The sequence below is a fragment of the Pseudarthrobacter sp. NamE5 genome (genome assembly GCF_005796225.1).
In the GTDB taxonomy this organism is placed as follows: domain Bacteria; phylum Actinomycetota; class Actinomycetes; order Actinomycetales; family Micrococcaceae; genus Arthrobacter.
This window is the reverse complement of the sequence record NZ_VAHO01000006.1, coordinates 57672-113862: the sequence shown is the minus strand read 5'-3', so window position 1 is coordinate 113862 and position 56191 is coordinate 57672. Positions and strand designations below refer to the sequence as shown.

At 65.3% G+C, this 56191-nt stretch carries 52 protein-coding genes and 1 tRNA gene (2 of these 53 only partly in view); 20 read left to right on the top strand and 33 right to left on the bottom strand.

The window, feature by feature from the left end; all coding sequences use genetic code 11:
- A protein-coding gene (locus tag FDW84_RS09565) for a glutathionylspermidine synthase family protein (protein WP_138608856.1) crosses the window boundary here: on the top strand, nucleotides 1-967 show its 3' portion. The gene continues 245 nt to the left of window position 1, outside the view; the window shows 967 of its 1212 coding nt (coding positions 246-1212); its start codon lies off the left edge, out of view; the stop codon is at nucleotides 965-967.
- Nucleotides 968-980: 13 nt separating this feature from the next.
- A complete protein-coding gene (locus FDW84_RS09560) occupies nucleotides 981-2507 on the top strand; it encodes an APC family permease (RefSeq protein WP_138608854.1) in 1527 nt (508 codons plus the stop codon).
- Between the two features lie 96 nt (nucleotides 2508-2603).
- Here FDW84_RS09560 and FDW84_RS09555 read toward each other — a convergent pair whose 3' ends face one another.
- The 4 genes from FDW84_RS09555 to FDW84_RS09540 form a co-directional block, all read right to left on the bottom strand.
- Nucleotides 2604-3374 (bottom strand): SDR family oxidoreductase, encoded by a 771-nt coding sequence (locus FDW84_RS09555; protein ID WP_138608852.1) that lies wholly within the window; start codon nucleotides 3372-3374, stop codon nucleotides 2604-2606.
- Nucleotides 3375-3466: 92 nt separating this feature from the next.
- Nucleotides 3467-4630 carry a cystathionine gamma-synthase gene (locus tag FDW84_RS09550; protein ID WP_138608850.1) on the bottom strand — a complete coding sequence of 388 codons (1164 nt, stop codon included), beginning with the start codon at nucleotides 4628-4630 and terminating at the stop codon, nucleotides 3467-3469.
- Between the two features lie 9 nt (nucleotides 4631-4639).
- Entirely contained in the window at nucleotides 4640-6025 is a 1386-nt protein-coding gene (locus FDW84_RS09545; protein WP_138608848.1) for a cystathionine beta-synthase, read from the bottom strand.
- 31 nt (nucleotides 6026-6056) lie between these two features.
- Complete coding sequence (locus FDW84_RS09540; RefSeq protein WP_138608846.1) at nucleotides 6057-6464, bottom strand: VOC family protein; 408 nt, start codon at nucleotides 6462-6464, stop codon at nucleotides 6057-6059.
- Nucleotides 6465-6605: 141 nt separating this feature from the next.
- Here FDW84_RS09540 and FDW84_RS09535 point away from each other — a divergent pair, with 141 nt between their 5' ends.
- Complete coding sequence (locus FDW84_RS09535) at nucleotides 6606-7589, top strand: DNA-3-methyladenine glycosylase family protein (RefSeq protein ID WP_138608844.1); 984 nt, start codon at nucleotides 6606-6608, stop codon at nucleotides 7587-7589.
- A gap of 45 nt (nucleotides 7590-7634) precedes the next feature.
- Nucleotides 7635-7913, top strand: coding sequence for a putative quinol monooxygenase (locus FDW84_RS09530; RefSeq protein ID WP_138608842.1), 279 nt, complete (start codon nucleotides 7635-7637; stop codon nucleotides 7911-7913).
- Nucleotides 7914-7993: 80 nt separating this feature from the next.
- Here the strand turns inward: FDW84_RS09530 and FDW84_RS09525 are convergent, their stop codons facing one another.
- Nucleotides 7994-8419 (bottom strand): thioredoxin family protein, encoded by a 426-nt coding sequence (locus FDW84_RS09525; protein WP_138608840.1) that lies wholly within the window; start codon nucleotides 8417-8419, stop codon nucleotides 7994-7996.
- 107 nt (nucleotides 8420-8526) lie between these two features.
- Nucleotides 8527-9081 (bottom strand): acyl-CoA thioesterase, encoded by a 555-nt coding sequence (locus FDW84_RS09520; protein WP_138608838.1) that lies wholly within the window; start codon nucleotides 9079-9081, stop codon nucleotides 8527-8529.
- 71 nt (nucleotides 9082-9152) lie between these two features.
- Between FDW84_RS09520 and FDW84_RS09515 the strand changes: the two genes are divergently transcribed.
- Together FDW84_RS09515 and FDW84_RS09510 are read left to right on the top strand one after the other, a co-directional pair.
- Nucleotides 9153-9884 carry a potassium channel family protein gene (locus tag FDW84_RS09515; RefSeq protein WP_138608836.1) on the top strand — a complete coding sequence of 244 codons (732 nt, stop codon included), beginning with the start codon at nucleotides 9153-9155 and terminating at the stop codon, nucleotides 9882-9884.
- A 353-nt stretch (nucleotides 9885-10237) separates the two neighbouring features.
- Nucleotides 10238-11278: a LysM peptidoglycan-binding domain-containing protein gene (locus FDW84_RS09510; RefSeq protein ID WP_138608834.1), complete on the top strand. Its 1041-nt coding sequence runs from the start codon at nucleotides 10238-10240 to the stop codon at nucleotides 11276-11278.
- A 149-nt stretch (nucleotides 11279-11427) separates the two neighbouring features.
- Here the strand turns inward: FDW84_RS09510 and FDW84_RS09505 are convergent, their stop codons facing one another.
- Both FDW84_RS09505 and FDW84_RS09500 read right to left on the bottom strand, forming a co-directional pair.
- On the bottom strand, nucleotides 11428-11859 hold the full coding sequence (locus FDW84_RS09505) for a CBS domain-containing protein (RefSeq protein WP_138608832.1): 432 nt from the start codon (nucleotides 11857-11859) through the stop codon (nucleotides 11428-11430).
- Nucleotides 11860-12136: 277 nt separating this feature from the next.
- Nucleotides 12137-13414 carry a hypothetical protein gene (locus FDW84_RS09500; protein WP_240721465.1) on the bottom strand — a complete coding sequence of 426 codons (1278 nt, stop codon included), beginning with the start codon at nucleotides 13412-13414 and terminating at the stop codon, nucleotides 12137-12139.
- A 436-nt stretch (nucleotides 13415-13850) separates the two neighbouring features.
- Between FDW84_RS09500 and FDW84_RS09495 the strand changes: the two genes are divergently transcribed.
- Both FDW84_RS09495 and FDW84_RS09490 read left to right on the top strand, forming a co-directional pair.
- Nucleotides 13851-14423 (top strand): hypothetical protein, encoded by a 573-nt coding sequence (locus FDW84_RS09495; RefSeq protein ID WP_138608830.1) that lies wholly within the window; start codon nucleotides 13851-13853, stop codon nucleotides 14421-14423.
- 211 nt (nucleotides 14424-14634) lie between these two features.
- Nucleotides 14635-16785 carry an acyltransferase family protein gene (locus FDW84_RS09490; protein WP_138608828.1) on the top strand — a complete coding sequence of 717 codons (2151 nt, stop codon included), beginning with the start codon at nucleotides 14635-14637 and terminating at the stop codon, nucleotides 16783-16785.
- Nucleotides 16786-17643: 858 nt separating this feature from the next.
- On the opposite strand, the gene FDW84_RS09485 is transcribed toward FDW84_RS09490, so the two are convergent.
- Nucleotides 17644-17725: transfer RNA gene (locus FDW84_RS09485), tRNA-Tyr, on the bottom strand.
- Nucleotides 17726-17895: 170 nt separating this feature from the next.
- On the bottom strand, nucleotides 17896-18144 hold the full coding sequence (locus FDW84_RS09480; RefSeq protein WP_138608826.1) for a hypothetical protein: 249 nt from the start codon (nucleotides 18142-18144) through the stop codon (nucleotides 17896-17898).
- Nucleotides 18145-18328: 184 nt separating this feature from the next.
- Between FDW84_RS09480 and FDW84_RS09475 the strand changes: the two genes are divergently transcribed.
- Nucleotides 18329-18820 (top strand): YajQ family cyclic di-GMP-binding protein, encoded by a 492-nt coding sequence (locus FDW84_RS09475; RefSeq protein ID WP_104184409.1) that lies wholly within the window; start codon nucleotides 18329-18331, stop codon nucleotides 18818-18820.
- 126 nt (nucleotides 18821-18946) lie between these two features.
- On the opposite strand, the gene htpX is transcribed toward FDW84_RS09475, so the two are convergent.
- Together htpX and FDW84_RS09465 are read right to left on the bottom strand one after the other, a co-directional pair.
- A complete protein-coding gene (gene htpX, locus FDW84_RS09470) occupies nucleotides 18947-19813 on the bottom strand; it encodes a zinc metalloprotease HtpX (protein ID WP_138608824.1) in 867 nt (288 codons plus the stop codon).
- 32 nt (nucleotides 19814-19845) lie between these two features.
- Complete coding sequence (locus FDW84_RS09465; protein WP_138608821.1) at nucleotides 19846-21117, bottom strand: MFS transporter; 1272 nt, start codon at nucleotides 21115-21117, stop codon at nucleotides 19846-19848.
- 95 nt (nucleotides 21118-21212) lie between these two features.
- Between FDW84_RS09465 and FDW84_RS09460 the strand changes: the two genes are divergently transcribed.
- From FDW84_RS09460 to FDW84_RS09450, 3 genes are all read left to right on the top strand, one after another.
- Complete coding sequence (locus FDW84_RS09460; protein WP_138608819.1) at nucleotides 21213-21698, top strand: Fur family transcriptional regulator; 486 nt, start codon at nucleotides 21213-21215, stop codon at nucleotides 21696-21698.
- 7 nt (nucleotides 21699-21705) lie between these two features.
- Nucleotides 21706-23202 (top strand): catalase, encoded by a 1497-nt coding sequence (locus tag FDW84_RS09455; RefSeq protein ID WP_138608817.1) that lies wholly within the window; start codon nucleotides 21706-21708, stop codon nucleotides 23200-23202.
- 123 nt (nucleotides 23203-23325) lie between these two features.
- Nucleotides 23326-23961, top strand: a complete 636-nt coding sequence (locus FDW84_RS09450) for a DUF2461 domain-containing protein (RefSeq protein WP_138608815.1) — start codon at nucleotides 23326-23328, stop codon at nucleotides 23959-23961.
- Between the two features lie 23 nt (nucleotides 23962-23984).
- On the opposite strand, the gene FDW84_RS09445 is transcribed toward FDW84_RS09450, so the two are convergent.
- From FDW84_RS09445 to FDW84_RS09430, 4 genes are all read right to left on the bottom strand, one after another.
- Nucleotides 23985-24257, bottom strand: a complete 273-nt coding sequence (locus FDW84_RS09445) for a hypothetical protein (protein ID WP_240721464.1) — start codon at nucleotides 24255-24257, stop codon at nucleotides 23985-23987.
- Between the two features lie 232 nt (nucleotides 24258-24489).
- Entirely contained in the window at nucleotides 24490-26040 is a 1551-nt protein-coding gene (locus FDW84_RS09440) for an amino acid permease (RefSeq protein ID WP_138608813.1), read from the bottom strand.
- Nucleotides 26041-26287: 247 nt separating this feature from the next.
- The gene (locus FDW84_RS09435) at nucleotides 26288-27748 is read right to left on the bottom strand and encodes an FAD-dependent oxidoreductase (protein ID WP_371419158.1); all 1461 of its coding nucleotides are present in this window, start codon (nucleotides 27746-27748) and stop codon (nucleotides 26288-26290) included.
- A gap of 52 nt (nucleotides 27749-27800) precedes the next feature.
- Complete coding sequence (locus FDW84_RS09430; protein ID WP_138608809.1) at nucleotides 27801-28799, bottom strand: DNA topoisomerase IB; 999 nt, start codon at nucleotides 28797-28799, stop codon at nucleotides 27801-27803.
- A 64-nt stretch (nucleotides 28800-28863) separates the two neighbouring features.
- Here FDW84_RS09430 and rarD point away from each other — a divergent pair, with 64 nt between their 5' ends.
- A complete protein-coding gene (gene rarD / locus FDW84_RS09425) occupies nucleotides 28864-29946 on the top strand; it encodes an EamA family transporter RarD (protein ID WP_138608807.1) in 1083 nt (360 codons plus the stop codon).
- Nucleotides 29947-30115: 169 nt separating this feature from the next.
- Here rarD and gabT read toward each other — a convergent pair whose 3' ends face one another.
- Nucleotides 30116-31486 carry a 4-aminobutyrate--2-oxoglutarate transaminase gene (gabT, locus tag FDW84_RS09420; protein ID WP_138608806.1) on the bottom strand — a complete coding sequence of 457 codons (1371 nt, stop codon included), beginning with the start codon at nucleotides 31484-31486 and terminating at the stop codon, nucleotides 30116-30118.
- A gap of 52 nt (nucleotides 31487-31538) precedes the next feature.
- Nucleotides 31539-32969: a gamma-aminobutyraldehyde dehydrogenase gene (locus tag FDW84_RS09415; RefSeq protein ID WP_138608804.1), complete on the bottom strand. Its 1431-nt coding sequence runs from the start codon at nucleotides 32967-32969 to the stop codon at nucleotides 31539-31541.
- 167 nt (nucleotides 32970-33136) lie between these two features.
- Here FDW84_RS09415 and FDW84_RS09410 point away from each other — a divergent pair, with 167 nt between their 5' ends.
- Nucleotides 33137-34606: a PucR family transcriptional regulator gene (locus FDW84_RS09410; RefSeq protein ID WP_138608802.1), complete on the top strand. Its 1470-nt coding sequence runs from the start codon at nucleotides 33137-33139 to the stop codon at nucleotides 34604-34606.
- On the opposite strand, the gene FDW84_RS09405 is transcribed toward FDW84_RS09410, so the two are convergent.
- A complete protein-coding gene (locus FDW84_RS09405; RefSeq protein ID WP_138608800.1) occupies nucleotides 34603-36192 on the bottom strand; it encodes a CYTH and CHAD domain-containing protein in 1590 nt (529 codons plus the stop codon). The two genes, FDW84_RS09410 and FDW84_RS09405, sit on opposite strands and share 4 nt — an antisense overlap.
- A 149-nt stretch (nucleotides 36193-36341) precedes the next feature.
- On the opposite strand from FDW84_RS09405, the gene FDW84_RS09400 reads away from it, so the two are divergent.
- The 3 genes from FDW84_RS09400 (at nucleotide 36342) to FDW84_RS09390 (ending at nucleotide 39647) form a co-directional block, all read left to right on the top strand.
- Nucleotides 36342-37622, top strand: coding sequence for an MFS transporter (locus tag FDW84_RS09400; protein WP_138608798.1), 1281 nt, complete (start codon nucleotides 36342-36344; stop codon nucleotides 37620-37622).
- 5 nt (nucleotides 37623-37627) lie between these two features.
- Entirely contained in the window at nucleotides 37628-38308 is a 681-nt protein-coding gene (locus FDW84_RS09395) for a FadR/GntR family transcriptional regulator (RefSeq protein WP_138608795.1), read from the top strand.
- Nucleotides 38309-38390: 82 nt separating this feature from the next.
- Complete coding sequence (locus FDW84_RS09390) at nucleotides 38391-39647, top strand: AI-2E family transporter (RefSeq protein WP_138608793.1); 1257 nt, start codon at nucleotides 38391-38393, stop codon at nucleotides 39645-39647.
- Nucleotides 39648-39812: 165 nt separating this feature from the next.
- Here FDW84_RS09390 and FDW84_RS09385 read toward each other — a convergent pair whose 3' ends face one another.
- Nucleotides 39813-40349 (bottom strand): hypothetical protein, encoded by a 537-nt coding sequence (locus FDW84_RS09385; RefSeq protein WP_138608791.1) that lies wholly within the window; start codon nucleotides 40347-40349, stop codon nucleotides 39813-39815.
- Nucleotides 40350-40498: 149 nt separating this feature from the next.
- On the opposite strand from FDW84_RS09385, the gene FDW84_RS09380 reads away from it, so the two are divergent.
- The 3 genes from FDW84_RS09380 to FDW84_RS19715 are packed head-to-tail and all read left to right on the top strand — an operon-like array spanning nucleotide 40499 to nucleotide 42945.
- A complete protein-coding gene (locus tag FDW84_RS09380; RefSeq protein WP_138608789.1) occupies nucleotides 40499-40789 on the top strand; it encodes a hypothetical protein in 291 nt (96 codons plus the stop codon).
- Between the two features lie 3 nt (nucleotides 40790-40792).
- Entirely contained in the window at nucleotides 40793-41620 is an 828-nt protein-coding gene (locus FDW84_RS09375) for a DUF1206 domain-containing protein (RefSeq protein WP_138608787.1), read from the top strand.
- 29 nt (nucleotides 41621-41649) lie between these two features.
- Complete coding sequence (locus FDW84_RS19715) at nucleotides 41650-42945, top strand: SRPBCC family protein (RefSeq protein ID WP_240721462.1); 1296 nt, start codon at nucleotides 41650-41652, stop codon at nucleotides 42943-42945.
- A 73-nt stretch (nucleotides 42946-43018) separates the two neighbouring features.
- On the opposite strand, the gene FDW84_RS09365 is transcribed toward FDW84_RS19715, so the two are convergent.
- The 13 genes from FDW84_RS09365 to FDW84_RS09305 all read right to left on the bottom strand — a co-directional run.
- Nucleotides 43019-44485, bottom strand: coding sequence for an FAD-dependent oxidoreductase (locus FDW84_RS09365; protein WP_138608785.1), 1467 nt, complete (start codon nucleotides 44483-44485; stop codon nucleotides 43019-43021).
- Nucleotides 44486-44583: 98 nt separating this feature from the next.
- Nucleotides 44584-45858 carry a uroporphyrinogen-III C-methyltransferase gene (gene cobA / locus FDW84_RS09360; protein ID WP_138608783.1) on the bottom strand — a complete coding sequence of 425 codons (1275 nt, stop codon included), beginning with the start codon at nucleotides 45856-45858 and terminating at the stop codon, nucleotides 44584-44586.
- Between the two features lie 166 nt (nucleotides 45859-46024).
- On the bottom strand, nucleotides 46025-46489 hold the full coding sequence (locus tag FDW84_RS09355) for an SRPBCC family protein (RefSeq protein WP_138608781.1): 465 nt from the start codon (nucleotides 46487-46489) through the stop codon (nucleotides 46025-46027).
- A gap of 43 nt (nucleotides 46490-46532) precedes the next feature.
- On the bottom strand, nucleotides 46533-47474 hold the full coding sequence (locus FDW84_RS09350) for a PLP-dependent cysteine synthase family protein (protein ID WP_138608779.1): 942 nt from the start codon (nucleotides 47472-47474) through the stop codon (nucleotides 46533-46535).
- A gap of 200 nt (nucleotides 47475-47674) precedes the next feature.
- Complete coding sequence (locus tag FDW84_RS09345; protein ID WP_138608777.1) at nucleotides 47675-48622, bottom strand: ABC transporter permease; 948 nt, start codon at nucleotides 48620-48622, stop codon at nucleotides 47675-47677.
- Nucleotides 48612-49337 carry an ABC transporter ATP-binding protein gene (locus tag FDW84_RS09340; RefSeq protein ID WP_138608775.1) on the bottom strand — a complete coding sequence of 242 codons (726 nt, stop codon included), beginning with the start codon at nucleotides 49335-49337 and terminating at the stop codon, nucleotides 48612-48614. The genes FDW84_RS09345 and FDW84_RS09340 overlap by 11 nt, the downstream gene beginning before the upstream one ends.
- A 25-nt stretch (nucleotides 49338-49362) precedes the next feature.
- On the bottom strand, nucleotides 49363-50502 hold the full coding sequence (locus FDW84_RS09335; RefSeq protein WP_138609042.1) for an ABC transporter substrate-binding protein: 1140 nt from the start codon (nucleotides 50500-50502) through the stop codon (nucleotides 49363-49365).
- 130 nt (nucleotides 50503-50632) lie between these two features.
- Nucleotides 50633-51799, bottom strand: coding sequence for an RtcB family protein (locus tag FDW84_RS09330; protein ID WP_138608773.1), 1167 nt, complete (start codon nucleotides 51797-51799; stop codon nucleotides 50633-50635).
- Nucleotides 51800-51883: 84 nt separating this feature from the next.
- Nucleotides 51884-52672 (bottom strand): hypothetical protein, encoded by a 789-nt coding sequence (locus FDW84_RS09325; RefSeq protein ID WP_138608771.1) that lies wholly within the window; start codon nucleotides 52670-52672, stop codon nucleotides 51884-51886.
- Nucleotides 52673-52939: 267 nt separating this feature from the next.
- A complete protein-coding gene (locus FDW84_RS09320) occupies nucleotides 52940-54343 on the bottom strand; it encodes a sulfate adenylyltransferase subunit 1 (RefSeq protein WP_138608769.1) in 1404 nt (467 codons plus the stop codon).
- A complete protein-coding gene (cysD, locus tag FDW84_RS09315; RefSeq protein WP_138608767.1) occupies nucleotides 54344-55288 on the bottom strand; it encodes a sulfate adenylyltransferase subunit CysD in 945 nt (314 codons plus the stop codon).
- On the bottom strand, nucleotides 55285-56136 hold the full coding sequence (locus FDW84_RS09310; protein ID WP_371419157.1) for a phosphoadenylyl-sulfate reductase: 852 nt from the start codon (nucleotides 56134-56136) through the stop codon (nucleotides 55285-55287). The genes cysD and FDW84_RS09310 overlap by 4 nt, the downstream gene beginning before the upstream one ends.
- Nucleotides 56133-56191 carry the final stretch of a nitrite/sulfite reductase gene (locus FDW84_RS09305; protein ID WP_138608765.1) on the bottom strand. It continues 1687 nt past the right edge of the window, so only the last 59 of its 1746 coding nucleotides appear in the window; its start codon lies beyond the right edge, outside the window; it ends in the stop codon at nucleotides 56133-56135. The genes FDW84_RS09310 and FDW84_RS09305 overlap by 4 nt, the downstream gene beginning before the upstream one ends.

The window sequence follows — 56191 nt, the reverse complement described above, 5'->3', positions numbered from 1 at the left end:
CCCGCAGGCGCTGGAGCTGGCTGCCGAATCGCTCCAGGCCGGGGACCTTGACGTCTACGGCCGGTTCGACTTCATCTACGACGGGCAGGGCGGCCCCGCCAAGATGCTCGAGTACAACGCGGACACTCCCACCGGCCTGATCGAGGCAGCAGTGGCCCAATGGTTCTGGTTGCAGGATGTTTTTCCGGAAAAGGACCAGTGGAACGGAATCCATGAGGCGTTGATCAGGCAGTGGAAGAAGTTCCAGTACCGCACCGGCATGAGTACCCTGCACGTGGCGCACTCGGAGGTTGAGGAGTCCGGCGAGGACTGGATGACGGCCGCTTATATGCGGGATGTGGCAAGCCAGGCCGGGTGGACCACCATCGGCATCAACATGTCCGACATCGGCTGGGATCCGAACCTGAACCGGTTCGTGGACCTGGACAACTTCATGATCAGCACCATCTTCAAGCTCTATCCCTGGGAGCTGATGATGAAGGAGCCGTTCGGGCACCGGCTCCTGGAACGCGCCCACAATCCGCGCTGGGTGGAGCCTGCCTGGAAGATGCTGCTCTCCAACAAGGCACTCCTCGCCGCGCTTTGGCACCTGTACCCGGAGCACCCCAACCTGCTGCCGGCCTACCTCAACGAACCCGGACCGCTGAAAGAGTGGGTGGCCAAACCCCTGCACGGCCGCGAAGGGGACAACATTCGCATCCACGCCGATGGCATCAGCCTCGAACAGCCCGGCGGATACGGCCGCGAGGGCTGGTGCTACCAGCAGTACCAGCAACTGCCCGACTTTGACGGCAACCACCCCGTCCTGGGTTTGTGGGTGGTGGACGGCGAGTCCGTGGGCTGCGGGATCCGCGAATCGGACGGCCCCGTGACGGACTACTTCTGCCGCTTCGTGCCCAACACCATTGACGCGCCGGCGCCGCTTTCGGCCGTGGCCTCCTCCAGTAAAGCAGGTATCGCACTATGAATTTGGTGGCAGCATGAGCACAGAGATGACGACGGCGGGCGGCCCGGGCGGCGCGCGTGGCAGTACGGTCCAGGCGAAGGGACTGCGCGCCGGAATCCTGGACCTTGGGGATTCGGTGATGCTCGGCCTGGCGTCCACCGCGCCGGTGTACTCACTGGCAGCAACACTGGGCCTCATCGTGGCTGTCAATGGAAACTACACTCCGCTGATCCTGCTCATCGGGTTCATCCCCGTCCTGTTCATCGCCTACGCCTTCCGTGAGCTGAACAGCGCCATCCCGGACTGCGGCACCACGTTCACCTGGTCCCGGCGGGCCTTCGGCCCCTGGGCAGGGTGGCTGGGGGGCTGGGGCGTGGCGCTCGCGGGCATCGTGGTCCTGGCCAACCTGGCCCAGGTGGCGGGACAGTACCTGTGGTTGCTGATCGGTGACGGCTCGTTAGCAGGAAACAAGGTGCTGGTCACGCTCACCGGAGTGCTGTTCATTGCCGTGATGACGCTGGTCAACTACCGTGGGATCCGGCTGGGCGAGCATGTCCAGCGGGTGCTGACCTACATCCAGTACGTCTCACTGGGCATTTTTGCGCTGGCCATCATCATCCGCATCATCGGCGGGGCGCCGGAGGGCCAGGCCTTCGACTTTGAGTGGTTCAACCCGGTAGGTGCCTTTGCCGATCCCGGCGCCGTCGTGCATGGCGCACTGTTGGCCCTGTTTATCTACTGGGGCTGGGATACCTGCCTGGCCGTCAATGAGGAGACCGAGAACCCGGCCACCACGCCGGGCCGCGGTGCCGTCATCTCCGCCTTCGTCCTGGTGGCCATCTACGTGTCCGTGGCCCTGCTGGTGATGATGTACGCCACTGTGGGCAGCGAGGGCATCGGCCTGGGCAACGAAGCGAACCAGGACGACGTGTTCGTAGCCATGAAGGACGTGGTGTTGGGCCCATGGGGCTGGCTGATCGTCGTCGCGGTTCTTGCCTCGGTGCTGTCCTCGACGCAGACCACCATCCTGCCCACCGCGCGCGGGACCCTCTCCATGGGTGTCCACGGTGCCCTCCCTGCCAAGTTCGGCGAAGTGCACCCGAAGAACCAGACCCCCGGGTTCTCGACGCAGGTGATGGGCGCGGCGGCCATCACCTACTACGTGGCCATGAGCTTCCTGAGCGAAAACCTCCTCTCGGACTCCATCAACGCCATCAGCCTGTTCATCGCCTTCTACTACGCCCTCACCGGCTTCGCCTGCTACTGGTTCTTCCGGGGCACCCTGCGCGACTCGGCGCGCAACCCGTGGTTCCGGGGCATCCTGCCGTTGACGGGCGCGCTGCTGCTCACCGCGGCCTTCTTCATCTCAGCCATGCAGATGTGGGACCCGGCATACGGCGACACCGAGATCTTCGGCGTCGGCGGGGCCTTCGTCAGCGGAGTGCTGCTGCTGGCGCTGGGCGTAGTCCTCGCCGTCGTCTGCCGGTTCGCGCCCTCGACCCGCGGCTACTTCACCCGGACCGCCGCTGCCGGGAAAACCCCCGCACCCTCCCCCAAGTAAGTAGCGGTACATGTCGTTTTGAGGGGTCGAAACGACATTTACCGCTACCCAGTTGGGATTGGCGGGCCGGAAGAGCAGAAAAGGCGGGCCGGGCACTCAGGCCGAGAAGCCGCCGTCGGACTTGATCAGCTGGCCGGAAACCCAGCGTCCTGCTGGCGAAAGCAGGAACGCCACCGTCCCCGCGACGTCGGCAGGAGTTCCCAGCCGCCCGCCAGGCTGCTGGGCTGTTAAAGCGTCCCGGACCTCGTCGCTCATCCACCCGGTATCAATGGGCCCGGGATTCAGGACATTCGCGGAAATGTTCCGCGGCCCCAGCTCACGCGCGGCGGCGATGACGATCCTGTCGAGCGCGCCCTTTGAGGCGCCGTACGGAAGGTTGAACGCTGTGTGGTCACTGGTGAGCGCTACGATGGCTCCGCCGTCGTCCGTTGCCTGCCGGGCGAAAGCGGCAATCAGCTGCCAGCTGGCCCTGGTGTTCACCGCGAAGTGCCGCTCGAAGGACTCCAGGCTGGTGTCCAGCACGCCCGAATCCACCGACTCGGCGTGGCTGAGGACAAGGCCCTGGAGCGCGCCGGCGAGTGTCACGGCCTCTCCTACCAGCCTGTCCGGCACACCGGGGTCCTGCAGGTCAGCTGACAGGACATGGACGCGCGCGCCGATGGCTTCGAGCTCCGCAGTCAACCGGACGAGGTCTTCGGGCTCGCTCCCCCACGGCATCCGCTCGTCATAGTCCTGCCAGTAGGACAGGACCAGGTCCCAGCCGTCGGCGGCGAGCTGCCGCGCGATGCCGGCACCGATGCCCGCCAGCCTTCCGGCACCGGTGATCAGGGCAACGGGACGGGCAGGGTTTGGTGCGAGGGAGTCCATCCGAACAGCCTAGCGGCCGCACAAACCGCGGGTCCTCACTTCATGGCAGTCCTGGCCGCCATCATCGCCATGACGCGCCTCTCCCGGGGCAACTACGGGATCGAGGTGAAGGCCTGCTCCAGGTCCGCGACCAGGTCCTCTACGTCCTCGATGCCGCAGGAGAGGCGGAGCAGGTTGACCGGAACCGCCAGTTCGGTGCCCTTGACGGACGCATGCGTCATCTCGGACGGGTAGTTCATCAGCGACTCGATGCCGCCGAGGGACTCCGCCAGCATGAACACTTTCGTGGACTCGGCCACCTTCCGCGCAGCAGCCTCGCCGCCCTTGAACTGCACCGACACCATGCCGCCAAAATTCCGCATCTGCTTCTTCGCCAGCTCGTGCCCCGGATGTGATGGCAGGCCAGGGTAGAGGACGCTTTCAACCTCGGGGCGCTCGAGCAGCCACTCGGCCACGGCCTGGCCGTTCAGGCTGTGCCGGTCCATCCGGACGCCCAGCGTCTTGAGTCCGCGGGTGGTAAGGAAGGCATCCATCGGACCTGAAACGGCGCCCACGGCGAACTGGAGGAAGCTGATCTTCTCTGCCAGCTCCGCGTCCTTGACCACCACGGCACCGCCCACCACGTCCGAGTGCCCTCCGATGTACTTGGTGGTGGAGTGGACCACGACGTCGGCGCCCAGGGCGAGCGGGGTCTGCAGGTAGGGGGACGCGAAGGTGTTGTCGACGACCAGGAGGGCCCCGGCGTCGTGCGCGATCTCCGCGAGCGCCGCGATGTCCGTGATCTTCATCAGCGGGTTGGACGGGGTCTCCACCCAGAGCAGACGGGCCTGGTTGGCGGCCACGGCCTGCCGGACAGTGTCCAGGTTGGCCATGTCCACCGGGGTGTTGCCGATCCCCCACGGGCCGAGCACGCGGCTGATCAACCGGTAGGTGCCGCCGTACGCGTCGTTGCCCAGTACGATGTGGTCGCCCGGGGCGGCCAGGGCACGGATGAGGGAGTCCTCCGCCGCAAGGCCGGAGCCAAAGCTGAAGGCATGTGTACCCAGCTCCAGCGCGGCCAGCTGTTCCTGCAGTGCGTCGCGGGTGGGGTTGCCGCCGCGGCTGTACTCATACCCTTCGCGGAGGCCGCCGATGCCGTCCTGCGCGTAGGTGGTGGCGAAGTGCACGGGCGGGACCACGGCACCGGTTCGCGGCTCGAAATCCTGCCCGGCGTGGACGGCACGGGTGTTGAAGCCTTGGTTTCCGGACAAGGACATGGTGCTCCTTTAGTTGCTGAGGTAGGCGAGCAGGTCGTGCCGGGTGAGGATGCCAACGGGCGCGCCGACGAACGTGACCATGACGGTGTCCACATCCGAGAGCAGTTCCCTGGCAGCTGAGATGGTTTCCAGTGATCCGATCACGGGCAGTTTGGGCCCCATGTGCTCGGAGATCTTGTCCGTGAGCCTGGCCTCGCCGCGGAACAGCTTGGCGGTCAGGGTGCGCTCGTCCACCGCACCGAGGACTTCGCCCATGACCACCGGCGGCTCCTGGGACAGGACCGGAATGTGGCTGACGCCGAACTCGTTCATGATGTTGATGACGTCCCGGACGGACTCGTTCGGGTGGATGTGCACCAGGTCCGGAAGTTCGCCGGTCTTGGACTTGATGACCTCGCCCACGGACGTTTCCTCGCCGCCGGAGAGGAAACCGTAGGAGCGCATCCACTGGTCGTTAAAGATCTTGGCCAGGTAGCCGCGGCCCGAATCCGGCAGGATGACGACGACGACGGCACTTTCCGGGAGGTCCCTGGCCGCCTGCAGCGCAGCCACCACAGCCATGCCGGACGAGCCGCCCACCAGGAGGCCCTCCTCGCGGGCAAGGCGGCGGGTCATGGCGAAGGAGTCAGCGTCGCTGACGGCGATGACCTGGTCCGGGACTGACTTGTCGTAGTTCGCCGGCCACATGTCCTCCCCCACACCCTCCACGAAGTACGGTCGTCCCGTGCCGCCGGAGTAGACCGAACCCTCGGGGTCCGCGCCGATGATCCGGACCACGCCGCCGTCGGACTCCTGCCTGTCAGCCGAGACCTCCTTGAGGTAGCGGCCTGTACCGGTGATGGTGCCGCCGGTGCCGGCTCCAATGACGCAGTGGGTGACCCTGCCGTCGGTGTCGCGCCAGATCTCCGGGCCTGTGGTCCTGTAGTGGCTGCCGGGCGCCGCCGGGTTGGAAAACTGGTCCGGTTTAAAGGCACCGGGGGTCTCCCGGGTGATCCGGTCCGAAACGCCGTAGTAGCTTTGCGGACTGTCCGGCGGAACGGAGGTAGGCGTGACCACAACCTCGGCGCCATAGGCCTGCAGCACGGCGCGCTTGTCTTCGCCCACTTTGTCCGGGACCACGAACACGCACTTGTAGCCCTTTTGCTGGGCCACCAGGGCCAGGCCTACGCCGGTGTTGCCTGAGGTGGGTTCGACAATAGTGCCTCCGGGCTGCAGCTTCCCTTCACGCTCGGCGTCCTCGATCATCTGGGCAGCGATGCGGTCCTTAATGGACCCGCCCGGGTTCAGATACTCCAGTTTCACCAGGACGGTGGCCTTGAGGCCCTCGGTCACGTGGTTGAGTTTGATGAGCGGGGTGTTGCCGATGAGGTCCAGGATGGACTGGGCATACTTCATAGATACAAAGCTACCGCTTCAATGCCGGAAGCTACTCGCGGGCCTGCCCCGTCTGCTCGGCGGGAAGGTTTTCCCAGAGTCCCATGACGTTGTTTTCCGGATCCTTGAAGTAGGCGAAATACCCCATGCCAGGGATTTCGTTCTTGGGCATTACCACTGAGCCGCCAAGCTGTTCCACGGTCTTCAAGGTTGCGTCGATGTCCGGAACGTCCACCGTGATGACAGGGTTGGTGATTTCCCCATCCCGGGCCATCATGCCACCGTTGATGGCGCCCGCTGTTGTGGGCTGGCCGGTCGCCTCGTCCATGGGGGTAGTGATCACCATGTTGTAGTCCATTCCCGGGACTGGTTCCACCCGCCAGCCGAGGGCCTCCCGGTAAAACTTCCTGGCCCGTTCCTGATCGTCCGCCGGAATTTCGAAATGCACTACTCCACCCATTGCGCTCTCCTGGATTCTCGAGGGAAGGCGCGGACGCCCCGCGCCACACCTGGGATTGTAGTCCCCCGGACCGCCCGGATTAAGGGCCCGGCCAAAAGGTTTGCGGACGTATTGTCGGCCCGCCGTGGGACGATGGAGGACATGACGATCGCAGCGGCACCTCCCCGGCTGGCAGCCGCCGCAGACGCATCCCTGCGCTGGTATCCGGGCGGCCCTTACGATCTGGGCAGAACGCTGGGCCCGCTCCTGCGCGGCAACAGCGATCCGTCCTTCTGCGTCCAGGGCGGCGTCATTTGGAACGCCTTTACGACGCCGGACGGGCCGGTGACGCTGCGGCTCACTCCCGCGGGGGGTTCCGAATTGGAGCACCGGGTGGATGTCCAGGCGTGGGGCCCGGGCGCCGCGGCCGCGGTGCGTGCGGTGCCGCGGTTACTGGGGTCGGGTGACGACTGGCAGGAATTCGACGAACCTGCATTCCACGCCACCCTTCCGCGTATGGTCCGGGAAGCCCGGCGGCGCAGCCTGGCGGTGCGGCTTCCGGCCAGCGGACGGGTGGTGGACCAGCTCGTCCCGATCGTTTTGGAACAGAAAGTAACGGTGATTGAAGCGCGCCGCGCCTACCGTTACCTCACGCACCGTTACGGAACGCCCGCGCCGCAGGCGGGGTCGCTGGCGCCCGCGCACCTTTTGCTGCCACTCACGGCCGGGCAGTGGTTGCAGGTGCCCAGCTGGGAATGGCACAAGGCAGGAGTGGGTCCGCAGCGCTCGGCGACGGTCATGCGGGCGCTGCGCTCCGCCGTCGCGCTTGAACGGCTGGCAGCGCTGCCGGCTACTGAGGCGGCCGCGAAAATGCAGGCCATCCCCGGCATTGGAATCTGGACGGCAGCGGAAGTGGTGCAGCGGACCCACGGCTGCCCGGACTCGGTTTCCGTGGGCGACTACCACCTTGCGGCCTATGTAGGGGCAGCGCTGACGGGCCGCCGGACGGATGACGCCGGCATGCTGCGGCTGCTGGAGCCGTGGAAGGGACACCGTCAGCGGGTGGTCCGGATGATCCAGGCCAGCGGCTTCCGCAAGCCGACGTTCGGGCCGCGGATGACCATCCAGGACCACCGCCGGCACTGAAGCGTCCGTCAAGGACCCGCCCCAAGGGCCGGTATTCTGAGACCCATGAGTGCACCGATTGACCTGCAGGCAACGTTCATCCCCAATGACGGCGAGTTCTTCCGCGTGAAGCTGGCCCTGGAAATCGCCATCGACGAGGTGGTGAACGAGCCGGGCTGCATCCGCTACGAACTGACGGAGGTTACGGAGGAAAAGCTGGTCCTCACCGAGCAGTGGGCATCGGAGGAGGACCTTGCCAAGCATTCCAAGGGCATCGCTGTCCAGGACCTGAACGAGTCCCTGAGCGCCCTGCTGGCCGAGCCTGTCAAGGTGGAACGCATCTAAAGCCGCTTAAGCAGAATTGCGGGACATCCCCAGTGGGGACGTCCCGCAGTTTTGGTTAAGGGAAGAACAGACCTCCGGGTTCAGAGGTCGGGAATTTGCGTTCCGTCCTGCGGACCGGCCTGCTTGCCGGCAGCGGCTGCAGCTTCCTCCCGCTGGCGTGCCACGTGTGCGTGGACTTCCTCCATGTCCAGGGCCTTCACGGCGTCCACCACCTGTTCAAGCTGCTGGGCGTTCAATGCGCCGGGCTGCGAGAAAACCAGCACCTTTTCGCGGAAAGCCATCAGGGTGGGGATGGACGTGATGCCCGCCTCCGCGGCGAGCTGCTGCTCGGCCTCGGTGTCCACCTTGGTGAAAAGGACATCCGGGTGCTTCTCGGAAACAGCAGAGTATGTGGGGCCGAACTGCTTGCAGGGGCCGCACCACTCTGCCCAGAAATCCACCAGGACCATGTCGTTGCCTTCGATCGTGGATGCGAACTGTTCACCTGTGATGTCAAGGGTAGCCATGTGTCCACGCTACGCGTCATGCCCGGGGATGTCGCCCCGCAGCGGCCTTTGTTCGCTGCCCGCGTCATCGGGAATAACCGGCGCTTCCGGCTGCAGAGGACGAGCCTTCAGGCACTGGCTTCCCAGGTATGCGGCGCCGGCGTCCGGCTGCCCGGCAGGGAATTGGCCGCCCGCCACTCGTGGATCCACTCCGGAAGCACCAGGTCCGCCGGCGGTTCGCCGAACTCCCGCAGGATCTCCTCCTGGCTGACGGGCCGCCCTTTGCTGACCAGCCGGGTGGCGATGTAGGCACGGGCGTAGATCTCGCCGTCGGCCACCATGCGCTGCTCGAAGAAGATGGCCTTGGCATCCAGGCCGATGATCCGGGTTTCGATGGTGTAGTGCTGCCACAGCTGCAGGGACCTGCGGAAGGCGATGGTCTCGCCTGCCACGACCGGCCCCCAGCCGCGCCGGCGCATCCGCTTCCATACTCCGCTGCGCACCATCAGGTCGAACCGGCCCAGATCCATCAGGGACAGGTACATGCCGTTGTTGACGTGCAGCGCAATGTCGATGTCAGTGGGCAGGACCCTCAGCGAAAGGGAGCTACTGTCCCAAACGGTGAGCTGCGGCCGGCGGGATGAGCGGAACAGCATAAGGAGGGTTCTCAGCAGCAGGTGCATCCCCCTATGCTACCGGCCAGTAACATGCCTGTCCGGCGAGGGATCCGCCCCCGCCCAGTAGGATTTCCCGCATGACCCAACAACGCTACCGGGACCTGGCGGACTGGCCACTGACGGTGACGGCACTCGTGTTCCTGGGTGCGTACGCGTGGCAGGTGATCGGCAGGCTGGAAGGCGGCGCCGCTGTCTGGCTCGAAGCCATCATGTGGGCAACCTGGGGCATCTTTGCCCTGGACTACCTGGCCAACCTGTGGCTTGCCCCGGCCCGCGGCAGCTGGTTCATCCGCAACCTGCACGAACTCGTCATCGTGGCCGTGCCACTCTTCCGGCCGCTGCGCCTACTGCGCCTGGTCACACTGCTGGCCGTCCTGCACCGTACCCTTGGGGACACGCTCAGGGGACGCGTGGTCACTTACGTTGTCGGTTCCGCCGCCATGCTGGTCTTTGTTGGCGCCCTGGCCGTCCTGGACGTGGAGCAGTCCGCCCCGGACGCCAAGATCGTCACCTTTGGTGATGCATTGTGGTGGGCCATGACCACCATCACCACCGTTGGTTACGGCGACATGTATCCGGTGACTGCGATCGGCCGCATGGTGGCAGCGGCACTGATGATGAGCGGTATCGCGGTCCTGGGCGTGGTTACCGCATCCATCGCATCCTGGCTGGTCCAGCGGGTTGAGGACACCGCTGAAGCAGTGGCCGACGCCGAAGAACCCATTAGGGCTGAGGTGGCGGAACTCGTGGCTGAAATCGCCGCGCTCCGCCGGGAGGTCGCCGGACTCCAGGAACGGCGAACGCTCTAGCTCCTTGCCCTCCGGGCAGGTATCGGGCTCCGCACTCTTGCGTAGCCGGTTCCGCCCCGCTGAGTATCCCGCTGAAATATTCGGGTAATGCCTACTGGTGCTGTTCGCCGCACGGACTTCCTAGACTCTAATTCCTAGGACGAAACACGCGCTGGCGGTTCCCCGGAGTGGCTTCCCGGGTGCCCGTCTCCTTGCGGAGCCTCCGTATTTTCTGGGTATGCGGATGCCTCCATCAGGCGTCCCTCGTTGCGGCCCCGCTCTTGGGCGGGGCAACGGGCGTCTTTCCCTTGATCCGTCCTGCCTGCCGGCGCCCGCTGCACCGGCCTGCGGGGCCGAACCAGGATGGGCCACCCATGAACCAGCCATACGTCAACTCGCCCGAACCCCCCAGCAGGAGCTTCGCCACCGATGAACCACGGCTCGACCTCGCAGCCGGGAAAGCCGCCATCAGCAACAAGCTATGGGCCGGCATGGCCACTGCCGCCGTGGTGGCGGCAGTCGGTGTTGGAGCCTTGGCGGTTCCCCCGGCTTCCCTGAGTGACGGCACGACGACGGCCGGCCAGGTTTCCGGCGCCGCCGCATCTGCAGAACCGGGCGCTGCCTCCGATCCGGACGGCGAACCAGCGCCGCCGCAGGCCGTGCCTGGAGCTGAAGCGCCTGCTGCCGCCGCTCCTGCCGCAGCCGTTCCCGACGCTGCGGCGCCCGCACCCGAAACACCCGCTGCACCGGCACCCCCGGCACCTGAAGCTGTCCCCGAACCTGTAACTGCACCTGCAGGTGACCCGAACCTTTACACGGTGGTTCCGGGAGATACCGTCGGTGCGATTGCTGCCCGGTATGGGGTGGACATGATTGCCATGCTGGGGGCGAACGGGCTTAGCCATTACAGCATCATCGTTCCCGGCCAGACGCTGGTGCTGACCGGTCCGCCAGTTGCGGTACCGGCGCCTGCCGCCCCTGCCCCGGCTCCTGTCCCAGCAGCGGCTGCAGCCCCGGCACCGGCTGCAGCCCCGGCTCCGGCTGCCGCCCCGGTACCTGCTCCAGCCGCCGTCCAGGCAGCTCCGGCGGTCCGCACCATCTACGTTGCAGGCGCCGGCGGCCAGGCCATGGTTGATGCCTGCATCGGGCCGATCCACTACACGCCCATCGACGGTTACTCGCTCTTCATCACGGAGCATGACTTCTGCGGTGGCTGGGCCCGATTCTCCGGCATCGGCGTGGGTGAGACAGTGAGCATCCCAGGCTACGGGACTTACACAGTCACAGCCCGCGGGCAGGTACCCAACCCGGGGACCACCAACGACGTCATTGCGGTTTTCGGCGGCTTCCCCCGCGCGGTACTGCAGACGTGTATCCCCGGCACCAGCCAGATGCTCCTGGTTGCGCTCAACTGACTTCGCCAACGGCTCTTCATAAGCTTGTCCCCGGCTCCTGGCCTTGAAGGGTGCGGAGCCGCGGACAAGGCCAGGACGGCGCACAATAAACGCCACGGAGCCGGGCTCCGTGGCGTAGGTTGCGTGGAATTCTGCCGCAGCAGTTCCGACTAAGCGTTCATCCGCTTGCGTTCTGAAATGTGCTCCACCAGTTCGCCCACACGCTGCTCAGAGTAATTGCGGGCAATGTCGCCCTGGCTGATAATGCCCACCAGTTTGTGGTCGGCGATCACGGGAAGCCGGCGGACCTGATGCGTTTCCATCATCTCGATGGCAGCGTCCACGTTGGCGTCGGCGTCAATCCAGTACGGCTTGCCGGTGGCGAGGTCCCGGGCCATCACGTCAGCCGGGTTGCGGCCGGCGGCAACGCACTTGAGGACGATGTCGCGGTCGGTGATCATGCCCTTCAACTTGCCGTCATCGCCACAGATCGGCAGTGATCCGCAGTCAAGATCCATCATCATGCGGGCCGCGTCCACGAGGGACTGGTTTTCAGTAATACACCGTGCGTCCGTGGTCATGAATTCACGTACAGCACTCATTGGATCCTCCTTTATCGATGGATGTATCGACGCAGGGCATCGGGGCACATGCGCCGATGCTGCCAGCCTACGCCGCCCCCATGGCCGTGTCGAGGGCGGAATCCACCAACTCCGGACAGCGCCACAGGCCCGTATCCGGGCGTGGAAAAGCCTCCGGAACCAGGTGGTTCCAGAGGCTTTCCTTGACCAGAGGCTTTCCTTGGCCAGGAAGCGGTGCCACCTAGCGTCCAGCACCGCCGTCGTGGACTATTTCAGCTTCACAGGCGCAACGCCACTCTCAACGCGGAGGCTCGTAATAGTGCCAGTAGCGGCTTGTCGCGTTCACATCGGCGAGCAACAGCAAGCCGCTGCCCGTTGTACCCCACCCAGAACTGTTCAAGTTCTGCTTGGTGGATGTGACGTTGTGGACATACTGGTCGGCGTCCACGATGCGTGCCGTCTTCGTGGTGGTGAAGCTGATAGTGCCAAGCGACGTCGACTTCTCGTAGATCGCGCCGCCCGAGCTGGTGCAGGCGCCGGCGTTCGTTGTGCCGCTCGGCTTTGGATAGGTGGCGAACGTACGCAGTCTCTGCGCGGCCTCGTCAATCATGACGATCACCCGGTTCGGGCACTCCGACACCGTCGCGATTGTATGTGCTGACCACGTCGACGTTGAGACATTCAAGGCCAACAGCTGGATCAGCGGCTGGGAGGCTGACGTGAACGAGGTCTTGATGGCGGCAAAAACCTTGTCAGACGAAGAGTCCAGCCACTTCAGGTTCATGTGGTCGTCTCCGCTGCGCTGGCCCTTCACCGCCGCCACGGGAGTGGTCCAGGCACTGCTGGAGGCTCCATCGTTGTGGACGCTCCAGTACATTCCGTCCGTGCTGTCACCAACCTGACGGCTCCACATCACACCAATCTTGTTCCCGCCGAAGGCGATCACAGCAGAGTTGTCATCCACGGACACGTCGCTCAAGGATGCAGGATGCGGGAAGGGCGTCCCCCAGGTCTTGCCGTCGGTGCCGGTGACGTTCAGATAGATCCGGTTTCCCTGCTGCCAGGTGGCCCACACCCGGCCGGTGGAGTCCTTATCGATGGACAGGGTCTCAGTGCGCTGATTATTGATTTGGGAAGAGCCCAGGCTGCTATAGGTCTTTGTGCTGGAGTTGTAGCTGTAACGCCGCATGGTTGTCGGGTAGTTCGGCTCAGCCGGCAGACCATCGTTGGCGAACCTGTAGCTCGCCACATATAAGGTTTTTCCGTCCCACAGCACGTCATGGTGTGTATTCGCCCGCGTCTCTGTTGCGACGCCTGTGTCGACCCACGTTTTCATTGCAGCGTTGAAGCGGAAAATATGGAAATCCGAGCTGGCCGTGTCCCAGAGGTTCCCCCACCAGATACCGTCGTTGAACCATAACGCGTTCGTTTGCCGCTTCGTACCAGTTGGCGTGCCTGTCCCCGAATGGGACGGACCCTCAACCCCAACGTCGCCGGTAGCGGCTGAGGCAGCAACCGGCACCACCAGAGTGGCCAGCGCCAGCAACAGCGCTGTGAACAGAGCGCTGAGGCTCAACTTCCGTGACCCGCGGCTGGAAAGGCTGACCGGATGATTGCCTCCCTGCCCTGCTTCAGTCCAGGAACGCCTGCAACCTCTACCGCGTCTGCCAAAAAGCAAGGCCAAGTTGTACCGCATCGCTGCTCCCTGGAATAGAACGTGAACCCTCAAGTCCCCCCAGTGTCAGGTGCTGAAATACTAAAAACAATCCCTAATCATGCCTACGTAACCCACCTAATTTCCGATGGCGGTGAACCCTGACGATACCGGCCTTACGGTGAGCAAGATGCAGCGGGGCGCCTGCTCTTCCGCAGGGCATACGGCTCCTATACAGTGGCTACAAAGTTCTTCAGGCACAAAGTTTTGCAGAGGAACCATGAAGCCTCTCTGTGCACCAGCCGCTCTTGTCCTCGCTCTTGCTGCCTGCTCAGCGCCTGCACCCGAGCAGGAAGGCATGGCCCCCGGAGCAATCACTTCGACCACAATTCCGCGGTCAGCGCCTGCATCGCCAGCGCCCGCGCAAGCCGGCTCCTACAGGCTCACAACGGTATCCGGTGCCGAGATCAGCTTCACGCTGCCCACGCCCGCGAGCCACCCTGCGCTGGAGGCGATCGAGGCCTACAGAGGCAAGATCGGCGCGGATCCGGTTTCATATGTCGTGGCGCAGGTGGACAACCGCAAAGGAACTGCGCCGGTCGATATGTACATGGTGAGCGCGTCCGATGACCAGGGACGCGAGGTCAGCTTCTCCAGGGTTACCGATGTCATCCAAAGCTGGGGACCTACCTACAGCTACGACTTCAAGTGGACCATGGGGGATGGAACACCCATAGACGAGGCTGTAGGTGCTGAGCTCAGGCGCGAGGCTACCGGCCTCCAGAGCGCGAACGCTGACGTTGCGGAAGCGGGCGAGCAGACCCACATTGTCCTGGCGTCGGCGGAGGCGGAACTGCCGGCTAAAGTCACCCGCGTCACCGTCCAGCCCTCCGGCATGGGCGTTGACGAGGAGGCCCGACCTGCTTCCTGACGGAAGCCTACAGAAAATCTGCGCCGTCCCAGGGCAACGGGTGCAGACCTCAAGTGAGATCCGAAGGGGTCGAATGCCGGGCGAGGTCAAGAATTTTTTGCCCAAGCCGACCGCACCCCTTCTTCAGGGAGATGCATTGATTCACGCGGTAAAGAGCGGTACGGTCGGCCGCACAAGCCGGTAGGAGACGTCGGGCCAAAGGGGCGACAGGATGCATCTGGCCAGTGGGTTGCTCAATGGAAACAACGTTGATGCGCGTAAACGCCGAGGCCGTCTGCTAACGCACATGGTCACCGCGAAGGGAACCGAGCGCTCTTCATCCCTTCCACGCACGTTCCGTCCGGATATAGAGGGTCTTCGCGCGATTGCAGTTCTACTGGTCGTGCTGGACCACGCAGGCGTGCCGGCGCTGCAAGGAGGCTACGTCGGTGTTGACGTCTTCTTCGTGGTCTCCGGCTTCCTCATCACCGGCCTCCTGCTCAAAGAAGCTGAACAGGGGAAGCGGATCTCCCTCTTGGGGTTCTATGCAAGACGGGCTCGGCGAATCCTGCCTGCCGCGACTCTTGTCCTCGCCGTCACAGTAGCTTCATCCTTCGCGTTGATCGGCGGTACGGGTGCTGCTCGAACCGCCGAAGACGGGCTATGGGCAGCGCTTTTCGCCAGCAATTTTCGCGAAACCTTGCAAGGGACGGACTACTGGGTCAGCGACGTTTCTCCCTCCCCGTTACAGCACTATTGGTCCCTGGCCATCGAAGAGCAGTTTTACCTGTTCTGGCCGGCCTTATTGATGGCGGTCGCTGCGATCGGACGGAAGGTTCCGCTACGCACGCGACTGACGGTTCTCCTCGCTGTCACGATCGCAGTCTCCCTTATGTGGTCGGTGTACGCGACGAGGGAGAACGCGAGCGCGGCCTACTTCTCTCCCCTGTCGAGGACTTGGGAACTGGCGGCTGGCGCAATTCTCGCCGTGCTCGCACCGATGATCATGCGGCTGCCGGTTTTTCTTGCTGCCGTTACGAGTGTCTCCGGGCTCATCGCGATTGTGGCAGCGGCGCTAACGCTGGACGAGTACACCAGGTACCCAGGGTCCGCTGCTATTCTTCCGGTTGGCGGTACGGTTCTTGTGGTAATCGGCGGGACAATCGCACCGAAGCGAGGAGCCGAAGTGCTCCTGCAGTGTCGACCTCTGCAATGGCTTGGCAAGCTCTCTTATTCACTGTACCTGTGGCACTGGCCCGTGCTGATCCTCGCCGCGGCATCGCTCGGGACCGAACTGGCCCTGACCACCAAGCTCGCCTTTGTCGGGGTGGCGCTGGCCTTGTCTATCGTTACCTTCAAGTATGTGGAATTACCCGTACGGAACTCCAGTGGGCTCAAGGCCCGGCGGCCGTCAGTCAGCGTGGCTTTGGGCGCGGCATTGGTGGCGCTAGTAATTGGCCTCACGAGCATTCTGGGATCGATCCTGCCCAAGCCTTCCCCCACAGACAATGCGGATGATTTTGCAGTTGCCCCTGGTAGCGACCTACCGACGGCTGACGAAGTGACAAAGGCCGTGGCTGACAGCGTGAACGTTGCAGGATGGCCGCCGGAGCCGCATGCTGGGAGATTCCTCTTCAATCAGCATGCCTGCATAAGGGGCCTGGATGCCCCAACCGGTAAATCCATTTGCAGTTATGGTGATGCCAACAGCGACGAGACAGTGGTGGTTTATGGCGACTCGCACGCTGAGATGTGGGCAGATCCGCTCGGCGTAACAGCCACTGAACTTGGGCGGCGCTTCGAAGTCTTTACGATGTTCTCGTGTCCGCCAGCCGACTTTTCGGTCTATAACGCGAAGCGCAAGGGTGATTATCCCGAGTGCAAGGCGTTCCGTGCTGACTCGCTGGCGAAGATCGAGGCACTTCGCCCGAGCGTCGTCCTCATTTCGGGTCAACGCCAGGGCACTTGGCTTGAGAAGGATGGGCGCCCTGACAAAGAAAACACGGACGCCGCCTGGGAAAAGGGTCTCGCCTCGACGATAAAATCGCTGAGCGCGATAAGTGACCGTGTGATCGTGATCGGGGACATGGCATATTCGGAAAAGGATCCCCAGGACTGCGTCACATCGAATTCCGACGACGTCCGTCGCTGCAACACTCAGCGGAGTTACGCGGTGGACACCGAACACAATGATATGGAGAAGCGCGTCGCCGAGGCCGGTGGCGCGGAATACGTGGACGTAGTTCCGTGGTTGTGCGCGGAAGATGTCTGTCCCGCGGTTGTCGCGGGGTTTGCAACCCATATGGATGCTCAACACATCTCGACCAACTACGCCCTGTGGTTGCGTCGGTCTCTTGCTGAGGCCGCCGCGTTGCTTCCGTGACACGCCGTCAGCACCGTCGTGCGCATTGCCGGTGGGTTGGTGTTCGGATGCTGAAGGTGTTCGGCGTTAAAACCTTCCATCAACTTTCCGCTGGATGTTATTCCAACCTCGTGCACTTTTCGGGGCGTTGGCCTGTCGTTCACCTGTCCGGCGTATTCTCCGTGAACCGGTGCTGTAACGGCCCTAGGGGATCTATGGCGGCGGTAGGCGGCCCGCTCTGCTCCTTCGGGGGAGAGCGGGCCGCTGACTCCTCCATGACATAGGAAGGGCCCCGCGGCAATGGGGGGTAGCCGCGGGGCCCACTTAGCTTCCTCCCAAATTGGGGGAAAATGGGAAGCCGCCTCGACAAAGTTACCGGCTAGTATGAGCGTCGGCAAATTGCATTTTCGCAGGGTCGGGCTGCATTCGTGCAGATTCAAGTTCTTCCGTCGAAGCTACTCTTCGTTGGGTAACTTAACCCGTCGAAACTAGCCCTACTGCCCGGCGGATTGCCCTCAGTGATGTTGCTGCTGATGAGTAGGCGGCGAGGCGTACCAGGACAGCGGCGGCCTGTTCGCCTGCGAGGACGGCGGGCAGCTCCGCCCGGGATACCCGTCAAAACTGTTCGAGGCGCTGGTGGAGAAGGCTGGGCTGCCTGTGATGCGGTTCCACGACATGCGGCATCTGATGGCTATATGGGGCGCATGCCCGACGCCACGGCGAAGGCTGCGGCCGAGGGGATCTCGTCCCAGTTGCCGGCCCGGAAAACACGTGAGCGCAGCAGTGTGCTCACAACTGTGCTTACAGAGCAATAAAAAGATCCGCCCGGACCTCAAGTGAGATCCGAACGGGTCTAAATTCCCCGGGAATCCGGGACTGTGGCAGATGAGGGATTCGAACCCCCGTAGGCGTTGCCAGCTGATTTACAGTCAGCCCCCTTTGGCCGCTCGGGTAATCTGCCGAACTTCAAAAGAAGATCACCCCCGGCTGCAGTCCGAGGAACGTCCGTTTCCGGGCCGCTCCGCTTCCAGTAACCGCGGGCAAGACAACTTTACAGAACTTCCGCCGAAGAATCGAATCGGCACCTGCCGGGCGGCAAAAGTGCCGGAAATTCGCGGAAAAGAGGCGGCGTCAATGCTCGCCGAGGAGTTTCCCGGCGAGCCTGGCCTCGAACTTCACGGCCTGCTCCTCAGTGATCTGGTTCAGTTGGACTGCCCGCTGCAGGTCCTCGCGGACACCCTCCATCCGGGTGGAAGCATCCGCCACGGGACTAAAGACGATGGAAGCCGCCACCGCTGCTGCTGCCACGGACGACCCCGCTGCCGCCACCGCCCCTGCTGCTGACGACCCGAGGATGACATAAGTGACGGCCTTGCGCATTGTGTTCCCTTCGGACTGCTTCCAACAGGTCCAACTGTTCCCGGCCCTCCTTCGTTCCGGAGGAGTGTCCGCTGAAAGGGAACTGTGAATCGGGCACCCCCTCCGGGCGGGCATCCGTATTAGGCTTGAATGCAGCGATCACGCCCTGTCCGCGCACAGGGCTTCCACCAGCACAAGGAGAGTCATGGCAGGCGAGTCAACGTTCGACGTCGTAAGCAAAGTGGACAAGCAGGAAGTGGCCAACGCCCTCAACCAGGCGCAAAAAGAGCTGGCGCAGCGCTACGACTTCAAGGGCGTCGGCGCCGAGGTGGACTTCAGCGGCGACAAGATCCTCATGAAGGCTAACTCCGAGGAACGGGTCCTGGCGGTTTTGGACGTACTCCAGTCCAAGCTGATCCGCCGCGGCATCTCGTTGAAGTCGCTGGACACCGGCGAACCCTATGCCTCGGGCAAAGAGTTCCGCTTGGAAGCCTCCATCAAGGAAGGCATCGCGCAGGACCTGGCGAAGAAGATCAACAAGCTGATCCGCGACGAAGCCCCAAAATCGGTCAAGTCCCAGATCCAGGGCGACGAACTGCGTGTGACGTCCAAATCGCGGGACGACCTTCAGGCGACCATGGCCCTGCTGAAGGACTTCGACGAAGCCGACCTGCAGTTTGTGAACTTCCGCAGCTAGCCAAGCAGGCCGTCGGCTTCCGACGCGCATAAGCCCGCCGCTTCGCAAAGGGAGGCTGGCGCCGCCCGAACATGGGCAGCGCCGGCCTCTTTGCGCGTGGGGGGATTTTGCGCCGAAGGGGATTGGCTAGGTCAGTGGCCGGCCCGCCATCCGCTCCAGCCGGGCAATCCGGTCCCGCATGGGCGGATGCGTGCCAAACAGCTTGTTGATGGCTCCGCCGCGGAACGGGTTGGCGATCATCAGGTGCGAGGCGTTGACCAGCCGCTGGTCCTGGGGCAGCGGCACGATGCTAACGCCGCGCTCGATCTTGGCCAGGGCTGAGGCAAGCGCCAGCGGGTCTCCCGTCAACGCGGAACCGTCCTCGTCGGCGTCGTACTCCCGCGTCCGCGAGATGGCCAGCTGGATCAGGGAGGCTGCAAAGGGGGCCAGCAGCGCCATGGCAATCATCGCCAGCGGGTTCGAGTTGCGCCGGTCGCCGCCAAAGAACAGCAGCATCTGGCCCACCGAGGTAATCACGCCTGCGACGGCGGCTGCCACAGAAGAGGTGAGGATGTCGCGGTTGTAGACGTGCATGAGTTCGTGCCCCAGGACACCCCGGAGTTCGCGCGCGTCCAGGAGCCGCAGGATCCCCTCGGTACAGCAGACGGCCGCGTTCCGGGGATTCCGTCCCGTGGCGAAGGCGTTCGGGTTCATGGTGGGTGCAAGGTAGATGCGGGGCATGGGCTGGTTGGCCCGCACGGAGAACTCACGGACGATCTGGTGGAGCTGTGGGGCTTGCGCTTCGCTCACCGGATAGGCCGCCATGGCCCGGATGGCGATCTTGTCGCTGTTCCAATAGCCGTATGCGGTGGTGGCAACGCCCACCAGGGCCATGATCCAGATCGGGGCGGAACTGCGGGTGCTGGTACCGATCACCGCCCCGAGGCCCAGGAGCACTGCCCACAGCACGCCGAACAGCGCCGCCGTCTTGAGTCCGTTGTAGTGTTTGTGCACGTCTCCTCCTTACTCACTTTGGGAACGGCTGTCTAGGGAGCGGGGTTCCGTGCGTCGTACCTGCGGAATCCGGGTTGCAGCCTGGCCGCGGCCCACGCGCCTGCGATACACAGCACCCCGCCGAGCAGCAGGACCCAGCCCTCTGCCACGATCCTGGTCCCGGCCCCTGCCAGCAGGTCGCCGATCCTGGGACCGCCGGCCACCACCACAATGAACACCCCCTGCAGCCGGCCGCGGAGATGGTCCGGGGTCGCCGCTTGGAGGATGGTGTTCCGGAACACGCTGCTGATTGAATCGGCAATTCCGGCCAGCGCGCAGCACAGAGCCGCCGGGATCAGCCAGAATGTCACCGCTCCGTCCGGGGCACGTCCGGCCAGCAGCACCACAAAACCAAAGGCCGCTATGGACGCACCCCAGCCCATCACCGAGAAGACCACAGCACTCCCCTGCCGGCGGACACCGCCGAGCGGCCCGGAAAACAGACCGGCCAGGAAAGCGCCGACGGCGGTGGAGGCCAGCAGCACGCCCACGGTGGCCTCACCGCCGCCGATCATGACGGCGCCGATGGCCGGCATCAGGGCCCGCGGCTGGGCCAGGATCATGGCGATCAGGTCGATGACGAAAGTCATCCGGAGGTTGGGCCGGGTGCCAAGGAAGCGGAATCCTTCGACGACGGAGCGGAGGCCGGGCTTTCCCGGAGTTCCCGACGGCGGCAGGGGCGGCAGCCGGTACACCGCCCACAGCACGAAGGCGAAGCTGAGGAAATCGAGGGTATAGGTCCAGCCGAACCCCACCCAGGCCACCAGCACGCCCGCCAGCAGCGGACCGGCCGTCATGGCCAGGCCGAAGGACATCATGCTGAGGGCATTGGCAGCGGGCAGCAGTTCCTTTCGGACCAGCATGGGAAGGATGGCGCTGCGCGCCGGCTGGTTGATGGCCTGAGCTCCGCTCTGCGCAGCCACCAGCAGGTACAGGACCCAGACGTTCCCCACCTGCAGCCACGACTGCAGGGCAATCAGCCCGGTGGTCAGCCACAGCACCGCGGTGGCCAGCAGTGCTACCCGGCGCCGGTCGTGGGAGTCCGCGATAGACCCGCCGAGCAGCCCGCCTATCACCAGGGGCACCAGCGCAAAGACCGCCAGCAGGCCCACGTAGAAGCTGTCCTGCGTCAGGCGGTAAACCTCCAGGCTCACTGCCACCAGGGTCAGTTGGCTTCCGACGGCGGATATTGCCGATCCGAGCCAGAGCCGGCGGAAGGCGGCGCTCTCCTTAAGCGGCGTGATGTCAGCGAGCAGTTTCCCCACCCTGCAACCCTAGTGTTCTCCTTGCGATGTGCCGGTCACCAGAGGTTAGCCACGCCTTATTGTGAGAAACTCACAATAAGTGCTTCAATGGAGCCATGACGGAGGATTTTGACGGCCACGAGGCATGGGCAGCGGCCCTTCGCGCCCATGGCCGCAGGGTGACCAAACAGCGCCTGGCGGTCCTCGCCGCCGTCGAACGCCATCCGCACTCCCCTGCGGAAAGCATCCTTGCTGCGGCCCGCGCCGAGCTGCCCGAATTGACTGCCCAGTCCGTGTATGTGGTCCTGGGGGACCTGACGGACCTGCACATGCTGCGCCGGTTCGAGCCACCCCACTCCCCGGCCCTCTACGAAACACGGGTCGGAGACAACCACCACCACGCCATCTGCATCAGCTGCGGCCGGGTGGAGGACGTGGACTGCGCTGTAGGCCATGCGCCCTGCCTGACGCCGCACTGGGACGAGAACGCCAAACCGATGACCATCCAGATCGCCGATGTGATGTACCAGGGCATCTGCCAGGACTGCCAGCAGTCCCAACAACTTTCTTCCATTCGTCCCGCACAAGAAACAGAGAAATAGGAGAACAATGACTGCCATTTCAACAACCCAGTCAGGTGCACCCGTTACGTCCGACGCACACTCAAAGTCCGTCGGTGCCGACGGCGCCATCATCCTGACTGACCACTACCTGGTGGAAAAGCTCGCCCAGTTCAACCGCGAGCGGGTTCCGGAGCGCGTAGTGCACGCCAAGGGCGGCGGTGCATTCGGCACGTTCAAGACCACCGAAGATGTGTCCAGGTACACCAAGGCAGCCTTCCTCCAGCCGGGCGTCGAAACCGAAATGCTGATCCGCTTCTCCTCCGTCGCGGGCGAGAACGGCTCCCCGGACACCTGGCGCGATCCCCGCGGATTCGCCGTTAAGTTCTACACCACCGAGGGCAACTACGACCTCGTGGGCAACAACACCCCCGTCTTCTTCATCCGCGACGGCATCAAGTTCCCGGACTTCATCCACTCGCAGAAGCGCCTGCCGGGCACCCACCTGCGCGACGCCGACATGCAGTGGGACTTCTGGACCCTGTCCCCCGAGTCCGCACACCAGGTCACCTGGCTGATGGGTGACCGCGGCCTGCCCGCCTCCTGGCGGGAAATGCAGGGCTACGGCTCGCACACCTACCAGTGGATCAACGAAGCCGGTGAGCGCTTCTGGGTCAAGTACCACTTCAAGTCCAACCAGGGCGTGAACTCCATGAGCAGCGAGCAGGCAGAAGCCCTGGCCGGCTCCGACGCGGACTTCTACATCCGCGACCTGTCCGAGAACATCGAGGCCGGCAACTTCCCGTCCTGGGACCTGCACGTGCAGGTCATGCCGTACGAGGACGCCAAGACGTACCGCTTCAACCCCTTCGACCTGACCAAGGTGTGGCCGCACGGCGACTACCCGCTGATCAAGGTGGGCACCATGGAGCTGAACCGGAACCCGGAGAACTACTTCGCGCAGATCGAACAGGCCACCTTCGCGCCGTCGAACTTCGTGCCGGGCATCGCAGCGTCGCCGGACAAGATGCTGCAGGCCCGCATCTTCTCCTACGCGGACGCGCATCGTTACCGTGTGGGCACCAACCACGCGCAGATCCCGGTGAACCAGCCCAAGAACCAGGTCAACAACTACAGCCAGGACGGCGCCGGACGTTACCTGTTCAACGCCCCCTCGGTCCCGGTCTACGCCCCGAACACCTTCGGCGGTCCGGCTGCGCTTGAGCCGCAGAACCCGGCCGGCGGCTGGGAGAACGACGGCGAACTGACCCTCGCCGCGCACTCCCTGCACGCCGAGGACGGCGACTTCGTCCAGGCCGGCACACTGTACCGCGAGGTTTACGACGAAGCCGCCAAGGCCCGCTTCCTCGAAACCATCACCGGTGCCGTGGGTGGTGTCAAGCGCTCCGACATCAAGGAACGGGCCATCCAGTACTGGACCAACGTTGACGCTGAACTCGGCGCGAAGCTCCGCGCCAACCTCGGCGCCCCGGCCGCGCCGTCGGCACCTTCCTCCGACGCAGAGGCTGCCAACAAGATCGGCTGATCCAGCTTTTCTGAGTTGCTGAAACCACCCCGTCACGGTTGTCCGTGGCGGGGTGGTTTTGTCTTGTCCACATAGCAGGCTCTGCCTGTGGCCCTGCACCGTAGCGGTTCCTAGGATCGCTTCATGACAACTTTCCAGGGCATCGCGCCCGGTGCCTTTGAGTTTTACGAGGAGCTCCAGGACAACAACAACCGGGAGTGGTGGCAGGAGCACAAGGACAGCTACCAGTTCCCTGTCAGGGAACCGCTCGCGTCACTGCTCGCTGAGCTGGAGCCCCGGTTCGGACCAGCAAAGCTCTTCCGTGCCCACAGGGACATCCGGTTCTCCGTGGACAAATCGCCCTACAAGACGGTTCAGGGTGCTGTTGCCCAAGTGCAGGAGGGCGTGGGCCATTACCTGCAGATTTCCGCTGACGGCCTGTTGGTCGGCGGGGGTTACCACTCGCACACTCCTGCCCAGCTGGCACGGTACCGCAACTCCGTTGACGCGTCGGGCACCGGTGAATCCCTCCGCCACATCCTGGACGCTGTAACTGCTGCCGGTTTCGCCGTCGAGGGTGAGAAGCTCAAGACTGTTCCGCAGGGCTATTCCCGCGACCATCCACGCGCAGAACTCCTGAAGCACAAATCGCTGTCCGCCGGCGTCAATCTTGGCCGGCCGGACTGGCTGGCGACCCCTGCCGCCATCCAGCACGTGGCGGACTTGTGGGAGGACCTGCGTCCACTCGTGGACTGGGTCAGCCGGCATGCCGGGCCATGACGTCGCTCCGCGGATCGAAGCCGTTAGGGTCCTTGGCCGGCTCCTGCCAGGCGGGTCTCAAGGTTGTTGAAGAACACCGCCAGCATCAGCTCGAAGGCTTTGGTGGCGGCCTCCGGTTCATTCATGACCACAAAGTCGAACTGCAGGCCGTAAAAGGTGGAGGTGAAGAGGCGGGCGTCGGTATCCGCGTACTCCTCCGGAATCCCCTGCACCATCAGCCAGTCCCGAATTTTTCGGTGAAGCATCCGGAAGTGCTCCTGCGAGGTCCCCCGCGGCTCGGCGGCCACGATGACCATAGGCACTCATTCCCAGGCCCTCGGCGAGGCTTCGGAAGGTCAGCTCGGCCAGCGTTTTGTCCATGAGCTAGTCAAGGATCGCGGCCAGGCGTTCTGCCTTGCGTTCGGGTCGTGTGGGGCGGGCCATGGTCCCAATCCTACGAGGCTGCTTCAGCGCGGCCGGCCGGGGCCGGGCATGCCGATGCCCGCCCGGGAAAGCCCGGGCGGGCATCAGCATGAGGTATCCGGCGGGTCAGGCTCTCGTGAACTCGTCCTTGTCGTCGCGGGCTGTGCCGGCAGCAGGCGTGCCGTTCACGGCCGTTGTGGCGTCACTGAAGCGTTCATTGAGGCGTGAGTGGCGCTGGCCGTAGGCGAAGTAGATCGCCATGCCGATGGCCAGCCAGATGGCGAAGAAGATCCAGGTCTCCACCGCCAGGTTGGTCATCAGGTACAGGCACAGGAGCGCCGAGACGATCGGCAGGACCTTGCCGAACGGGACGCGGAAGGCGGGCTTCAGGTCCGGGCGCTTCTTCCGGAGCACCAGGATGCCCAGGCTCACCACCACGAACGCGGAGAGGGTCCCGATGTTGATCATTTCCTCGAGCAGGTCCACGTTGGTCAGGCCTGCCACCAGGGCTACTGCAGCACCGCAGATGACCTGCAGGCGCACCGGCGTCGAGCGCTTTTCACTGGTCTTGGACAGCGCTCGGGGCAGGAGTCCGTCGCGGCTCATGGCCAGGACCACGCGGGACAGGCCCATAAGGAGCACCATGATCACGGTGGTCAGGCCCACCAGGGAACCGAAGGCAATAATTTTAGCGGCGGAGGTATCGCCCACTGCTTCAAAGGCTGTGGTGAGCGTGGGGTTCTCCGCCTCCGCCAGCTGGGTGTAGGACACCATGCCGGTGAGCACCAGCGACACCAGGATGTAGAGCAGGGTCACCAGTGCGAGGCCGCCGAAGATGCCGCGGGGCAGCGTCTTCTGCGGGTTCTTCACTTCCTCAGCGGAGGTGGCCACCACGTCGAAACCGATGAAGGCGAAGAACACCAGCGCGGCGCCTGCGAAGATGCCCAGGGTGCCGTACTGCGCCGGCGCGGCCCCGGTCAGGAAGCCGAAGAAGGACTGCTTCAGGACGTCTGCGGTACCGGTGCCGCCCGTCGGCTCGGCGGCCGGGATGAAGGGGGCGTAGTTTTCGAATTTGACGTAGGTGAAGCCGACCACGATCACAAAGAGGACGACGCCGATCTTGATCAGGGTGAAGATGTTGCCGACACGGGCGGACAGCTTGGTGCCCAAAACCAGCAGTACTGTGAACACGGCCACGATCAGGAACGCGCCCCAGTAGAGGTCAACCCCGCCCAGGGAGATCGCCGGCGGGATGTCCGCCCCCATCAGGGCAAAGACCTTGCTGAGGTAGATGCCCCAGTACTTCGCGATGACGGCTGCGGCGGTGAACAGCTCCAGGATCAGGTTCCAGCCGATGATCCAGGCAAGGAGTTCGCCCATGGTGGCGTAAGTGAAAACGTACGCGGAGCCTGCCACGGGGATGGCGGTGGAAAACTCGGCGTAGCACATGATGGCCAGCGCGCAGGTGATGGCGGCGATGGCGAATGACAGGGTCACGGCCGGGCCAGAGAAGTTGGCGGCTGCCTTGGCGCCCACGGAGAAGATGCCGGCACCGACGGCCACGGCGACGCCCATGATCATCAGGTCCCAGGTGCTGAGGGAGCGCTTGAGCTTGCGTCCGGGCTCATCGGCGTCGGCAATCGACTGCTCGATGGATTTGGTCCGCAGAAGGTTCATAGGGGATCACAATCCTGGTTTGTGAAGGAAACAGACCTATTAACGGTAGTGTCCATCCATTGGACGGCCCCAATTGTCCCGAATGGTGAGACGGCCCTTTCTCCGAACGATGTTTTGTCAAAGGAGCTCGAGGCCCGCCATGTAGGAGGCCTCAAACGCTTTACGATCGAACTGCTTCCCGGGCCCAGCTGTTTCCGTTATAGCTGGCCGCGGCAAAGTCCTCCTACCTGCCCAAGAGCTGCAGGGGTCAGCCGCGGGAGATGCGGATCATGTCCTCACGCGGAACTACCTTGATCCGTTCGCGGACCACGTGGTCCAGGCCCTCGGGTCCGGTCCAGGCGGCGCCGAGGCCGGCTTCGTGCGCATCAAGCTTGTTCCAGCCTTCCCAGGTGGTGTACTCGATGCCGCGTTCTTCCAGCAGGTCAATGATGGCCTGCGGGTCCGGGTTCTTTGCCGGGGGCAGGGTGAGCCGGTCCTCCAGCAGGAAGCCGATGGTTTCCAGGGCGTCGCCCTTGGTATGGCCGATCAGGCCCACCGGTCCGCGCTTGATCCAGCCGGTGGCATAGATGCCCGGGACCGGGTTTCCCTCCGTGTCGAGGACGCGGCCGCCTTCGTTGGGAATAACGCCGCGCTTGGCGTCGTACTCCAGTTCGTCCAGGGCGGAGCCGTGGTAGCCGATGGCCCGGTACACGGCCTGGACCGGGTACTCAACGTACTCCCCGGTGCCCTTGGCATTGCCGGTGCCGTCAAGCTGCATACGCTCGAACTTGATGCCGCCCACCTTGCCCGTGCCGTCGTCGAGCACTTCAACGGGGCTGTGCAGGAAGTGCAGGTGCAGCCTGCGCGAGGAAGGATTCTCGGACTCGGCATGCTCCTCCACCAGCCAGTTGGTGAGCGTGTTGACCATGGTCTTGATCTGGTTGTTGCTCCGGATGGCCTCGTCGGAGGCTTCGTCGAACTCGAAATCCTCCGGGTAGAGGACGATGTCCACGTCATTCATGTGGCTCAGTTCCCGCAGTTCCAAGGGCGTGAACTTCACCTGGGCCGGACCGCGGCGGCCAAAAACGTGCACGTCCGTAACCGGCGAGGCCTTCAGCCCCTGGTAGACGTTGTCCGGGATCTCGGTGCTCAGCAGCTCCTCCGGGTGCTTGACCAGCATGCGGGCCACATCCAGTGCCACGTTGCCGTTGCCGATCACCGCGATTTCCCTGGCCTCAAGCGGCCATTCGCGGGGAACATCGGGGTGGCCGTCGTACCAGGACACGAAGTCGGCTGCACCGAACGAGCCGTGAAGGCCTATGCCGGGGATGTCCAGGTCCGCGTCCTTGACAGCGCCCGTGGAGAAGATCACGGCATCGTAGAAGGAGCGGAAGTCGTGCAGCGTGAGGTCCCGGCCGTAGGTGACGTTACCCAGGAACCGGATGTCACCGCGGTCGAGCACCTTGTGCAGCGCGTTGACGATGCCTTTGATCCGGGGGTGGTCCGGTGCTACGCCGTAGCGGATCAGGCCGTACGGTGCCGGGTAGGCTTCGAAAAGGTCAATGCTGACCTCGAAGTCGCCGTCCTTTACCCCGCTGGACTTTGTGAGGATGTCCGCAGCGTAGACACCTGCCGGGCCGGCGCCCACTATGGCCACACGGAGGGGGCGGGTGGAGGCGGATTCGCTGTGGTGGGTCACCGGAAGCCCTTCTGGACTGATCATTTCCATGATTCACGAGGATGCGCCGCAACAGGTAGCGCACAGTCTCCTATTCTAGGCCTCAGCCGCTTTTCGCCAGCGGCACCACGTCCCCTTCGCGGTACAGCAGCGCCCTCAGCTCCGCCTCAGCTGAGTCCGGGCGCTTGGGGTCGATGGTTTCGCCCTCGTGGTAATGGTCCAGCACCCGGGGGTCCACGTAACTCTTGCGGGCAATGGACGGCGTGTTCCCCAGCACCTCGGAGGCTTCGACCATGGCCCGGCTGATGGCCCTCTTACGTTTCGCAGCTGTTCGCTGGACGCCGGTGCGGGCCAGGCTTGCCGCAGCAGCCACAGTGCCGCGCAAGGTCCGGAAATCCTTGGCCGTGAAATCCGAGCCTGTACGCTCCTTGACGTAAGCGTTGATGTCCGCGCTGGTGACCGGCCGCCATTGCCGGCCTTCCTTGTATGCAAGGAGCCGGGCGTTGGGGCCACGCCGCTTGAGCAGGCGCAGCAGTACTGCGAGGTCGGCGTCCCGGATTTCCGACTCCCAGTCCTTTCCGCTTTTGCCCGGGAACCTGAGGTGGATGCGGTCCTTGCGGACCTGCACGTGGGCGCACAGCAGGGTAGCCAGCCCGTGGCTGCCGTTCTCGTTGGTGTACCGCTCCGACCCCACCCGCAGCGAGCCGCTGTCCAGCATCCTGAATGCCCCGGCAAGGACGCGCTCCCGGGTGAAGCCTTCACTGCGCAGGTCCATGGTGACCCTGCGCCGGGCCGAGGGCAGCGACTCAGCCAGCTGGAGGGCACGGTTGAACTTCACCCGGTCCTTCCGTTCACGCCATTCCGGGTGGTAGATGTACTGCCGCCTGCCCACAGCATCGACACCGGTGGCCTGGATGTGCCCGTTATCGAACGGGGCAATCCAGACGTCGGTCCATGCCGGCGGGATTCCGATGCCCTCCAACCGTTCCCGGACCGGCCCCGGCGGCAGGGTGGAGCCATCGAGGTCCCGGTAGCTGAACCCCTTTCCTGCTGCAACCCGGCGGTAGCCGCGGCCCAAGGCGTTGCTGCGCCGGAGCCTCATGGGACCGCCCGCGGCCTGTTGCCCAATGTCATAAAGCAAGCCTACTGACTATTTTCCCGAATGCATGCCCTTTCCGCTGGAATACCCGCTGCAGAGGTGGTGTTATGGGTTCGTGCCCACTCCCGAAGGATCCTTCCCCGCCAACGCCCCAGCTCCTGGAGCGGCGTCCGCAAAGGCAAGCGCCGCGGGGCCGACCGCAGGGAATGCCACGGCCGCCGGGCCCAAGGCCGTGGACAAGGAGACGACGGCGGGCATCCTCTTTGGCATCGGGGCGTACGGGCTGTGGGGGCTGCTTCCGCTGTACTTCTTCGTGCTCATGCCCGCGGGCGCCGTCGAAATCGTCGCCAACAGGGTGGTTTGGTCGCTGGTCTTCTGCGCGCTGCTCATCACAGCTACCCGCTCCTGGCCCGCTTTAGTGCAGGCCCTGCGCAGCCGTTCGGTGTTTGGCAGCCTGGCACTGGCAGCCTCCCTGATCGCCGTTAACTGGCTCACGTACACCTACGGTGTGACCACCGGCCAAGCGGTCGAAGCCTCCCTGGGCTACTTCATCAACCCGCTGGTCTCCGTCCTGCTGGGCGTCTTCGTTTTGAAGGAGAAGCTGCGGCCCCTCCAGTGGGCCGCAGTCGGCATCGGGTTCGTGGCGGTAGGCGTACTCACCTACTCCTACGGAAAACTGCCGTGGATTGCCCTGACCCTGGCCTTCAGCTTCGGCCTCTACGGTTTTGTGAAGAAGCGGGTTGGCCCCCGGGTGGATGCGGTCACCAGCCTCAGCGTGGAAACTATGGTGCTGGCCCCGTTCGCGGCGGCCGTCATGGTGTACCTGGCCGTGGCTGGAACAGCCACTTTGACCACCCAGGGTCCCGGCCATTTCTGGCTGCTCTTGGCCTCCGGCGTGATCACGGCGGTTCCGCTGCTGTTCTTCGGGGCTTCCGCCCGCCGGCTTCCCATGACAACTATCGGTTTGCTGCAGTACTTTGCACCACTGCTGCAGTTCATCCTGGCACTGGTGGTGTTCCGCGAAGCGATGACCCCGGAACGCTGGATCGGCTTCGGCGTGGTGTGGGTGGCGCTGCTGGTCCTGACGGTGGACATGCTCCGCGCTGCGGGCAAGTACAGGGCAGCCAAGCGGCAGGCCAAGGCAAACTGACCTGCTTTCAACAAGCCCGGTTAGCTCTTCGCCAGTTCCCCGGGAACAGCACTCTGCATGACCAGGTCTTGAAGTAACGGGAAAACCCGAGGCCCCGGAACGGCAGTTCCGGGGCCTCGGGTTTGTTCGCGCCGTTGCGAGGGGACGCTAACTCTATGCGGTACCGCTGTTAAGCGTTGGCCTTGATGGCGGCGGCCAGGACTTCCAGACCGTCGTTCAGCAGCTCGTCGGTGATGACCAGCGGCGGCAGCAGGCGGATGACGTTGCCGTAGGTGCCGCAGGTAAGGATAATGACACCTTCCTTCAGGCAGGCGGCGGCAACAGCCTTGGTCAGTTCCGGGTTGGGTTCCTTGGACCCGGCCTGCACCAGTTCGATGGCCAGCATGGCACCGCGGCCACGGACGTCGCCGATCACGCCGGTTCCGCCGCCAGCCAGCTCGGCCTGCAGCTCACGCAGGCGGCCGGTGGCAATGGATTCGATGCGGCGGGCACGGCCGGCGAGGTCGTACTCCTCCATGGTGTTGATGGATGCCAGCGCAGCGGCACACGCTACCGGGTTGCCGCCGTAGGTGCCGCCCAGGCCGCCCGGGTGGACGGCGTCGAGCAGGTCGGCGCGGCCGGTGATGGCGGAGAGCGGCATGCCGCCGGCGATGCCCTTGGCCAGGGTCATGATGTCCGGGATGACGCCTTCGTGGTTCACGGCGAACCATTCACCGGTGCGGCAGAAGCCGGACTGGACTTCATCGGCGATGAAGACGATGCCCTTCTCCTTTGCCCAGGCGGCCAATGCGGGGAGGAAGCCTTCGGCCGGCACGATGAAGCCGCCCTCGCCCTGGATGGGCTCGATGATGATGGCGGCGACCTGGTCCCCGCCGATCTGCTTTTCGATCATGGTGATGGCGCGCTTGGCGGCCTCGGCACCGGTGATCTCCGGGTTTTCCTCACGGTACGGGTAGCTCATGGGCATGCGGTAGACCTCGGGCGCGAACGGGCCGAAGTTGGTCTTGTACGGCATGGCCTTGGCGGTGAGCGCCATGGTGAGGTTGGTGCGGCCGTGGTAGGCGTGGTCGAAGGCCACGACGGCGTCTCGCCCGGTGGCGAGGCGGGCCACCTTGACGGCGTTCTCCACTGCCTCCGCCCCGGAGTTGAAAAGGACGGTGCGCTTCTCGTGGTCACCGGGGGTAAGGCGGTTCAGCTGCTCGGCAACGGCCACGTAGCCTTCGTAGGGGGTGACCATAAAGCAGGTGTGCGTGAAGTGCTCCACGGCTTCCTTGACGGCCCCGACGACGGCGGGGTCGGATGCGCCCACGCTGGTGACGGCGATGCCTGAGCCGAGGTCGATGAAGGAGTTCCCGTCCACGTCCTGGATGATGCCGCCGTCAGCGTCTGCGACGTATACGGGCACACCGGAGGCGACGCCCGCGGCAACGACTGACTTGCGGCGCTCGGCCAGGGCCAGGGACTTGGGGCCCGGGAAGTCGGCCTGCACGCGGCGCTTCTGCTCCAGGCGGAAGGTGATGTCTGATGCGGTGGTGGTCATGTTATTTCTTTCTACGATTCCGGGTTTCGACAGGCTCAACCAACGGGAGATGTCAGGCGTCGAGGGCGGACATTACGTGCTTGATGCGCGTGTAGTCCTCCACCCCGTACATGGAGAGGTCCTTGCCGTAGCCGGACTGCTTGAAGCCGCCGTGCGGCATTTCGGCGGTGAGGAGGATGTGGGTGTTGATCCAGACGGCGCCGAAGTCCAGGTCGCGGCTCAGGCGCATCGCCGTGCCGTGGTTGGACGTCCAGACGCTGGAGGCCAGCGCGTACTCCACATCGTTGGCCAGTTCAACCGCTTCTTCCTCAGTGGTGAACCTCTGCACGGTGATGACCGGTCCGAAGGTCTCCTTCTGCACGATGTCGTCCGTCTGGTTGGCGCCGGTGATGATGGTGGGTTCAAAGAAGTAGCCCTTCTCCCCCGCACGGTGGCCGCCGGTTTCGATCCGGCAGTTGGCAGGCAGGTTTTCCACCACGGCGCTCACAGCGTTGAAGTGGTTGACGTTGTTAAGCGGGCCGAAGTAGTTGTCCCCGTCATTCTGCGAACCTGTGCGCAACGTCTTGGTGTGTTCAACCATGGCTGCCACCACGTCGTCGTGCACGGATTCCTCCACCAGCACGCGGGTTATGGCGGTGCAGTCCTGGCCGGCGTTGAAGAAGGCGAACTCGGCGATGGCTGCCGCGCTCTTCTTGATGTCGGCGTCCTTGAAAACGATGGCCGGTGCCTTGCCGCCCAGCTCCAGGTGGGCGCGCTTCAGGCTTTTCGCGGCACCGGAGGCGACGGCAATGCCGGCGCGGACGGAACCGGTGATGGACACCAGGCCGGGGACCTTGTGCTCCACCATCATGGCTCCGGTCTCGCCGGTGCCCAGCACCACGTTCAGAACGCCGGCCGGCAGGATTTCGCCGGCGAGGCGGGCCAGGACGAGGGTTGATTCGGGGGTGGTGTCCGAGGGCTTGAGGACCACGGTGTTCCCGGCTGCGAGCGCCGGGCCGATCTTCCAGATGGCCATCAGGAACGGGTAGTTCCAAGGTGCTACCTGGGCCACTACGCCGATGGGCTCCCGGCGGACGTAGGAGGTGTGGCCCTCGAAGTACTCCCCGGCGGATTTGCCTTCAAGGATGCGGGCGGCGCCGGCAAAGAAGCGGAGCTGGTCCGCGCCGGCGGCAATTTCCTCGGAAGCGATCAGGGAACGTACCTGGCCGGTGTTGCGGTGCTGCGCTTCCACGAGTTCATCGCTGTTGGCCTCGATGGCGTCCGCCAGCTTCAGCAACATCAGCTGGCGCTGGCCCGGGGTGACGTGCTTCCAGGTCTTGAACGCGTCCTTCGCAGCCGTCATGGCGGCGTCAACATCAGCCTGCACTGAAACGGGGGACTGTGCCACCACTTCCCCGTTGGTCGGGTTCACGATGTCCAGCAGGGTGGTGCCGACGGGCGTGACGAACTGACCATTGATGAAGTTCTGCAAGGTTTGGACCACGGTGTGCAACCTCTTTCGTAGTGGCCACCCGCTCCCGGGTGGGATTCAGGGCGGATGGATGGAACTGCCTTGAGCCTATGCCAGCACCGGTGCCAGGTGAATAGCCACCTGCACACCCTTCCTGCAACTTTTTAGTGCGCTTGTCCAGCTCCGTTTATCCTTGATCCATGGCCATTTCCCTCGCCGCCCTGCTGGGTGTGAACTCCCTGAAGCTGTCCAAGGCAGGGGTCGCCGAAACCACCTGGCACCAGGACATCAACTGGGTGGCAGTCACGGAGCTGGAGGATCCGCACCGGTTCATCAACGGCGGCGAACTGGTCCTCACCACCGGACTGCGGCTGCGGTCCGCACCTGAGCAACGGCGCTTCGTCCGGCAGGTGCAGCGGGCCGGCGCGGTGGGCATCGGGTTCGGCGTGGGGCTTTCCCATGACACCGTTCCGCCGGCCCTGCTCGCTGAGGCGAACCGGTGGGGCCTACCCGTGGTGGAGGTTCCCTACGAGACGCCGTTCATTGCGATCGGCAAGCTGGTGGCCGACGCCCAGTCCGCGGACCACTACGCCAAACTCGAAAAGCTGATCGCCGGGCACCAGGTGCTGGCCCGTGCACTGCTCACCGGCGGCGGGCTGGCCGAGCTGCTCAAGAACCTGGGCGGCATGCTGCGCACCGAGGTTGCCCTCAGCCAGTTCACTGCGCAGCTCTTCAACAGCAGCAGCGATGCGCCGTCCGCGGACACGTGGTCCTCCTACCCTGTCCCCACCGGCCGCCGCGACGCCTGCACGCTGTGGGTCCGGCAGCCCTTCGAGGACTCCGGCATTATCGGCTATGCCCAGAACCTGATCAGCGTGGAGCTGAACAACATGGTCAAGCAGCGCCAGGCCCAGCGTGCGCTGTGCGGACAGGTCCTTGAGGACGTCATCCATGGCGCTCTGGAAACCAGCGAGGCCCAGCGGCGCCTGGCGGGGGTCGGCGTGAACAGCACCCGGAAGAACGTGGTTCTGCTGGCGGTCTCCGCCGCGCACAACAAGGCGCTGGTCAGCACCTCCGTGCCGCGGGAGCTCGAAAACGCCGTGGCCGCAGTCGTGGGCAAGGACCTGGTGCTGGTGGTCAACGACGACGGCGGCCGCGCACCCGCGCTGGCCCGGAAACTGAGCGACCACCTGGCAGAGGCCGGTATCCACGCAACGATCGGCATTGGCGGGGCGTACACCAAGCCGAACGGGCTGCGGTGGAGCTACTTCGAGGCCCGGGACGCCGCAAGCCATGGACTGCCCGTCAATGAGCCCGAACGCCTGAGCCTGACGTCCCTGCTGCTGGCCAGCGAGGATGTGCCCCTGGCAGATATGGCCAGCGAGTCGTTGAACCCGCTTCGTACTTTCGACGCCGCGCACGGCTCAGAGCTTTTGGCCACGCTGGAGAGCTACCTGAACAACAACGGCTCCGTGGCCGCTGTGGCGGAAGAACTCACGCTGCACCGGAACACTGTTCGGTACCGGCTGGCGCAGATTACCGAGCTGACCGGGTACGACCCCGCGGTCACGGCCGACCGCGTCCAGCTCTGGCTTGCACTGGCCGTCGCCAGGTTGTCCTCGCGCCAGGGCAAGCAGCCGCCTTCGGCCGCCAAGTCGGGCAGGGACTAGATGATCCCGCGGCGCAGAAGGTCGCGGGATTTCTTCCGGGCTTTACGGTACTTCGCCTCGGCGCCCTTGATCAGCTCGTCCTGCCTTTGACGCAGCGCAGCGTACGCCTCCGCCGCGATTGGCTCGTTCTGGCCTGAATTCACACCGGCCAGCAGGTCCCGGGCTATGACGGCGTCATGGTAGTCACCCAGGATTTTCTGTTGCCGGTGCGCCGCCTTGGCCACCTTTTCCGCACGTTTGCCGTGCACCAGGGCGGCGGATTCGGCCACATGCCGGAGCCGCTTGGCGTCCTTCCGCACCTGGTGGAGGGCGTTCTCGTGGTCTGTTCCTTGCCGCGCGTGCGCTGCTGCCTTCTGCGAGCGCCGCAGGCGCCTGGCCGCCTTGTCCACGGCCTGGGAAGCAACCGCCCGCCCCGGCGCGGCCGCTTCGGGCCGGACTGGCGGGTTGTCCCGGAAATCCTCCAGTCCGTCCAGCAGGCGGAAGTAGCGGTCAGAGTTCAACGCCTCCTGGAGAAGCCGCGATCCGCCGTCGAACGCGGCGCCGGCTTTGCCCTCGACCCGCACCCTGGCGGCCTCGGTGCCTTCTCCCGGCGGGAGCTCATCAAGGTGACCGCGAAGGCGGTCCAGCAGGACCTCGGCGTCCCGGGGGCCGCCGAGCATCTGGCCCAGCCACTTCAGCTCATCCCGCAGCCTCCTGACCGGTCCGGCGGCATAGAGCTTCCGGTAGCCGGCAAGGACAGAACGGCTGCGCCTGGCCGCCGAACGCATATTGTGCACGGCGTCGGGCTCCTCCAGCCGGACCCCCGGGTCCTGGGCCATCATCTCCCCTATCTGGGCGCCCAGGTATGCAGTGACGACGGCGGTCGCCGGGGCTTTCTTGCCTGCCCGGAGGTCCGGGGTGCGTTCGCCCTGCGCTGCGCCGGAGTCCGTAGTTGCGCTGCCGGCTGCATCCCCCAGGGCCCGTGCCAGTTTGGAGGCATGTCCGGCGGGACGGGCACCGGCCTGGAAGAGCAGCTCCTCCGCCGGGGCGAAGAGGGCAGGTTCGCCGTGGACGAGTTCCAGTTCCCATTCCCGCCACTGCTGCTTTTCGCGGCCCCGTCCCTCGCTACCGCTCCCAGCCTGAAGCCGCTCAGCCGTGACCCGGTCATCGGCCAGGTCCGCCAGATGCACGCCGCCCTCGCCATAAAGGGAGTGGGTGGTGCGCTTGGTCTGCAGCCGTACCACCGGCGCCACTGCCGTTCCACGCAGGTACACCTGGAGGTGGGCCAGCAGGCTGTCCGGCACGACGTCGGGCTGGCCAAGCGGTGCATGCAACTCCTGCCGCTGCTGGGGTTCGGGCCCGGAGGCCGTTTCCAGGGGCGGCAGCTTCAGGTGCCAGCCGGCGTCAGTTCCACCCGTGCGCCGGCGAAGGGTGATCCGGCGGGACGCGAGGGCGTGGGTGTCCGTGTCGAAGTAGACGGCTTCGAGGCTTGCAGTATGGGCAGCACCCACCCGGGCCACACCGGGGAGTCCCGCCAGCGGAGGCACCACGGCGTCGTCATCGACCTCGTACTTCTTCTCGATCTCAAGTCCCTGCGAAGCCTTCACAGCCGTCCTTCCGCATCTGAGCATGCCGGCTCCGGATCCGCCGCTGGCGTCCGGGCATCCGCTGGCAGTCTATTCCCCGCTGCCGGGAAGCCGGGAGAGCTTCACCACAAAAGCCGAAACATCAAACATCTAACCTTTACGCTGAAGAGATGCCCGCCTCCTCCCCTTCTACTGCCACCGCGCCCGCTGTCTCCAGCCCCGCCCCGCCTGCCACTCCCGCGGCCGCCCCGAGGGAAGGAACACCGGCCAAGCCCCGTTCCGCCGTCGTCTTCGCTGTCATAGCCCTGGTGCTGATCGGACTGAACCTGCGGGCAGGCATCACCGGCGCCTCGGCACTGCTGCACGACCTGCAGGCGGTCCTCGGCTATGGGACGCTGGTGGCCGCGGTCATCCCGTCCATCCCCACCCTGTGTTTTGCGCTGGCAGGGGCCGCCACCTCCTGGCTGACGGGGCGGCTGGGCGTCGAGAAGGCAATCCTGGTGGCCCTCGCGCTGCTCGCCGGCGGACTCCTCCTGCGCGGCATCCCCGCCACGGGCATGCTGGTGGCCGGCAGCGTGGTGGGCATGTCTGGACTCGCCGTCTGCAACGTGGCCATGCCGTCCTTCATCCGGGAACACTTCGCGCACCGGACCTCGCTGATGACTGCCGTGTACACGGTAACCATGACCACGGGGGCCACGGTGACGGCCGTCGCCGTGGTGCCGCTGGCCCAGGCACTCGGTTCACCGTCCGCCGCCGTCGGGGCGATCGGCATTACCGCCGTCGCCGCGCTTGTGGGGTTCCTCCCCGTGGCACTGCACGCCCACCGCAACCGCCCCCGCTCGACCGCCGGCCACGTTTCGCCCTGGCCGCTGCTGCGCACCCGCAAGGGGACGCTCCTCACCGCGATCTTCACGCTCCAGGCCCTGCTTGCGTATGCGCTGCTGAGCTGGTTCCCCTACATGCTGACCACCATGGGGCTCAGCGCCTCCGAGAGCGGACTGATGTTCGGGCTGATGCAGCTCGTGTCCGTTCCGGCCGGCATGATGCTGATCGCCATCGGTTCCCGGGCACGGATGCTGCGGCCGGCCTTTTACCTGGTCAGCCTCACCATGGTGGTTGGGCTGGCACTGCTGCTGGTCCTGCCGGTGGGACTGGCCGCCATTCCTGCTGCCCTGCTGGGGTTCGGTTTGGGCATCTTCCCGCTGGTGATGGTGATGATCAGCCGGAGCGGGGCAAGCACGGCCGAGACGACGGCGCTGTCCACACTGGCCCAGTCCACCGGATACCTGCTCGCGACCGCCGGGCCGTTCGGGATGGGGCTGATCCATGACGCGTCCGGCGGGTGGACCCTGCCCCTGCTGCTGCTCCTCGCCCTGGCGGTGGTCCAGACGGTGGTTGCCCACCTGATCACGGGCAGGGCCATGACCGGCGCGGCAGGAGGGAAGTAGTACCCATGGCCCTGAGTCCCTCCTCCCGCCCGCCGCTGGCGGACGAGGTCACCGCAAAGCTGCGGTCCATGGTCCAGTCCGGCGAGTGGTCCCTGAACCAGCGCATTCCGTCCGAAACCGAGCTCGTCGCAGGCCTGGGCGTCTCGCGCGGCACCCTGCGCGAGGCCATCAAGGCCCTTGCCCACAGCGGCATCCTGGAAGTCCGCCGCGGTGACGGCACCTATGTCCGCGCCACGAGCGAGATTTCCGGGGCGGCCCGACGGATGTACCAGGACCATACTGAGGAGCACATTTTGGAAGTCCGGCTGGCCCTGGATACGCAGGCGGCGCGGCTGGCAGTGCGCAATGCAACGGCCGACGACGTCACGGCCCTGCGGGGGCTGCTCGCCTTCCGGGACCAGGCCTGGGGCGGCGAAGATTACGGGGCGTGGGCGCGGGCCGACTGGGAATTCCACGAACGGGTGGCCCAGGCATCCGGCAATCCCCTGCTGCACGAGCTCTATGCCAGTTTTGGGGCTGTGTTCCACCAGGACCTCCTCAGGCAGCAGCGCCGGCCGGGTTTCGATGGACGCCCGCACGAGGGGCACGACCTCCTGGTGGACGCCATTGAACGCCGGGACGCGGAGGCTGCAGTTGCCACGGTCAACCGGAACCTGAATTCCTGCGCGGAGTGGCTCGCAGCCTAATCGGTCAGTAGGCTTACTATCTGAGGTAGTCGTGCCTGCCCTCCACCCGGCGCGGCAGGCACGCCGACGATGAGGAGTTCCCATGGCGCGATCATCACGCGTGACCGAGCACGATGTAAGCCAAGAACAACCGCCGCCGGGAGCGGCGGGATCACCTGCTGCAGCCGCGGCCGCCGGACAGGCGGAACGCCATGGGCAGGGACAGGCGCCCGGTTCCGGTCCGGCCCGGAGGCCCCGGGAACCCAAGTCCCCCCGCGAGCTCTGGGGTGACGGCCTGGGCAGGGTCGGCATCCGCGCCGCCCAGATACTGCTGATCCTCACCGTGGCCGTGGTTTCGGTTTACGCGCTCATGCAGATCAAGCTCCTGGTCATCCCGATCCTGATAGCGCTGATCCTGGCCGCGGCCATCGGTCCGTTCGTCAACATGCTCCGGCGCCGGGGGCTCCGCGGAGGACTTGCTACCGGCATAGCCTTCATAGGCCTCCTGCTGGTGCTGGGTGGGGTATCCACCGTCATCTACTTCTCCGTCCGCAACCAGTGGGGCGAGCTGGCGGCCCAGGCTTCTTCCGGCCTCGACGAGCTGCAGCGGTTCCTGCTGACCGGGCCCATCCCCATTGACCAGGAGCAGATAAACCAGGCGAGGCAGGGTATCGCCGAATTTGCCACCAGCAGCCAGGTCCGCTCGGGCGCCATCACCGGACTTTCAGTGGTCACCGAGTTCATTGCCGGGGCCAGCCTTATGGTCGTCATCCTGTTCTTCTTCCTGAAGGATGGCGAAAAGATCTGGAACTTCTTCCTCCGCCCCTTCAGCGGCCCGCGTGAAGCGAAGCTGCGCCGGGTGGGAAGCCGCACCCTGGAGGTCCTCGGCGGCTACGTGCGCGGCACCGCCATCGTGGCCCTGGTGGACACCGTGGCCATCGGCACCGCGCTGCTGATCCTGCAGGTGCCCCTGGCCATCCCGCTGGCCATCATCGTATTCATCGGCGCCTTCATCCCGCTGGTTGGCGCAACCGTGGCGGGGATCCTGGCGGCCCTCGTGGCACTGGTGGCAAACGGGCCGGTTGTCGCCCTGATCGTGGTGGCGGTGGTCATTGCCGTCAACCAGCTCGAAGGCGACCTCCTGCAGCCGATCGTCATGGGCAAGTCGCTGCAGCTGCACGCCTTGGTGATCCTGATGGCCCTGACTGCCGGCACCATCCTGGCCGGCATCGTAGGCGCTGTGCTGTCCGTGCCGCTGGCCGCCGTCGCCTGGGCGATCATCCAGGTGTGGACCGCGGAGGACCCGAACCTGGAAGACATGAACCCGGACCTGCCTCCTGCCGGAACAAAACCAATCTAGCCACACGGAGTTTTGGTCCAGCTATGCAGACTTCCGGGACTTGGGAGTCCTGCATAGCTGGACAAATACTCCACCGGGAGGAACGTACGACGACGGTCCGGCACCTGGGTGCCGGACCGTCGTCGTACATTCTGCCCGTACCGCCGCAAGCGGCGGTTCGCGCCCCTAGGAGCGAAGGCCGGCCAGCACGTTCTTGGGACGCTGCATCTCGCCGTGCTTGGCCCCGAGGACAATCACCAGTCCGGCAAACGCCGGGATGACCCACTGCAGCGTCTTCAGCTGCTGCTGGGCCGCCTTGAGCTCTTCCGAGGATCCCGGCCGCGGCTCGGTGGCACCCTCGGCACCCTCACCCGCCAGCTTTTCAACCTTCTTGCCCAGGATGCCCGAGTAAAGGGTCACCGCTGCGCCGGCCACAGTGACAGCAGTCTTGATCACCGTGTCCCGGGCAACGCCCTCCTGCTTGGCGATGCGTTCCTTGTTCTCCAGGGCGATGGCAAGGTCCGCCACCAGGTGTGAGGCGAACGCCGCCGTCTGGAACGGGGCCCACTTCATCCAGCCCGCGCTTGAAAGCCGGGTCCGCTCGGAAGGGTCCTTGGCCGCTGCCGCGGCTCCGTTCAGGCCGATGGCACCCATGAGGGATCCGCCGAACCACGCTGCTGCCGTCAGATCGTGAACTGACCGGGCAAAGAGATTTCCTGCCATGATGTGCATTCCTAACGTTGAACTGGTGCCGAGATGCCGCTTGTGCGGACTTGCCGTGTCCATCAAGGTCATGGTCCGCCTATGGTAAGCACACTTACTAATGTTACGAAAGCCCGTCTTCCTGAAGTGGAACGCGTAATATCGTCGCCATGGGAATTACAGGGACTCTGTTCGGCTGGGCCTTCGGGGACCCGGCACGGGAACACGAAAGTGCGTACGTCAAAAACCTCCAGGCCGAGGCGCTGGCCAATGCGCGGGAGACAGCGAAGGCCAAGGGGGTGTCCGTGGTGGCTGACTCCCAGGTGTTTACCGTGCTCAGCGCAGACGATTCGCTCGTGGAACTCGACAACGCCCCCGGAAAGCTCGTGGTCCGCTGCACCGTGCACGTCGAGGGACCCGGCGCCGAGAAGCTGCGCGCCGAAGGGCCGATGAACGGCTGACCGATGTCCGACGGGGAATCCACTCTTAGCCAGGCCGCTGACGCGGTCGAGGAGGCATCCAACCACAAGGTCCTCGACGTCCTGGCGCGCGCGGGATTCGCCGTCATGGCCCTGCTCCACGTGATCATCGGTGCCATCGCCATCGCCGTTGCCTTCGGCCAGCCCGGGGAGGCGGAACCTACCGGGGCGATTGAACAGTTGGCCGCCAATGCATGGGGTCCGCTGGTGATGTGGGCCTGCGTCCTTGCATGTTTCGGCCTCGGTCTTTGGCAGGCGAGCGAAGCCACCCTGCGGATGCGGCGCGCTCCCCGCAAGGAACGGGTGGCCAAGCTGATTTCCTCGGGATTTCTGGCCATTGCCTACAGCAGCGTCGGGGTGAGCTTCGCCGGTTTCGCGGTCGGGCTGCGGGGCGACTCCAGCGAAAGCACCCGGGATTTCAGTGCCTCTCTGATGGCCACGCCTTGGGGACTGTGGGCCCTGGTGGCACTGGGCCTGACCATCGTGGGCATCGGCATCTACTTCGTGTGGAAGGGCGCGCGGCGGGGCTTTAAGGAAGAACTTTTCTACTTCGATGGCAGGCGGCGGGGCAGGATCATTGACGGCCTGGGCATTACCGGCCACATCGCCAAGGGCATCGCCCTGCTTCTTACCGGACTGCTGTTCGTCATCGCCGCTGCCAAGCACAACCCGGACGAATCCACCGGCCTCGACGGCAGCCTCAAAGCCCTCCGTGACCATCCCTGGGGGCCGTACCTGCTGGTCGCCATCGGGGCCGGGTTCATCGCCTACGGAATCTTCGCCCTGATCCGGTCGCGGTTCGGACGCATGTAGTTCCGCCTTTTGTGGGTAGGGGGTTAAGCATGAAGCAGCACGTGCCGAGTGAACAGAGAACGGACGACGGCGGCGGCTTGGCCGCGAACACAGCCTTGGGCATGCGGGGGGACCCGGCTCGTGCCGCCACGGAGGCCGCTGGCCGCGCCTTCGCGGGACTGTTCCGGCTCCTGAAGCTGGCACGGCCCGACCGCCCCATCCACCCGGACGGCGTGGGACTCTCCGGGGAGCTGGCGAGGACAGGTACCGGCCAGGAGCCAAGCGGAGTGGACTGGGTGGACACCCCGGGGCTGGACACCGTGCAGGCGAGGTTCTCCAGATCCGCGGGGCTGCCTCAGACCTTGCCGGACATCCTGGGCCTGGCCCTGCGGATCACCCCCGGTCCCGGTTCTTCCAGCGGCCGCCACGCAGCCAGCGGCAGCCCTGCCGACATCCTTTTCTCCTCCACCGGCTGGCGGCTGCCGGGCCGGTTCCTGCTCCAGCCAAAATTAGACGTCGCAAGCGCCACCCTGACAACCCTCATGCCGTACCGGGGGCCGAAAGGCCCAGTCCTCCTGGGGCTGCGGACCCTGGAGTTGCCCGAGGGGTCGCTGGCCTCAGGCGAATGGGTGCTCGGCCTATATTGGGCCAGGCTCACCGGTCCGTGGCACCAGTGCGGGGAGCTCCGCCTCCACGCAGGCCCCCACCCGGGCGACACTCCCCTGCGCTTCGACCCGCTGGCGAATCAGCTGCCCGGGTTGGAGGTTTACGCCTGGAGCCGCCGCCTCCGGGAGCCCTCCTACCTGGCAGCGCAGCGCAAGGTTCCTGCCGCCGTCGTACCTTCCACCCCAGCGGACCACACCACGGCCGGCCTTGCCGGCACAGCAGCAACAGAAAGGAAGACCATGGCAACCGTGTCCCAGGTGTTCAACTCCCCCGCGGCCGACGTCTGGCGCGTGATTGCCGACGGCTGGCTCTACTCCGGCTGGGTGGTGGGTGCCTCCCGGATCCGGGCGGTGGACGACCTCTGGCCGCACGCCGGTTCACGGCTGCACCATTCCGTGGGCGCTTGGCCCTTCCTGATCAATGACAGCACCAGCGTGACATCGGTGGAGCCCGAACGCTCGCTTGAGATTGTGGCGAGAGGGTGGCCGCTGGGGGAAGCCAAAGTGGCCATCACGCTGGAGGACCAGGGTGATACCTGCAAAGTCACCATTACCGAGGACGCCATCCGCGGCCCCGGCAAGCTGATGCCCAAGTTCCTCCTGGACCCCATGATCACCGTACGGAACCGTGAGACGCTCAAGCGGCTGGAACTCATGGCCGCAGGCGGTGCCGGTAAATAACCCGGGTTAACGGGAAGAAAGCCGGCAGCGCGGGAACTCCATCCCGCCCTGCCGGCTTTCTTAAAATTGTTCTTTAGACCTGGGCGGCAACGCCATCGCGGGAGATGTTGACCATGTCCTCGCGCGGTACCACCTTGATGCGCTCACGCTTGACCTCAACGCCGTGCGAACCGCCGGCCTCGGTGGCCGCTGCGCCGAGGGCGAGTTCGTGGGCGTCCAGGGCCAGCCAGCCTTCCCAGCTGGTGAACTTCACGCCGCGGGAGTCCAGCAGTTCGACGACGGCATCCTCCGCGGGAACGCTGGCCACCGGCAGGTTTTCCCGGTCTTCCAGCAGGTAAGTGACGGTCTCGAGGGCGTCGCCCTTGGTGTGCCCGATCAGGCCGACCGGTCCGCGCTTGATCCAGCCCGTGGCGTAGATGCCTGGCACGTGCGCGCCGGAGGCATCAAGGACGCGGCCGCCGTGGTTCGGGATGACACCCTTCTTGTGGTCGAATTCGATCTCCGGAAGAGCGGAACCGAAGTAGCCGATGGCGCGGTACACGGCCTGGACCGGATAGTCCACGTACTCGCCGGTGCCGCGGGCGTTGCCCGTGCCGTCCAGCTCGGTGCGCTCGAACTTGATGCCGGCCACCTTGCCCGGAGTCTCGGCGTCGTCATAGATCGCCACCGGGCTGTGCAGGAAGTGCAGGTGCAGGCGGCGGGAAGCCTTCAGCTCGGAAAGATCCTCGGGCTGCTCCGCGATCCAGTTGGTGAGGGTACCCACCATCGTCTTGGTCTGGTTGTTGGTCTGGATTTGGCGGTCCGATTCCTCATCGAACTCGAAATCCTCCGGGTACAGGATGATGTCCACGTCCTTGGAGTGGGACAGTTCGCGCAGCTCCAGCGGGGTGAACTTGACCTGGGCGGGGCCGCGGCGGCCGAAGACGTGCACGTCGGTGACGGGCGAGGCCTTCAGTCCGGCGTAGACATTGTCCGGGATTTCGGTGGTGACCAGGTCATCGGCGTGCTTGGACAGGACGCGGGCCACGTCCAGGGCCACGTTGCCGTTGCCGATCACGGCGATTTCCTTGGCGTCCAGCGGCCATTCGCGGGGAACGTCCGGGTGGCCGTCGTACCAGGAGACAAAGTCTGCGCCGCCGAAGGAACCCTCAAGCTCAATGCCGGGGATGTTCAGGTCCGCGTCCTTGATGGCGCCGGTGGCGAAGATCACGGCGTCGTAGTGCGTGCGCAGGTCCTCGATGGTGAGGTCCGTGCCGTAGTCCACGTTGCCGAAGAAGCGGATGTCGCCGCGGTCCAGGACCTTGTGCAGGGCGTTGACGATGCCCTTGATGCGGGGGTGGTCCGGGGCCACGCCGTAGCGGATCAGGCCGTAGGGTGCCGGGTAGCGGTCGAACAGGTCGATGCTCACGGTCAGCTCGCCGCTCTTGACAGCTTCGCTCTTGGTGAGGATGTCGGCGGCATAGACGCCGGCCGGGCCGGAGCCCACAACGGCGACGCGCAGCGGACGTTCGGCAGAACCTACGGGAGTGCTTGATGACACGGCTGTGTTCCTTTTTCTTCGTTCCGTCCCAACTAAGTAGCAGTTGATGTCGTTCTGAGGGCTTATAACAACATCTGCTGCTACCTGGTTGGGTGGGGCTAGTTGGTGAGGACTCGGGGCTTGGTGGTGCGGGGCTTGTTCGGTGTGGTGGTGCCGTAGTCAGCGGTTTTGAAGTGCGACGGCGCGAACGGGCTCACGCGCACCACGTCACCGATGACAATCACTGCGGGATTTGCGACGCCGGCAGCCTGGGCCTGGTCGGCGATGGAACCGAGCGTGCCAATCGTGACGCGCTGGTCCGGCAAATAGCCGTTCTCTACGATACCAACCGGCGTGTCACCGGGCAGGCCGGCTTCGCCCAGCGCGGACGCGGACTCACGAAGCTGCCCGACGCCCATCAGCAGGACGATGGTGTGGTCCGGTCGGGCCGGCACTTCGGACAGTTCTTCATGGCCGGTGACCACGCTGAAGCCCTTGGCCAGGCCCCGGTGGGTAACGGGAATGCCGGCGGCGGCCGGGACGGAAATTGCGGACGTGACGCCGGAGACGACTTCGACCTCGACGCCGCGCTGGCGGCAGTATTCGGCTTCCTCGCCGCCCCGGCCCAGGACGTAGGGGTCGCCGCCCTTGAGCCGGACCACGCGGTGACCGTTTAGGGCTTCTTCGACCAGGATCCGGTTGATTTCCGCCTGCGGCACTGGATGGTGGCCGGGCGTCTTGCCAACCTCGATGACGCGGACGTCCGGCGCCAGTTCGTTCAGGAGTTCGCGTGGGCCGAGGCGGTCGGCAACAACGACGTCGGCCTGGCCCAGGAGACGGCGGCCGCGGACGGTGATGAGGCCCGTGTCGCCGGGACCGCCGCCCACCAGGGCAACGGAGCCGCTGCGGGCGGCGCGGCGGCGGCGCAACGGAAGGTCGCCCGTTTCCAGGGCGGTAGCAACGGCGTCGCGCACTGCCATGGCTCGGCGCGGGTCTCCCCCGGCGTTCACTGCGATCTTGACGTCATCCACTTCGGCAACAGCCGGGGTCCATGCAGCGGAGGCTTCATGGTCCGAGGCGTTGACGCACCAGACGCGCTGCGCCTCGGCGTCGGCGGAGACCTGGGCATCCACCGCAGGATCACCGGTGGCGGTCTGGACGAACCAGATGCCGTCGACGTCCTGTGAAAGGTACGGGCGCTGCTGCCAGGTGACGAGGCCGGCGTCGGACATGTCCTTCAGCGCGGGCGAGGCAACCGGAGCCACGACGGTGACCACTGCACCTGCGTCGAGCAGTCCCTTGGCTCGGCGGGCAGCCACGGGGCCGCCGCCCACCACCAGCACGGGACGGCCGAGCAGCCGCAGAGCTGTGGGGTAGATATCCTGAATTGCCATGAATCAACGGTATGGCCGCGTCACAATCGCCCCCAAAGGCCGAGCAACACCAGTTCACGCAAGGTAACGCTGCGTCACATAGACAACCGCCCGCCGTCGTGCTCCAAACCGGGGCACTTTGGCGGGAAGTGCGGCGGGGTTGCCCTGGGCAGCCGGCGCGTCCGAGTCAAAGTGCCCCGCTTCGGCTGCTGGCAGCGGCAAGGAACCGGCCACGCTCCCGGATCAGCCGCTGCAGGTACCGGCGCAGGACAAGCTTCTCGGCTGCGCGGCCAAGGAAGCCGAACGGCGCCGTAAATTCAACCTGGTCAGTCATGATGCTGCCGCCGGCCGTGGCTGCAAACCCGTGGATGTGGCGGAAGGACTTGAACGGGCCCCGGACCTGCTCGTCCACGAAGCTTCTGGGGTAGTCAAAGTGGGTGATGCGGCTGGTCATGGTGAGCGCCAGCCCGAAGTGCCGGGCCCGCCACGTGACCTCCTGGCCGTGCCCGATCAACCCCGACGTCACACCGGCCACTGCCCGCTCCCCCGATCCCTTCTGGGAATCCAGGTGCAGGTCAACGCTGCGGGCCAGGTCGAAGAGCCGCTCCGGCGGAACGCCGGACTCAGTGCGGCACACAAAGCTCACGGTCATGGCGCCAGTCTTTCAGACCCACAGGGCGGGCGAACACCTCTCGCTATCCGTACAGGCCAGTGCTGAGATAGCGGAAGCCGGAGTCAACCATGATGGTGGCGACAGTTGCGTCCGGACCCAGCTGTTCGGCTACGCGCAGCGCCGCGACAACATTCCCTCCTGAGGACGTGCCGGCAAAGATCCCTTCCTCCCGGGCAAGGCGGCGGCTCATCGCCATCGCATCCTCGGAAGAGACCACTTCTATGGCATCCACCTCCTCCGGTTCCCATAACGGCGGTGTGAAACCGATCCCGATTCCTTCTATCCGGTGGGAGCCGGTGGGCCCCCCTGATAGCACGGACGACTCAGCCGGCTCGACGGCGACGACCCTCAGCGCAGGCAGGTGCCGGCGCAGGGCGCGGGCCGCGCCGTGGATGGAATGGGCCGTGCCGACAGACTGGACGAAGGCGTCCACCCGGCCATTCGACTGCTGCCAGATTTCCTCGCCCAGGGCCAGGTAGCCGGTGATGGCGTCGCGGTTGTTGAGCTGGTCGCAGGCCCAGTGGCCCGGTTTCGCGCTTAGCTCACCTGCGCGGACGATCATCGCCTTGATCAGGCTTTCAGTGATGCGCCCACGGTCACTGGGCACGTCCTCGACCGTTGCCCCCAAGGCCTCCATGGTGCGGCGCTTCTCGTCGCTGAAAGCGTCCGAGAAAACGACGTGCAGCCCGTAGCCCTTGGCCGCGCAGGCCAACGCGAGCGAGATTCCTGTTGTCCCGGCGGTGTACTCGACCACGGTGTCGCCTGGGCTGATATCACCGCGGGTTTCTGCGGCTTCGACCGCAGCCACGGCCATCCTGTCCTTCATGCTTCCGGTAGGGTTGGCGAACTCCAGCTTCGCCAGCACCCGCGCTGACCCCTGCGGCACCACTTTCCGCAGCTCGACCAACGGGGTGGAACCGATCCCCGCCAGGACTCCTTCGCTTGCCTCCGCTGCCCGCTTCATGTGCCCGCCTCGAACTCAGCGTCCGCCCGGTCTCGGGAGAGTTACCGGATGACCTTCAAGGTATACCCCCGCTGGATCGGGGCACCAGTGGCGGGGGGCAGGGCCGGGCAGTCATCAGTCACGCATAGGGGTCGGGCCGGACACAGCAAAGCCCGACGGCGGGAGGTCGCCGTCGGGCTTTGGCTGTCACGATGAAAGCGCTACCGGGTGCTGCCCGCCAACAGGCCACGGCGGCGCAGGAGGCGCTTCTCGATGGGCCCGAACACCAGCAGTTCGATCAGGATGCCGACGGCGAGGATCAGCAGGATTGCCGACATCACCACCGTCATGTCGGAGAGGATGCGGCCCTGGTCCAGCAGCGAGCCCAGGCCGAAGCCGATGGTGCCGCCCACGGCGATGATCTCCGCGGCCATGAGCGAACGCCATGAGAAGGCCCAGCCCTGCTTCAGCCCGCCCAGGTAGCCGGGCAGCGCGGCCGGGAGGATGACCTGCAGCGCCATCTGCAGCCGCGAGGCGCCCAGCACTGTCCCCACCCGGCGGTACTGCGGCGGAATCTGGTCCACTCCCGAGATGAGTCCGTTGATGATGGAGGGGATGGCGCCCATGAACACCACGAAGTACACGGTGGCGTCGGTGAGGCCGAACCAGATGATGGCCGCGGGCACCCAGGCGACGGAAGGCAGCACCTGCAGGCCGGAAATCAAAGGGCCGAAGGCGCGGCGCAGCGGAGCAACCTGGGCCAGCAGCAGGCCGACCGGCGTAGCGATCGCCACCGAAATCAGGAACCCCACCAGCCCGCGCTGCAGGGATGTCCACACGGCTTCTTGGAGTTTGCCCTCGTTCCAGAGGACGCCCATCTGGGTGGACACGTCGAGCGGACCGGGCACCAGGTCGCGGCGCTTCACCCCGAGCGAGACGTAGAACTGCCAGGCCAGGATCAGGACCGCCAGGGCAGCGATCGGCAGCAGGATTCGGCTCCACTCGATCCGGTGCCTGCGCTCGGCGTCCGACTGGAGCGAGTCCAGCCCGGACTCGAGTTCCCGCAGGTCCTCCTTGCCCGTGGAGGTGCGGGTCAGGGCAGCATGGATGTGCCGGGTTTCGGCGGACTCGGACGGCGCTTCCGCAAGGGGCGTGGGATTACTTGGCATGGCGGCGAATCTCCTCCCGCAGCCGGGCGGTGATGACCCCGGTCAGCTGGCCGGCGAGTCCGGCGTCGGTTCGATGTTCCTCGGTGACGGCCCATTCCTGGACCACGCGGCCGGGCCGGGAAGACAGCAGCAGGACGCGCTGGCCCAGCCGGACCGCTTCGCGCACGTTGTGGGTGACGAAGACGATGGTGCGGCCGGTTTCCTTCCAGATCCGCTCCAGCTCGTCATGCAGCAGGTCACGGGTGATGGCGTCCAGCGCCGCGAACGGCTCATCCATGAGCAGCAGCTGCCGGTCCTGGGCCAACGACCGGGCGAGCGAAACGCGCTGGCGCATGCCGCCGGACAGCTCGTGCGGGCGCTTGTCCCCCGCGGTACCCAGATGGACCAGCTCCAGCAGATCCTGCGCCTTGGCCCGGCGTTCGGACTTGCCGACGCCCCGGAGCTTCAGGGCCAGTTCGATGTTCTCCCGGGCGGTGAGCCAGGGAAACAGGGCGGCGTCCTGGAACATGAAGGCTGCACCATCGCTGGGTACTTCCAGGGCGCCCGACGTCGGCGCTTCCAGTCCCGCGATGATGTTCAGCAGGGTGGACTTGCCGCAGCCGGACGCACCGAGGAGGGCAACGAACTCGCCCTTCGCGATGTTGGCGTTGACGTCGTCCAGTACCGGGGCGCCGTCGCCGAAGCGCTTGCCCAGGTGTTCCAGTACGACTGGCATGGTGCCGTCCTTAGGTAGTGGTTGGTCAGTCCAGGCCGAGGCCGGCCGCGGAAATCTTGTCGGTGCTGCCGGCGCCCGCGGTGACCGTGTTCAGCGAGCGGAGGTCAAAGAGCCCGTTGAGGTCGGCCTGCCTGGTGGTGCCGGCTTTAACGCCGTCCTGCAGTAGCCGCGGGTACCCTCCGGCCAGCGGGTCGAGGGTGAAGGTGATGTTGGCCAGCGAGCGCGCCAGGACGTCATCAGCCAGTGCGGCACCGGCGGACTCCTGCAAGGCGGCGTTGATGACACCGGCCTTCTGTTCTGCAGGGGCCTCATTCAGCCAGGCCACCGACTTGGCGTGCCCGGCCAGGAGTGCCTTGACGGTTTCCGGATGGTCCGCAGCGAACTTCTGGTTTACGATCAGGACCGTGGTGGGGAACTCAAGGGGTTTGCCGGTTTCGGCACCGTCCCACAGGTCCTTTTCGTCCACCAGCACCTTCGCTCCGGCCTGGAGCACCAGACGGGACGCCCACGGCTCGGGCAGCCAGGCGCCGTCGAGCTTTCCGTCCTGGAACAGCTTCAGCGACTGGGCGTTCTCGGTGGGATTGATGTTGACGTCGCCGCTGCCGTCCACGTTGGTCTTGTATCCCTGGTCCGCGAGCCACGCCCGCAGGGCTACGTCCTGCGTGCCGCCGAGCTGCGGCGAGGCAAGGGTCTTTCCCTCAAGGTCGGTGGCGGAGGTGATCTCCGGCTTCACCACCAGCTGGGCCCCGCCGGCGGCGGCACCGGCAATGATCCTGACGGACTCACCCTGGCTCTTGACGAAAGAGTTGATGGCCGGGTTGGGGCCGATGTAGGCGGCGTCGATTGCGCCTGCGTTCAGCGCCTCGATGGCAGCGGGTCCGGCGTTGAATGTCTCTGTGCTCAGGGCGGTTTTCCCCAACGCTTCGGCAAGGAGACCTTCTTTTATGCCCACCAGGGCTGGCGCATGCGTGACATTGCCGAAGTAGCCGAGCTTGAGCTCGGCAGCGGGGGTGGGCTCAGCCGCCTGGGCCTCTGTGTTACGCGAAACAGTGGATGCCACCATGGCGCCCACGGCAATCAGCAAAACCAGCCCGATGGCCAAGGCAGCCTCGATGGCACGCTTGCGCTTGGGGACCGCGCTTTCGCCTGCCACGATGCGGGTCATCCCGGGCTTGGAACTTGTCATTGTTTCACCATAGGGAGTGGCCCAAACCCGTTCAATGAAGCGGAAACGGGGGGTCACGCTGGTTCATCTAGCGTCACATTTGGACGCAGGACTGCCTCGGTACGGCGGTTCAGTTGCCCTTCACATTGACCAGCTGCCGCAGCTTGTGCCTCACGCTCACCAGGTCCGCGGCATCCTGCATTACCTGGTCAATCGGCTTGTAGGCGGCGGGAATCTCGTCGATAAAAGCCTCCGAGGCACGGAATTCGATCCCCCGCATTGCCCGCTTCAGCTCCTCCAGCGTGAACGCCTTCCGGGCTGCGTTGCGCGAGTACTCCCGGCCCGCACCATGGGGCGATGAGTTCAGGGACGCCGCGTTGCCGCGGCCTTCCACCACATACGACGCCGTCCCCATGGATCCGGGAATCAGTCCGGGATCGCCGGGCTCGGCTTTGATGGCCCCCTTCCGGGACACCCACACGGACTTGCCGTAGTGCGTCTCCTGCTGGGTGAAGTTGTGGTGGCAGTTGATCCGCTCCAGCTCCTGCACCGGCCCGCCCACCCAGCGGGCGAACTGGGCCCGCACCCGGTCCATCATTTCTTCGCGGTTGAGCAGGGCGAAGTGCTGGGCCCAGCGCAGCTCGGCGATGTAGCGGTCGAACTGAGGCGTGCCCTCGTCGAGGTAGGCGAGGTCCGGGTCGGGGAGGTAGATTTGGTTTTTGCGGGTGACGTGCTGGGCGACTCCGATGTGGTGCTGGGCAATCTTGTTGCCGATGCCCCGGGAGCCGGAGTGCAGGAACAGCCATACTGCGTCGGCTTCGTCCGCGCAGATTTCGATGAAATGGTTGCCTGAGCCCAGGGATCCCAGCTGCAGCTCCCACTGGCTCACGTACTGCGCCGGATTGAACCCGGACTTCGCAGCCAGCTGCTTCAGCTCCGCGATCCGTGCCACGGCGGTGGGCAGGATCTTCTTGTTGTTGTGGCCCGCCGACAGCGGAATGGCGCGCTCAATGTCCTCCCGGATCCGTTTCCGGTCCTTCGGGAGGTCGCTGGCCGAGTACTGGGTCCGGACGGCGATCATGCCACAGCCGATGTCCACCCCTACGGCCGCCGGGATGATGGCGCGCAGCGTGGGAATGACCGAGCCCACGGTGGCGCCCTTGCCCAGGTGCGCATCCGGCATCAGGGCCAGGTGCGGGTAGATGAAGGGCAGGCTTGCCGTCTTGACGGCCTGCTCGCGGGTCTGGCTGTCGAGGATGGACGCCCAGTTCAACAGCTTCGGGCTGATCGTTTCCATGCGGTGCCTCCCACGGGGCCGGGAACTAACGTGGTTCCTAGGCTAACCGGCAGAGCACCAAGGTTTCATAGGCGCGTTGGGTGGCTACATAGCCTTCCGGTGCATGCGGCGGGGTGCATCCCCAGCTCCGGCTTCCGGCTGCGGCTGCCGGAGGAGGCGCAGGTTGAACCAGCAGAACAGCGCCAGCCCCAGGTACAGGCATAGCTCCATCACTTCGCCGTATTCCGAGATCACCAAAGCCGGCTGGGGCCAGATCAGCAGGCGGAACAGCCGGTAGCCGGCGGCCAGCAGGAAGGCCGGCACCAGACACAACGGTGGGACGAGCAGGTTCTTATCCAGACTGCGCTTCCATCGTTCCCCAAGTGCAGCCGAGACCAGTGGGGCAGCTGCGCCGTACAGGCCTGCAAAGAGCATTGCGAAGGGGACCAGCTCCTGCACGCCACGGATGTTATGCACCGTGGTCTCTCCCTGACGGTTGACCTCCTGCAGGTCTTCAGGCGTGTTCCAGCCGAAGATCCGCTGGCCCCAGGAGATCTCCTCGCCTGTGAGGAACAGGACGCCCAAGGTGACCAGGCCGTAGAGAACTGCAATGCGTGCCAATCCCGACCGGAACAGGCGGAAGGTGATGGTGGGCAGGAAGATGCAGGCGCCCAGCAGGCAGAGGAACTGGAGCCATTCGATCAGGGAGTCTTCGCTGACGAGCCAGAGATAGAGCTCCTTGAACGGAACCATTGCGGCGACGAGGGCGGCGAGGACAAAGGGGAGCAGGGCCAGCAGCAGCGCCTGCCGCGGGGCAATTTTCCAGTCCTCGGAATCACGTTTGAAGAGCTTGAACGCGCGGCCGTACCATCGATATTCCCTCGACCTCTCCACGGCACTCCTTATCGGTCCGCCCCAGCGCCGTCGCGTCCAGGTCCGTGACAAAGCAGAGGCCTCCACTGACCATTAAGCCCTTGTAAGGCAGCAGGCCGCACGAGTAGCGGGTACTTGTGTTTCGACGGGACGGCACTGGGAATGGAGCCTGTACTTCGGCAGACTGTAGAGCGGTGGCGTACCAGCGGAAACGACAAAACCGCGGCCTGTTCGCGGATCAGAACCCTCAGGGTCCGGATCTGCGAACAAACCGCGGTTGCAGGAAAGCTAGATGCTGTAGCGCTCGTCCTCATGGTCGCCGGGGTGGTCCTTCACCAGGCCCGCGGCCAACGTGTTGCCGTCCAGTGGGTCGATTACCAGGAAGGCACCCGTGCGGCGGTGGTGCAGGTAGTTTTCCAGCGGCAGCGCCGCGGCGAGCCGGAGCTGCGCGTGGCCGATGTCGTTCAGTTCCAGGGTGGAGGCTTGTTCCAGCTTGAAGGTGGCCAGGTCCAGCTTGCCGTTGACGTTGCGTACCAGGGCCTGCACGGTGCGGGTGCCGTGCTTGACCAGCATCTTCTGGCCTTCGCGGAGCGGCTTCGGGGACAGCCAGCACAGCGACGCGTACAGGTCGGCCGAGGCTTCGCGGACGGTGCCGGCGGCGGCGATGGTGTCACCGCGGGCGACGTCGAATTCCTCAGCCAGACGGATGGCCACAGACTGCGGGGCGGAAGCTTCTTCCAGGGAAGATCCGGCGAAATCGATGCCCACCACCGTAGTGGTGCGGGGATCCTGGCCGGGCGTCAGCACGGACACCTGGTCCCCCACCTTCACCGAGCCTTCGGTGATCTGGCCGGCGTATGCACGGTAATCGCGGTAGGCCTCCACGTCCAGGCCGGCAGCGACGGCGTCGGGGGCCAGGGCGCCCTGCGGCCGGATGACCAGCTGCACCGGGAAGCGGAAGCTCTCCAGGTGGCTTTCCAGTTCGTCGGCCGCCGGGAGGGTTTCGAGGACCTCGAGCAGCGCCGGGCCGGAGTACCAGGGGGTCCGCTCGGAGCGCTCCACCACGTTGTCGCCGTCGAGCGCGGACACCGGGATGACCAGCAGGTCACTGATGCCGTCGGAACCCAGGCCCAGCTCGCGGCCCACCTGCTGCACATCGGCTTCGATTTCGCGGAACACGGACTCGCTGAAGTCCACCAGGTCGATCTTGTTGACGGCCACGATCACGTGCGCCACGCGCAGCAGCTGCAGCACGGACAGGTGCCGGCGGGTCTGCTCCAGCACGCCCTTGCGGGCGTCGATGAGTACGACGACGGCATCCGCGGTGGACGCGCCGGTCACCGTGTTCTTGGTGTACTGCACGTGCCCGGGGCAGTCGGCCAGGATGAAGCTGCGGCGGTCGGTGGCGAAGTAGCGGTACGCAACATCGATGGTGATGCCCTGTTCACGCTCGGCGCGCAGGCCGTCGGTCAGCAGTGCCAGGTCGATGCCGCCCTTGTCGCCGCCGAAACCGCGGTCCGCCGAGGTCCGGGCAACGGCGTCGAGCTGGTCAGCCAGGATTGCCTTGGAGTCGTGAAGGAGGCGGCCCACCAGAGTGGACTTGCCGTCGTCGACCGATCCCGCGGTGGCGAACCGGAAAAGGGTTGTGGGCAGGGCTGTCTCCAGCTCCGAAGTCAAAGTGTCGGTGCTCATTTAGAAATACCCGTCCTTCTTGCGGTCTTCCATGGCGGCCTCGGAGATGCGGTCATCCGCACGGGTGGCGCCACGCTCGGTCAGGGTGGAGGCGGCAACCTCCACCACCACGTCGGACACCGTGTAGGCGTCGGACTCCACGGCGCCGGTGCAGGACATGTCGCCCACGGTGCGGTAGCGGACGGTCTTGATGATGACTTCCTCGTGGGGCAGCGGCTGGGAGACCTCGCCCACCGCGCGCCACATCCCGTCGCGGGCGAAGACTTCGCGCTCGTGGGCGTAGTACAGGCCGGGCAGCTCGATGTTCTCGCGCTCGATGTACCGCCAGATGTCCAGCTCGGTCCAGTTGCTGATCGGGAACGCGCGGACGTGCTGGCCCACGGTGTGGCGGCCGTTGTAGAGGTTCCACAGCTCGGGGCGCTGGTTGCGCGGGTCCCACTGGCCGAACTCGTCCCGCAGGCTCAGGATGCGCTCCTTGGCGCGGGCCTTGTCCTCGTCGCGGCGGCCGCCGCCGAAGACGGCGTCGAACTTGTTCTGCTGGATCGCGTCCAGCAGCGGAACTGTCTGCAGCGGATTGCGGGTGCCGTCGGCCCGCTCGGCGAGCTCGCCGCGGTCGATGAACTCCTGCACGGAACCCACCACGAGCTTCAGGCCCAGGCGCTCAACCGTGCGGTCGCGGAAGTCGATGACCTCGGGAAAGTTGTGGCCGGTGTCCACGTGCAGCACCGGAAACGGCACCTTGCCGGGCCAGAAGGCCTTCGTGGCCAGGTGCAGCATCACCACGGAGTCCTTGCCGCCGGAGAACAGCAGCGCGGGCTTCTCGAACTCGGCAACAACTTCGCGGATGATGTGGATGGCCTCGGACTCGAGGGTGTCCAGGCTGCTCAGTCTGGTTGAGACGGCGGACTCGGTCACCTGGGTCTCCTCGGTTAGTGAAGTGCTCATACGTGTAGTCCGCATTCTGTCTTGTTGGTTCCTGCCCAGCGGCCGGCGCGGGGGTCCTCGCCGGGTGCCACTTTGCGGGTGCAGGGCTGGCAGCCGATGGACGGGTAGCCCTGGGACAGGAGCGGGTTGACGGGCAGGAGGTGGTCGTCGGAGTACTGGACCAGCTGGTCGAACGTCCATGCGGCCATCGGGTTGACCTTGATCAGGCCGTTCTTCTCATCCCAAGTCACCAGCGGGGTGTTGGTGCGGGTGGGGGCCTCGTCCCGGCGCACGCCGGTGAACCACAGTTCGTACTTGGCCAGGGTGCGCTGAAGCGGGGCCACCTTGCGGAGGGCGCAGCACTGGGCGGCATCGCGGGCAAAGAGGTTTTTGCCCAGGAGCCGGTCCTGCTGCTCCACGGTGTTCTCCGGGAGCACGTCCACCACGTTGACGCGGAGGTTGGCAGCAACCTCGTCCCGCGTGGCGTAGGTTTCCGGGAAGTGGTAGCCGGTCTCCAGGAACAGGACGTCGACGCCGGGCATCTGGTCCGCGACGAGAGCAGGCAGGACGGCGTCGGCCATGGAGCAGGCGACGGCGACGGCGGGCAGCTCGAAGTTGCGCTCCACCCAGGCGATGACATCGCGGGCGGGGGCGTCCCAGCCGAGCTCGGCAGCGCCGGCCTCGGCAAGGGCCTTCAGTTCTTCCTTGCTGCGGATGGCAGGAACAGGCGCGGCATGTTTGGCAGGCGATGCCGCCCCCGCCCCTTCGCCGCGCGGCTGATCTTCGATCAGCCCAGCGCGCGGCTCCGACAGGCCCGATGCCACTCCCTGGGCGGCATCGCCTGCCAACGGTAGTGCGTGCTTGCTCACTGGAGTGCCTCCTCGTCTGCTGCGTGGGCCCATTCGGCGAAGGTCTGGCCCTCGG

What these genes read in the sequence shown, in the direction of transcription:
- FDW84_RS09520 (WP_138608838.1), bottom strand. Translation starts at nt 9,081, where the DNA reads ATGCACCTGCTGCTGAGAACCCTCCTTATGCTGTTCCGCTCATCCCGC.
- FDW84_RS09450 (WP_138608815.1), top strand. Translation starts at nt 23,326, where the DNA reads ATGACAACTTTCCAGGGCATCGCGCCCGGTGCCTTTGAGTTTTACGAG.
- FDW84_RS09355 (WP_138608781.1), bottom strand. Translation starts at nt 46,489, where the DNA reads ATGACCGTGAGCTTTGTGTGCCGCACTGAGTCCGGCGTTCCGCCGGAG.
- FDW84_RS09540 (WP_138608846.1), bottom strand. Translation starts at nt 6,464, where the DNA reads ATGGGTGGAGTAGTGCATTTCGAAATTCCGGCGGACGATCAGGAACGG.
- FDW84_RS09390 (WP_138608793.1), top strand. Translation starts at nt 38,391, where the DNA reads ATGGCGCGATCATCACGCGTGACCGAGCACGATGTAAGCCAAGAACAA.
- FDW84_RS09525 (WP_138608840.1), bottom strand. Translation starts at nt 8,419, where the DNA reads ATGGCTACCCTTGACATCACAGGTGAACAGTTCGCATCCACGATCGAA.
- FDW84_RS09410 (WP_138608802.1), top strand. Translation starts at nt 33,137, where the DNA reads ATGGCCATTTCCCTCGCCGCCCTGCTGGGTGTGAACTCCCTGAAGCTG.
- FDW84_RS09505 (WP_138608832.1), bottom strand. Translation starts at nt 11,859, where the DNA reads ATGAGTGCTGTACGTGAATTCATGACCACGGACGCACGGTGTATTACT.
- FDW84_RS09460 (WP_138608819.1), top strand. Translation starts at nt 21,213, where the DNA reads ATGACGGAGGATTTTGACGGCCACGAGGCATGGGCAGCGGCCCTTCGC.
- FDW84_RS09340 (WP_138608775.1), bottom strand. Translation starts at nt 49,337, where the DNA reads ATGCCAGTCGTACTGGAACACCTGGGCAAGCGCTTCGGCGACGGCGCC.
- FDW84_RS09440 (WP_138608813.1), bottom strand. Translation starts at nt 26,040, where the DNA reads ATGAACCTTCTGCGGACCAAATCCATCGAGCAGTCGATTGCCGACGCC.
- FDW84_RS09555 (WP_138608852.1), bottom strand. Translation starts at nt 3,374, where the DNA reads ATGGACTCCCTCGCACCAAACCCTGCCCGTCCCGTTGCCCTGATCACC.
- FDW84_RS09560 (WP_138608854.1), top strand. Translation starts at nt 981, where the DNA reads ATGAGCACAGAGATGACGACGGCGGGCGGCCCGGGCGGCGCGCGTGGC.
- gabT (WP_138608806.1), bottom strand. Translation starts at nt 31,486, where the DNA reads ATGACCACCACCGCATCAGACATCACCTTCCGCCTGGAGCAGAAGCGC.
- FDW84_RS09385 (WP_138608791.1), bottom strand. Translation starts at nt 40,349, where the DNA reads ATGGCAGGAAATCTCTTTGCCCGGTCAGTTCACGATCTGACGGCAGCA.
- FDW84_RS09435 (WP_371419158.1), bottom strand. Translation starts at nt 27,748, where the DNA reads ATGGAAATGATCAGTCCAGAAGGGCTTCCGGTGACCCACCACAGCGAA.
- FDW84_RS09495 (WP_138608830.1), top strand. Translation starts at nt 13,851, where the DNA reads ATGGCCCCCGGAGCAATCACTTCGACCACAATTCCGCGGTCAGCGCCT.
- FDW84_RS09530 (WP_138608842.1), top strand. Translation starts at nt 7,635, where the DNA reads ATGAGTGCACCGATTGACCTGCAGGCAACGTTCATCCCCAATGACGGC.
- FDW84_RS09545 (WP_138608848.1), bottom strand. Translation starts at nt 6,025, where the DNA reads ATGAAGTATGCCCAGTCCATCCTGGACCTCATCGGCAACACCCCGCTC.
- FDW84_RS19715 (WP_240721462.1), top strand. Translation starts at nt 41,650, where the DNA reads ATGAAGCAGCACGTGCCGAGTGAACAGAGAACGGACGACGGCGGCGGC.
- cobA (WP_138608783.1), bottom strand. Translation starts at nt 45,858, where the DNA reads ATGGCAATTCAGGATATCTACCCCACAGCTCTGCGGCTGCTCGGCCGT.
- FDW84_RS09400 (WP_138608798.1), top strand. Translation starts at nt 36,342, where the DNA reads ATGCCCGCCTCCTCCCCTTCTACTGCCACCGCGCCCGCTGTCTCCAGC.
- FDW84_RS09455 (WP_138608817.1), top strand. Translation starts at nt 21,706, where the DNA reads ATGACTGCCATTTCAACAACCCAGTCAGGTGCACCCGTTACGTCCGAC.
- FDW84_RS09535 (WP_138608844.1), top strand. Translation starts at nt 6,606, where the DNA reads ATGACGATCGCAGCGGCACCTCCCCGGCTGGCAGCCGCCGCAGACGCA.
- rarD (WP_138608807.1), top strand. Translation starts at nt 28,864, where the DNA reads ATGCCCTTTCCGCTGGAATACCCGCTGCAGAGGTGGTGTTATGGGTTC.
- FDW84_RS09515 (WP_138608836.1), top strand. Translation starts at nt 9,153, where the DNA reads ATGACCCAACAACGCTACCGGGACCTGGCGGACTGGCCACTGACGGTG.
- FDW84_RS09335 (WP_138609042.1), bottom strand. Translation starts at nt 50,502, where the DNA reads ATGACCCGCATCGTGGCAGGCGAAAGCGCGGTCCCCAAGCGCAAGCGT.
- FDW84_RS09395 (WP_138608795.1), top strand. Translation starts at nt 37,628, where the DNA reads ATGGCCCTGAGTCCCTCCTCCCGCCCGCCGCTGGCGGACGAGGTCACC.
- FDW84_RS09510 (WP_138608834.1), top strand. Translation starts at nt 10,238, where the DNA reads ATGAACCAGCCATACGTCAACTCGCCCGAACCCCCCAGCAGGAGCTTC.
- FDW84_RS09490 (WP_138608828.1), top strand. Translation starts at nt 14,635, where the DNA reads ATGCATCTGGCCAGTGGGTTGCTCAATGGAAACAACGTTGATGCGCGT.
- FDW84_RS09480 (WP_138608826.1), bottom strand. Translation starts at nt 18,144, where the DNA reads ATGCGCAAGGCCGTCACTTATGTCATCCTCGGGTCGTCAGCAGCAGGG.
- FDW84_RS09320 (WP_138608769.1), bottom strand. Translation starts at nt 54,343, where the DNA reads ATGAGCACCGACACTTTGACTTCGGAGCTGGAGACAGCCCTGCCCACA.
- FDW84_RS09445 (WP_240721464.1), bottom strand. Translation starts at nt 24,257, where the DNA reads ATGGTCATCGTGGCCGCCGAGCCGCGGGGGACCTCGCAGGAGCACTTC.
- FDW84_RS09330 (WP_138608773.1), bottom strand. Translation starts at nt 51,799, where the DNA reads ATGGAAACGATCAGCCCGAAGCTGTTGAACTGGGCGTCCATCCTCGAC.
- FDW84_RS09430 (WP_138608809.1), bottom strand. Translation starts at nt 28,799, where the DNA reads ATGAGGCTCCGGCGCAGCAACGCCTTGGGCCGCGGCTACCGCCGGGTT.
- FDW84_RS09380 (WP_138608789.1), top strand. Translation starts at nt 40,499, where the DNA reads ATGGGAATTACAGGGACTCTGTTCGGCTGGGCCTTCGGGGACCCGGCA.
- FDW84_RS09350 (WP_138608779.1), bottom strand. Translation starts at nt 47,474, where the DNA reads ATGAAGCGGGCAGCGGAGGCAAGCGAAGGAGTCCTGGCGGGGATCGGT.
- FDW84_RS09475 (WP_104184409.1), top strand. Translation starts at nt 18,329, where the DNA reads ATGGCAGGCGAGTCAACGTTCGACGTCGTAAGCAAAGTGGACAAGCAG.
- cysD (WP_138608767.1), bottom strand. Translation starts at nt 55,288, where the DNA reads ATGAGCACTTCACTAACCGAGGAGACCCAGGTGACCGAGTCCGCCGTC.
- FDW84_RS09550 (WP_138608850.1), bottom strand. Translation starts at nt 4,630, where the DNA reads ATGTCCTTGTCCGGAAACCAAGGCTTCAACACCCGTGCCGTCCACGCC.
- FDW84_RS09375 (WP_138608787.1), top strand. Translation starts at nt 40,793, where the DNA reads ATGTCCGACGGGGAATCCACTCTTAGCCAGGCCGCTGACGCGGTCGAG.
- FDW84_RS09345 (WP_138608777.1), bottom strand. Translation starts at nt 48,622, where the DNA reads ATGCCAAGTAATCCCACGCCCCTTGCGGAAGCGCCGTCCGAGTCCGCC.